This window comes from Mediterraneibacter sp. 210702-DFI.3.120 (assembly GCF_020561005.1).
GTDB classification, from domain to species: domain Bacteria; phylum Bacillota; class Clostridia; order Lachnospirales; family Lachnospiraceae; genus Mediterraneibacter; species Mediterraneibacter faecis.
Window position 1 is genome coordinate 1 of record NZ_JAJCNG010000012.1, and the last position, 57,671, is coordinate 57,671.

Annotated in this window: 55 protein-coding genes and 3 pseudogenes (1 of these 58 running past the window's edge); 48 read left to right on the forward strand and 10 right to left on the reverse strand. The window is 37.2% G+C overall.

The annotated features are described in order from the left end of the window. Nucleotides 1-33: 33 nt before the first annotated feature. The 18 genes and pseudogenes from LI162_RS07820 to LI162_RS07905 all read left to right on the forward strand — a co-directional run bounded on the left by LI162_RS07820 (nucleotide 34) and on the right by LI162_RS07905 (nucleotide 20,149). Nucleotides 34-192 (forward strand): transposon-encoded TnpW family protein, encoded by a 159-nt coding sequence (locus LI162_RS07820; protein ID WP_081731980.1) that lies wholly within the window; start codon nucleotides 34-36, stop codon nucleotides 190-192. Nucleotides 193-234: 42 nt separating this feature from the next. Beyond that, nucleotides 235-660 (forward strand): annotated as a pseudogene (locus tag LI162_RS07825) (type IV secretory system conjugative DNA transfer family protein); the annotation flags it as partial. 591 nt (nucleotides 661-1,251) lie between these two features. After that, a complete protein-coding gene (locus tag LI162_RS07830; protein ID WP_055057444.1) occupies nucleotides 1,252-3,069 on the forward strand; it encodes a reverse transcriptase/maturase family protein in 1,818 nt (605 codons plus the stop codon). Nucleotides 3,070-3,176: 107 nt separating this feature from the next. Beyond that, nucleotides 3,177-3,590, forward strand: a pseudogene (locus LI162_RS07835) (type IV secretory system conjugative DNA transfer family protein); the annotation flags it as partial. Next, nucleotides 3,591-3,965: a glutamyl-tRNA amidotransferase gene (locus tag LI162_RS07840; protein ID WP_117636817.1), complete on the forward strand. Its 375-nt coding sequence runs from the start codon at nucleotides 3,591-3,593 to the stop codon at nucleotides 3,963-3,965. Nucleotides 3,966-4,051: 86 nt separating this feature from the next. Then, a complete protein-coding gene (locus LI162_RS07845; protein WP_028087971.1) occupies nucleotides 4,052-4,897 on the forward strand; it encodes a hypothetical protein in 846 nt (281 codons plus the stop codon). A 16-nt stretch (nucleotides 4,898-4,913) separates the two neighbouring features. Then, nucleotides 4,914-5,342 carry a DUF4313 domain-containing protein gene (locus tag LI162_RS07850; RefSeq protein WP_117636818.1) on the forward strand — a complete coding sequence of 143 codons (429 nt, stop codon included), beginning with the start codon at nucleotides 4,914-4,916 and terminating at the stop codon, nucleotides 5,340-5,342. Nucleotides 5,343-5,422: 80 nt separating this feature from the next. After that, nucleotides 5,423-5,848 carry a PrgI family protein gene (locus LI162_RS07855; protein WP_117636819.1) on the forward strand — a complete coding sequence of 142 codons (426 nt, stop codon included), beginning with the start codon at nucleotides 5,423-5,425 and terminating at the stop codon, nucleotides 5,846-5,848. Continuing rightward, the gene (locus LI162_RS07860) at nucleotides 5,841-8,183 is read left to right on the forward strand and encodes a VirB4-like conjugal transfer ATPase, CD1110 family (protein WP_179985586.1); all 2,343 of its coding nucleotides are present in this window, start codon (nucleotides 5,841-5,843) and stop codon (nucleotides 8,181-8,183) included. The genes LI162_RS07855 and LI162_RS07860 overlap by 8 nt, the downstream gene beginning before the upstream one ends. A gap of 242 nt (nucleotides 8,184-8,425) precedes the next feature. Continuing rightward, nucleotides 8,426-8,647, forward strand: a complete 222-nt coding sequence (locus LI162_RS07865; protein WP_227156220.1) for a hypothetical protein — start codon at nucleotides 8,426-8,428, stop codon at nucleotides 8,645-8,647. Nucleotides 8,648-8,694: 47 nt separating this feature from the next. Then, entirely contained in the window at nucleotides 8,695-10,377 is a 1,683-nt protein-coding gene (locus tag LI162_RS07870) for a lysozyme family protein (protein ID WP_049947131.1), read from the forward strand. Between the two features lie 404 nt (nucleotides 10,378-10,781). After that, a complete protein-coding gene (locus LI162_RS07875; protein ID WP_004613128.1) occupies nucleotides 10,782-11,984 on the forward strand; it encodes a DUF6070 family protein in 1,203 nt (400 codons plus the stop codon). Nucleotides 11,985-12,382: 398 nt separating this feature from the next. Beyond that, complete coding sequence (locus LI162_RS07880; protein WP_004613127.1) at nucleotides 12,383-13,360, forward strand: D-alanyl-D-alanine carboxypeptidase family protein; 978 nt, start codon at nucleotides 12,383-12,385, stop codon at nucleotides 13,358-13,360. Between the two features lie 91 nt (nucleotides 13,361-13,451). Beyond that, nucleotides 13,452-16,205, forward strand: coding sequence for a penicillin-binding transpeptidase domain-containing protein (locus LI162_RS07885; RefSeq protein ID WP_227156222.1), 2,754 nt, complete (start codon nucleotides 13,452-13,454; stop codon nucleotides 16,203-16,205). A gap of 30 nt (nucleotides 16,206-16,235) precedes the next feature. Then, on the forward strand, nucleotides 16,236-16,766 hold the full coding sequence (locus LI162_RS07890) for a hypothetical protein (RefSeq protein WP_004613124.1): 531 nt from the start codon (nucleotides 16,236-16,238) through the stop codon (nucleotides 16,764-16,766). A 1-nt stretch (nucleotide 16,767) separates the two neighbouring features. Further along, nucleotides 16,768-17,301, forward strand: coding sequence for a hypothetical protein (locus tag LI162_RS07895; protein ID WP_117888740.1), 534 nt, complete (start codon nucleotides 16,768-16,770; stop codon nucleotides 17,299-17,301). A 353-nt stretch (nucleotides 17,302-17,654) separates the two neighbouring features. Further along, entirely contained in the window at nucleotides 17,655-18,980 is a 1,326-nt protein-coding gene (locus tag LI162_RS07900; RefSeq protein ID WP_227156224.1) for a WD40/YVTN/BNR-like repeat-containing protein, read from the forward strand. A 326-nt stretch (nucleotides 18,981-19,306) separates the two neighbouring features. Continuing rightward, complete coding sequence (locus tag LI162_RS07905) at nucleotides 19,307-20,149, forward strand: metallophosphoesterase (RefSeq protein ID WP_117636547.1); 843 nt, start codon at nucleotides 19,307-19,309, stop codon at nucleotides 20,147-20,149. 459 nt (nucleotides 20,150-20,608) lie between these two features. Here the strand turns inward: LI162_RS07905 and LI162_RS07910 are convergent, their stop codons facing one another. The 5 genes from LI162_RS07910 to LI162_RS07930 all read right to left on the reverse strand — a co-directional run bounded on the left by LI162_RS07910 (nucleotide 20,609) and on the right by LI162_RS07930 (nucleotide 26,604). Beyond that, nucleotides 20,609-21,850: an IS256 family transposase gene (locus tag LI162_RS07910; protein ID WP_009321026.1), complete on the reverse strand. Its 1,242-nt coding sequence runs from the start codon at nucleotides 21,848-21,850 to the stop codon at nucleotides 20,609-20,611. A 72-nt stretch (nucleotides 21,851-21,922) separates the two neighbouring features. Then, nucleotides 21,923-22,840 carry a penicillin-binding transpeptidase domain-containing protein gene (locus LI162_RS07915; RefSeq protein WP_227156226.1) on the reverse strand — a complete coding sequence of 306 codons (918 nt, stop codon included), beginning with the start codon at nucleotides 22,838-22,840 and terminating at the stop codon, nucleotides 21,923-21,925. A gap of 159 nt (nucleotides 22,841-22,999) precedes the next feature. Continuing rightward, entirely contained in the window at nucleotides 23,000-24,790 is a 1,791-nt protein-coding gene (locus LI162_RS07920; protein WP_004613116.1) for a BlaR1 family beta-lactam sensor/signal transducer, read from the reverse strand. Next, a complete protein-coding gene (locus tag LI162_RS07925; protein WP_117636546.1) occupies nucleotides 24,790-25,179 on the reverse strand; it encodes a BlaI/MecI/CopY family transcriptional regulator in 390 nt (129 codons plus the stop codon). Before LI162_RS07925 ends, LI162_RS07920 begins: the two co-directional genes overlap by 1 nt. 255 nt (nucleotides 25,180-25,434) lie before the next feature. After that, nucleotides 25,435-26,604, reverse strand: coding sequence for an IS110 family transposase (locus LI162_RS07930; protein WP_009243756.1), 1,170 nt, complete (start codon nucleotides 26,602-26,604; stop codon nucleotides 25,435-25,437). 277 nt (nucleotides 26,605-26,881) lie between these two features. Here LI162_RS07930 and LI162_RS07935 point away from each other — a divergent pair, with 277 nt between their 5' ends. The 4 genes from LI162_RS07935 (at nucleotide 26,882) to LI162_RS07950 (ending at nucleotide 31,893) form a co-directional block, all read left to right on the forward strand. After that, complete coding sequence (locus tag LI162_RS07935; protein WP_028087046.1) at nucleotides 26,882-28,963, forward strand: penicillin-binding transpeptidase domain-containing protein; 2,082 nt, start codon at nucleotides 26,882-26,884, stop codon at nucleotides 28,961-28,963. 29 nt (nucleotides 28,964-28,992) lie between these two features. Beyond that, nucleotides 28,993-30,189 (forward strand): DUF6070 family protein, encoded by a 1,197-nt coding sequence (locus LI162_RS07940; protein ID WP_226853706.1) that lies wholly within the window; start codon nucleotides 28,993-28,995, stop codon nucleotides 30,187-30,189. Nucleotides 30,190-30,245: 56 nt separating this feature from the next. Next, on the forward strand, nucleotides 30,246-31,430 hold the full coding sequence (locus LI162_RS07945; RefSeq protein WP_004613111.1) for a DUF6070 family protein: 1,185 nt from the start codon (nucleotides 30,246-30,248) through the stop codon (nucleotides 31,428-31,430). Nucleotides 31,431-31,551: 121 nt separating this feature from the next. Next, nucleotides 31,552-31,893 (forward strand): winged helix-turn-helix domain-containing protein, encoded by a 342-nt coding sequence (locus LI162_RS07950; protein WP_044924749.1) that lies wholly within the window; start codon nucleotides 31,552-31,554, stop codon nucleotides 31,891-31,893. Between the two features lie 31 nt (nucleotides 31,894-31,924). On the opposite strand, the gene LI162_RS07955 is transcribed toward LI162_RS07950, so the two are convergent. Continuing rightward, nucleotides 31,925-32,176 carry a helix-turn-helix domain-containing protein gene (locus LI162_RS07955; RefSeq protein WP_004613108.1) on the reverse strand — a complete coding sequence of 84 codons (252 nt, stop codon included), beginning with the start codon at nucleotides 32,174-32,176 and terminating at the stop codon, nucleotides 31,925-31,927. A gap of 213 nt (nucleotides 32,177-32,389) precedes the next feature. Between LI162_RS07955 and LI162_RS07960 the strand changes: the two genes are divergently transcribed. Beyond that, nucleotides 32,390-32,725 (forward strand): hypothetical protein, encoded by a 336-nt coding sequence (locus LI162_RS07960; RefSeq protein WP_004613107.1) that lies wholly within the window; start codon nucleotides 32,390-32,392, stop codon nucleotides 32,723-32,725. 103 nt (nucleotides 32,726-32,828) lie between these two features. Here the strand turns inward: LI162_RS07960 and LI162_RS07965 are convergent, their stop codons facing one another. Continuing rightward, on the reverse strand, nucleotides 32,829-33,155 hold the full coding sequence (locus LI162_RS07965; RefSeq protein ID WP_004613106.1) for a helix-turn-helix domain-containing protein: 327 nt from the start codon (nucleotides 33,153-33,155) through the stop codon (nucleotides 32,829-32,831). A gap of 407 nt (nucleotides 33,156-33,562) precedes the next feature. Between LI162_RS07965 and LI162_RS07970 the strand changes: the two genes are divergently transcribed. From LI162_RS07970 to LI162_RS08045, 16 genes and pseudogenes are all read left to right on the forward strand, one after another. Then, nucleotides 33,563-34,000 carry a sigma factor-like helix-turn-helix DNA-binding protein gene (locus LI162_RS07970; RefSeq protein ID WP_004613104.1) on the forward strand — a complete coding sequence of 146 codons (438 nt, stop codon included), beginning with the start codon at nucleotides 33,563-33,565 and terminating at the stop codon, nucleotides 33,998-34,000. Between the two features lie 593 nt (nucleotides 34,001-34,593). Beyond that, nucleotides 34,594-36,567, forward strand: a complete 1,974-nt coding sequence (locus tag LI162_RS07975) for an ATP-dependent DNA helicase (RefSeq protein WP_009244229.1) — start codon at nucleotides 34,594-34,596, stop codon at nucleotides 36,565-36,567. A gap of 167 nt (nucleotides 36,568-36,734) precedes the next feature. Beyond that, a complete protein-coding gene (locus LI162_RS07980; RefSeq protein ID WP_004613101.1) occupies nucleotides 36,735-37,853 on the forward strand; it encodes a tyrosine-type recombinase/integrase in 1,119 nt (372 codons plus the stop codon). Between the two features lie 14 nt (nucleotides 37,854-37,867). Then, complete coding sequence (locus LI162_RS07985; protein ID WP_004613100.1) at nucleotides 37,868-39,847, forward strand: tyrosine-type recombinase/integrase; 1,980 nt, start codon at nucleotides 37,868-37,870, stop codon at nucleotides 39,845-39,847. Nucleotides 39,848-39,905: 58 nt separating this feature from the next. Next, nucleotides 39,906-41,330 carry a tyrosine-type recombinase/integrase gene (locus LI162_RS07990; protein WP_331470805.1) on the forward strand — a complete coding sequence of 475 codons (1,425 nt, stop codon included), beginning with the start codon at nucleotides 39,906-39,908 and terminating at the stop codon, nucleotides 41,328-41,330. Further along, nucleotides 41,320-41,742: a DUF6262 family protein gene (locus LI162_RS07995; RefSeq protein WP_227156228.1), complete on the forward strand. Its 423-nt coding sequence runs from the start codon at nucleotides 41,320-41,322 to the stop codon at nucleotides 41,740-41,742. The genes LI162_RS07990 and LI162_RS07995 overlap by 11 nt, the downstream gene beginning before the upstream one ends. A gap of 21 nt (nucleotides 41,743-41,763) precedes the next feature. Continuing rightward, nucleotides 41,764-42,117 carry a DUF6262 family protein gene (locus LI162_RS08000; RefSeq protein WP_004613097.1) on the forward strand — a complete coding sequence of 118 codons (354 nt, stop codon included), beginning with the start codon at nucleotides 41,764-41,766 and terminating at the stop codon, nucleotides 42,115-42,117. A gap of 15 nt (nucleotides 42,118-42,132) precedes the next feature. Continuing rightward, nucleotides 42,133-42,540, forward strand: a complete 408-nt coding sequence (locus LI162_RS08005) for a DUF6262 family protein (RefSeq protein ID WP_009244225.1) — start codon at nucleotides 42,133-42,135, stop codon at nucleotides 42,538-42,540. Beyond that, nucleotides 42,512-42,889 carry a DUF6262 family protein gene (locus tag LI162_RS08010; RefSeq protein WP_009244224.1) on the forward strand — a complete coding sequence of 126 codons (378 nt, stop codon included), beginning with the start codon at nucleotides 42,512-42,514 and terminating at the stop codon, nucleotides 42,887-42,889. Before LI162_RS08005 ends, LI162_RS08010 begins: the two co-directional genes overlap by 29 nt. Before the next feature lie 162 nt (nucleotides 42,890-43,051). Further along, nucleotides 43,052-43,153 (forward strand): annotated as a pseudogene (locus LI162_RS15920) (Flp1 family type IVb pilin); the annotation flags it as partial. Nucleotides 43,154-43,244: 91 nt separating this feature from the next. Further along, on the forward strand, nucleotides 43,245-44,615 hold the full coding sequence (locus LI162_RS08020; protein ID WP_227156230.1) for a DUF5702 domain-containing protein: 1,371 nt from the start codon (nucleotides 43,245-43,247) through the stop codon (nucleotides 44,613-44,615). Nucleotides 44,616-44,739: 124 nt separating this feature from the next. Further along, entirely contained in the window at nucleotides 44,740-45,537 is a 798-nt protein-coding gene (locus LI162_RS08025) for a pilus assembly protein (RefSeq protein WP_226866470.1), read from the forward strand. Continuing rightward, nucleotides 45,525-46,001 carry a prepilin peptidase gene (locus tag LI162_RS08030; RefSeq protein WP_227156232.1) on the forward strand — a complete coding sequence of 159 codons (477 nt, stop codon included), beginning with the start codon at nucleotides 45,525-45,527 and terminating at the stop codon, nucleotides 45,999-46,001. Before LI162_RS08025 ends, LI162_RS08030 begins: the two co-directional genes overlap by 13 nt. Continuing rightward, on the forward strand, nucleotides 45,988-46,386 hold the full coding sequence (locus LI162_RS08035) for a TadE family protein (protein WP_226866468.1): 399 nt from the start codon (nucleotides 45,988-45,990) through the stop codon (nucleotides 46,384-46,386). The genes LI162_RS08030 and LI162_RS08035 overlap by 14 nt, the downstream gene beginning before the upstream one ends. Continuing rightward, nucleotides 46,374-47,222 (forward strand): DUF6382 domain-containing protein, encoded by an 849-nt coding sequence (locus LI162_RS08040; RefSeq protein ID WP_227156234.1) that lies wholly within the window; start codon nucleotides 46,374-46,376, stop codon nucleotides 47,220-47,222. Before LI162_RS08035 ends, LI162_RS08040 begins: the two co-directional genes overlap by 13 nt. A gap of 70 nt (nucleotides 47,223-47,292) precedes the next feature. Continuing rightward, entirely contained in the window at nucleotides 47,293-47,898 is a 606-nt protein-coding gene (locus tag LI162_RS08045) for a rhomboid family intramembrane serine protease (RefSeq protein ID WP_226861681.1), read from the forward strand. A 20-nt stretch (nucleotides 47,899-47,918) separates the two neighbouring features. Here the strand turns inward: LI162_RS08045 and LI162_RS08050 are convergent, their stop codons facing one another. Continuing rightward, nucleotides 47,919-48,662: a sensor histidine kinase gene (locus LI162_RS08050; protein ID WP_226866492.1), complete on the reverse strand. Its 744-nt coding sequence runs from the start codon at nucleotides 48,660-48,662 to the stop codon at nucleotides 47,919-47,921. Nucleotides 48,663-48,848: 186 nt separating this feature from the next. Here LI162_RS08050 and LI162_RS08055 point away from each other — a divergent pair, with 186 nt between their 5' ends. Beyond that, a complete protein-coding gene (locus LI162_RS08055) occupies nucleotides 48,849-49,256 on the forward strand; it encodes an HIT family protein (protein ID WP_020437067.1) in 408 nt (135 codons plus the stop codon). A gap of 13 nt (nucleotides 49,257-49,269) precedes the next feature. Then, the gene (locus LI162_RS08060) at nucleotides 49,270-49,833 is read left to right on the forward strand and encodes an RNA polymerase sigma factor (RefSeq protein WP_055165940.1); all 564 of its coding nucleotides are present in this window, start codon (nucleotides 49,270-49,272) and stop codon (nucleotides 49,831-49,833) included. A gap of 130 nt (nucleotides 49,834-49,963) precedes the next feature. On the opposite strand, the gene LI162_RS08065 is transcribed toward LI162_RS08060, so the two are convergent. Next, nucleotides 49,964-51,031 (reverse strand): undecaprenyldiphospho-muramoylpentapeptide beta-N-acetylglucosaminyltransferase, encoded by a 1,068-nt coding sequence (locus tag LI162_RS08065; RefSeq protein ID WP_055145123.1) that lies wholly within the window; start codon nucleotides 51,029-51,031, stop codon nucleotides 49,964-49,966. Nucleotides 51,032-51,172: 141 nt separating this feature from the next. Between LI162_RS08065 and LI162_RS08070 the strand changes: the two genes are divergently transcribed. Together LI162_RS08070 and LI162_RS08075 are read left to right on the forward strand one after the other, a co-directional pair. Next, nucleotides 51,173-51,943: a DUF4367 domain-containing protein gene (locus LI162_RS08070; RefSeq protein WP_226866494.1), complete on the forward strand. Its 771-nt coding sequence runs from the start codon at nucleotides 51,173-51,175 to the stop codon at nucleotides 51,941-51,943. Nucleotides 51,944-52,019: 76 nt separating this feature from the next. Further along, nucleotides 52,020-52,517, forward strand: coding sequence for a DUF6147 family protein (locus LI162_RS08075; RefSeq protein ID WP_226866493.1), 498 nt, complete (start codon nucleotides 52,020-52,022; stop codon nucleotides 52,515-52,517). A gap of 261 nt (nucleotides 52,518-52,778) precedes the next feature. Here LI162_RS08075 and LI162_RS08080 read toward each other — a convergent pair whose 3' ends face one another. Beyond that, entirely contained in the window at nucleotides 52,779-53,021 is a 243-nt protein-coding gene (locus LI162_RS08080; protein ID WP_015527650.1) for a TIGR03905 family TSCPD domain-containing protein, read from the reverse strand. Between the two features lie 262 nt (nucleotides 53,022-53,283). Here LI162_RS08080 and LI162_RS08085 point away from each other — a divergent pair, with 262 nt between their 5' ends. The 5 genes from LI162_RS08085 to recR form a co-directional block, all read left to right on the forward strand. Continuing rightward, complete coding sequence (locus LI162_RS08085; RefSeq protein WP_155203432.1) at nucleotides 53,284-54,111, forward strand: hypothetical protein; 828 nt, start codon at nucleotides 53,284-53,286, stop codon at nucleotides 54,109-54,111. Between the two features lie 187 nt (nucleotides 54,112-54,298). Then, complete coding sequence (locus tag LI162_RS08090; protein ID WP_144366383.1) at nucleotides 54,299-55,378, forward strand: 6-phosphofructokinase; 1,080 nt, start codon at nucleotides 54,299-54,301, stop codon at nucleotides 55,376-55,378. 3 nt (nucleotides 55,379-55,381) lie between these two features. Further along, nucleotides 55,382-56,974, forward strand: a complete 1,593-nt coding sequence (gene dnaX, locus LI162_RS08095; RefSeq protein ID WP_196021335.1) for a DNA polymerase III subunit gamma/tau — start codon at nucleotides 55,382-55,384, stop codon at nucleotides 56,972-56,974. A gap of 2 nt (nucleotides 56,975-56,976) precedes the next feature. Next, nucleotides 56,977-57,330, forward strand: a complete 354-nt coding sequence (locus tag LI162_RS08100; protein ID WP_015527646.1) for a YbaB/EbfC family nucleoid-associated protein — start codon at nucleotides 56,977-56,979, stop codon at nucleotides 57,328-57,330. Then, nucleotides 57,330-57,671 carry the 5' portion of a recombination mediator RecR gene (gene recR / locus LI162_RS08105; protein ID WP_015527645.1) on the forward strand. 255 nt of this gene lie beyond the right edge of the window, so only the first 342 of its 597 coding nucleotides appear in the window; its start codon is at nucleotides 57,330-57,332; its stop codon lies beyond the right edge, outside the window. Before LI162_RS08100 ends, recR begins: the two co-directional genes overlap by 1 nt.

Sequence of the window (57,671 nt, forward strand, 5' to 3'; positions counted from 1 at the left end):
ACCGGGCATTTTTCATTTACAGGAGGATTTTGAATGAACAATACCGCAACCAACAGTACCCCTTGCCCGACTGTGAGAAAGCAGATCGGCAAAACAACCTATATCGTCCGTGTGCATTTCAGCCAGACTGCAAAAGAAACGATGGAGGACAAAATCAAGCGTCTGCTCCGTGAGGAAGTCCGCAAAATGTGACTTTTTTTTTGAATTTGATGAAAAAGTCCTTGACTTTTTGTCTCTGGAAAAACAGCAAAGTCTATCTTGATTTCTGTTGGTGTCCGGCTGGCTGCATTTAATCTGAAAGAGATTGCAAATTTAACCTGTACGGATGAGCTGGATCTGGCAAGCATCGGAGAAAAGAAAGTGGCATTGTTCTGTTGTATTCCCGATGCCGATACTTCTTTGAACTATCTGGTAGGCATGATTTATAGCAATCTGTTCCAGACACTATATTATGTAGCAGATCGGAAATATGGAGGGAGATTGCCGGTACCCGTCCACTGTATCATGGATGAGTGGCCGAATGTAGCCTTACCGGATGATTTTGATAAGATCCTTGCTACCATGCGGTCACGTGCAATTTCCTGCAGTATCATCATCCAGAATATGGCGCAAATGAAAGCCCTGTTTAAGGACTCATGGGAAAGCTTGGTAGGTAATTGCGTGCGCCCAGAAGTCGCCAGCGCATTATAAATTCGGCGGCGTGGTATTTATGGAATACTGCCTTTAGCAAGCAGTAGGTAAAAGTATCAAGTGATGAAAAATCACAGCCTATTATTCTACAACTTATCCGAGAGGGGAAACCCGAAGGGGAGTGTAGCATGTTGTCGCTTTTGTCAATGGATAAAAGCCTGAATGATAAGGTACTAATCCTGTGTATCTGAAAATTCAAGAATAAAAATTCGTGTATGAGGTACAAAGCTAAACTGCCTGAACGATAGCCAGAGTGGGGGAATCCGCACTCCGCATACGAAAAGGATTGAAACGTATGCTATTCCATGTTGGTTTCATTTCGCAGTTATGAAAGCAAGCGATACTCATGGAAGGACAACCGCAAGACAGCGGGTAAATGGCGAAAGTCGGTGCCGACAACACGAAACGCTAATTCCATAAATACTAACTGGGGATGACCTAAACCTGGTAACGGGCATGGTCACACAGCTCCCATAGTAGTCTGAGACGTTAATGACGTTCACATGGCGAAGGGGAGCAGCTTATTTACTAATACGATATGAAAGGACGGTGCGAGAGGCATTGAGAAATCCAATCCAAGTATTAAGTAGTTTGACGGAAAAGTCAAAGAATGAATCTTACAGGTTTCAAAGATTATATCGGAATCTGTACAATCCAGAGTTCTATTGGCTTGCATATAAAAACATATATGCAAACACAGGCAGTATGACTGCCGGTGCAGATGGAACTACTATTGATGGCATGAGTGACGAAAGAATCCAAAGGATTATTGAATCCATGCGAGATAAAAGTTACCTGCCAAAACCTGCACGCAGGGAATATATTGCTAAGAAAAACAGTAATAAAAAGCGTCCGTTGGGAATCCAGTCGGGCAATGACAAACTGGTGCAGGAAGTAGTGAAGATGATTTTAGAAAGCATTTATGAGCCTGTGTTTAAGAAAACATCTCATGGGTTCAGACCAAACAAAAGCTGTCAGACAGCATTATACCAGATACAGAAAACCTTTACGGGAACGAACTGGTTTGTTGAGGGCGATATACACGCCTGCTTCGACAGTTTTAATCACCACACAATCATCAGATTGCTGAGAAAACGTATTGATGATGAAATGTTTCTACAACTCATCTGGAAATTTCTAAAAGCAGGCTATATGGAGCAATGGACGTACAATCGGACATACAGCGGAGTACCGCAGGGTTCAGGTGTCAGTCCAGTGCTTGCAAATGTGTACCTTCACGAATTAGATAAATTTATGGAGGAATATGCACAGAAATATAACCGAGGAAAGAAGAAACAAATGAACTCCGACTACAAGAAAGTTGTCAAAAAGGCATCCTATTATAGATGTATGGGCAAAAAGAAGTGGGCGGATTTATCTCCAGAAGAACGCTGGGAACGCAATAAACATTTGAAAATGCTTGAAAAGCAAACACGACAGCTAACTCCGACCGAACCTTTGGATGAGACGTATAAACGGATTCAGTACACCCGATACGCTGATGATTTCATCATTGGAGTAATTGGGAGCAAAGCGGACGCAGAACAGATGAAAGCTGACGTCGGCAGATTTCTCAGGGAAGAACTGGATTTGGAAATGTCCGAAACCAAAACCAAAGTTACGCATACAGGAGACAGAGCCAGATTTTTAGGCTATGACATTACGGTATCCAGAAGTCAGGATTTAAAGAAATCCGCAGGAGGATACAAAATCAGAAGCAATGCAGGAGTGGTGAAATTACTTGTACCCAGAGAAAAATGGGTGGGAAAGTTACTGGAATATCATGCAATCAAAATCAAGATTAACGAAAACGGAAAAGAAAGATTTGTAGCCCTACACAGAGGAAAACTGGTAAATCAAAGCGATATAGAGATTCTGGCAAGATATAATGCGGAAGTTCGTGGACTTTACAACTATTATGCCATAGCAAATGATTCCTTCAAGATAGGCAGATTTGCCAATCTTATGAAGTACAGTATGTACAAGACATTTGCCTGTAAGTATAAAACAAATGTTCACGAAATCAAGCGCAGATATTGTGTTGGAGGTCTGTTTACAATCGCATACGATACCAGAGCAGGAAGGAAAATCACGACCTTTTACAGAGACGGGTTTAAGCGAAAAGAATCAGCTACGAAGTTTGACAATGTGAGCGAACTTCCGCAGTTCTCAAAATACGCTAAAACCAACACTCTGAAACAGAGAGTGGAACGCCATACCTGTGAACTTTGTGGAAAGGATTGCAGAAATCTGGAAATCCATCAAGTAAAGAAACTAAAAGACTTAAAGGGCAATGCGGAGTGGGTACTCCTTATGCGCAAAAGGAGACGGAAAACTCTTGTGGTATGCCCTGAATGTCATAAACTGATTCATTCTTAATACCGTAAATATAATAAGCGGAAAGCCGTATACATCGAGAGGTGTACGTGCGGTTTGGGAGGGAGGGGACGCAAGTCCTGCAAAGGATGAGCTGAACCTTACCTCATGATGAACTTTTATATCTGGGAGGCAACGAAAAAGAGGGACATAAATATATTTCGGAACTGTTGGGAAAAGAAACTTTAGATACAAATACTTATGGACAGACAAAAGGACGAAACGGAAGTTATTCTACGAACTATCAGCAGACAGGGCGGGAACTTTTTACACCGGATGAGATCCGCTTACTGGATAACCGGAAAGCAATCCTGTTTGTCCGAGGGGAACGTCCCATGCTGGATGACAAATATAATTTAAAGAAACATCCAAATGTGAAATGGACAGAGGATGGCGGTGCGCCCCCGTATGACTATGCGAAAGCTCCGAGGTCACATGATGATTTGAATATTGATATTGAACGCTTAGATGATTATGAGCTGCTCTGTGAAGAGGACATCCTCGGCAAAGAGCAGCCTTTTTAGATGGGAGGAATGTGTATCGTGCATATGATGCAGAAATTGTTTAAGAAAAAGAATCCGAAGACGAAGCCTTTGCGAATGAGTGGTGTACAAAAACGATTTTTTGTCAGCTATGCAGTAATCGTATTCGCCATGATGTGGTGTACAACCCCTGTTCTGGCTGCAGGAGATCCATTAGCAGTGGTGAATAACTTGTCTGATTTTATTTTTTCCTTGATCCGGGCGATTGGCTTGATCTTGTTAGGATTTGGTGTGATGCAGATCGGCTTGTCTTTAAAGTCGCATGATCCAAGCCAGAGGGCAAATGGATTTTTGACTTTAGCAGGCGGCGTCATCATTACCTTTGCAAAAGAGATTTTGGATTTGATCATGGTGTAATCTGATATCAGCAGTACAGCGGGAGAGCAGACACTGTGCTGTTCTCCCTGTCTGTAAATGGAAACAACAGGGAGGTGAAATGCTACTTGGAAAGTGATAACTGGATCGTTCAAAATCTAAACAATGCGTTAGAAACATGGAATTCTAAGCTGTCAGAAATCTGGCAGCTTTTAACGCAAAGCCCGGAAACCTTTAAAGGCGGAGATATCTGGAGTGTGATGCTGACCATTCATGATGCTCTAAAAGGAATCGGGTATGGACTTTTAGTACTTTTTTTTGCAATCAGTGTAGTGAAAACCTGTAGCAGCTATCTGGACGTAAAAAAGCCAGAGCATGCGGTGAAATTGTTTATCCGGTTTGCACTGGCAAAAGGGGCAGTAGGGTATGGGCTGGAATTGATGATGGCACTTTTTTCTGTCATACAGGGAATGGTATCCACAATCATGCAAAATTCAGGATTTGGTGGGGATTCAGATGTAATCGAACTTCCGGCTGAAATGGTGGAGAAGATTGAAAGTGTAGGATTATTAGATTCTATTCCTCTTTGGATTGTTACACTGCTTGGCAGTCTGTTTATAACAGTCCTGTCATTTATTATGATCTTGACCGTGTATGGAAGGATGTTCAAGCTGTATATGTACACAGCCATAGCACCCATTCCCATTGCGACTTTTGCAGGAGAGCCTACACAGAACATAGGGAAGAACTTTGTCCGTTCCTATGCAGGGGTTTGTATGGAAGGAGCAATCATTGCACTTGCCTGCATTATTTTTTCTGTATTTGCTGCCAGTCCGCCGGCAATCGCAGACAGCAGTTTATCTGCGGTGAATATTGTATGGAATTATGTGGCAGAGCTGATCTTTAACCTATTAGTATTGGTAGGGGCAATTAAGGCAGCGGACCGGATTGTAAAAGAAATCATGGGGTTATAAGTAAGGAGGCAGGAGTATGAAAGAACAACCAATTTTAGGATACGATTGGGAAATGGGACATGAAGAAATTAAACTGGAGATAGGCACTTACTATACAGGAAAAGGTCTGTATATTGGAATGCTGGCAAAGGAAGATGGTGTATGGGAATCTTTTAGTGATCTGACGGTAAATTTACCGTTTGAGAGATCGGATGTTCATGAGGCCTTTATCCAGGACTTTGGGAGTAAGGAAAAATTGAAATTTATTCAAAAACATAAGTTGGGTAAAATTCTTCCAGAGCGAGGACATTCTGGATTCTGTACCTATGCAAAAGTGGCATTTAATCTTAAGCGGCTGGAGGAATTAGATCCAGAAGGAATGAAACGTTTTTATAAGGATCATCCAGAACTTGAAGAAAAGAGCCAAGTGCCGAAAAAGAAAAAACGAAATCAAATGGAACGGTAAAATGTGGGAATACAAAAGGAAAGGAGTTATGACAGAAAAGGCCGTCCCCTGGCTTATTTTCTGTTATTTGTATTGACAAAATGGAAGTAAAAATGAACAAAGAGATCCAGGAATTTCAGGAGTCCTTTTTCTTTGGGCTGAGCATGCGGCAGTGTTTCTTTTCTGTATTGGCGATTGCTGCTGCAGTAGGTGTTTATCTAGGGACAAAAGATACCTGTGGAACGGAGATTGCCGGATGGCTGAGTGTTTTTGCTGCAGCCCCTTTTGCGGGATGTGGTTTTTTCCGCTATCACCAGATGACACTGGAAAAGTTCGTATGGGTGTGGTTAAAATCAGAGATCTTATGCCCCAAAAAGCTGGTGTTTCAATCGGAGAATCTCTATCTGAAATGTCTGGAAGAGACAATAGAAATCGGAACACGTTCCTGCAGAAATGGAACGGAGCTGGTAGAACGAAAGAGAAGCAAAAATAGAAAAAAGAAAGGAAGGGGGGATACGGTTGATTAAAACGCTGCATCGTACATTAAAACTAGAAAAAGAGAAATTTAAGATTCCGAAGTCTGTACAGCGGGCAATCCCGATACAGCGGATCTGGCCGGATGGCATCTTTCAGTCCGGCAGGCTGTTTTCAAAATCGTTCCGTTTTACGGATATCAATTATTCCATTGCAAGCAAAGAGGATAAGACAGAAATGTTTCTGGATTATTCCGAGCTTTTAAATGCATTGGACTCCGGCGCATCCGCCAAACTTACCATTAATAACCGCCGCATCAATAAGGCAGAATTTGAACAATCCATTCTGATCCCTATGAAAGAGGACGGATTGGATGAATACCGAAAAGAATACAATGAAATGCTGTTATCCAAGATCAGTGATACCAACAACAGCATTCTTCGGGAACGGTATCTGACGATCAGTGTCCATAAGAAGAACATTGATGAGGCAAGGACCTACTTCGCACGTGTGGGAACAGATATTACCACACACCTGGCGAAACTATCTTCCATTGGGGAAGAACTGGATGCTGGAGAGCGTCTGAAGATTTTCCGTGATTTCTTTAAAGAAGACGTTTCTGCGACAGCAGAGTTTGATTTTAAGGAAGCTGTAAAAAGAGGACATGATTTTAAAGATTGGTTTGCACCAGATTCTATGGAGTTCCTGCAGGATCATTTTAAGATTGATGGGCGATATGGGCGTGTTTTGTATATGCAGGATTATGCAACTTACGTCCGGGACAGCATGGTATCGGAACTCTGTGATCTGAGCAGAAACTTAATGCTGTCGATTGATATCCTGCCAGTCCCTACGGATGAAGCGGTCATTGAGATACAGAACAAACTGCTTGGTGTAGAAACTAATGTGACCAACTGGCAGAGAAGGCAGAACGAAAACAATAACTTTTCTGCAACCATTCCGTATGAGATGGAGTTGCAGAGAACCGAAACAAAGGAGATGTTAAATGACCTGACCACTAGAGATCAGAGAATGATGTTCGGGGTGTTGACCATTGTGCATATGGCAGACAGTTATAAGGAGTTGAACTCAGATACGGAAACCTTGAAATCCATTGCACGGAAAAATCTGTGTCAGCTGTCCACTCTGCGGTGGCAGCAAATGGACGGTCTGCATACGGCGCTGCCTTTCGGACCACGAAAGATCAATGCCCTGCGTACCCTGACCACAGAGTCTACGGCTGTCCTGATTCCTTTCCATACCCAGGAGATTATGCAGGAAGGAGGGATTTATTACGGGCAGAATGCGGTCAGCAAAAATATGATCGTTGTGGACCGGAAGAAACTGCTGAATGGCAACAGTTTTCGCTTAGGAGTCAGTGGATCCGGAAAAAGTTTTTCTGCCAAAGAAGAGATTGTTGCATTAGCACTTGCCACGGAGGATGACATCCTAATTCTAGATCCGGAATCCGAATTTGGAAATCTGACAGTAGCATTAGGGGGAGAAGTTGTAAAAGTATCGGCAACTTCTGGAATGCATCTGAATGCTATGGATATGGACAGCAGCTATGGGGATGATACCAATCCACTGATTGAAAAATCAGAATTTCTGTTGTCTGTTTTTGAACAGTTAGTAGGGGCAGGTAATCTTGGAGCAAAGGACAAATCCATCATTGACCGCTGTACAGCTGATACTTATCGAGATTATATCCGCAGCGGATATACAAAGGAGGTACCTACCTTAAAAGATTTGTACCGACAGCTGATGCTGCAGGAAGAGCCAGAAGCAAGAGCTCTTGCCTTATCAGCAGAATTATTTACCAGTGGAAGTCTGAACACGTTTGCACATAAAACAAATGTGGATACGAAGAACCGTATCATGGATTATGATATCCGGGAACTGGGGTCCCAGCTCATGCCCCTTGGCATGCTGGTAACACTGGATGCCATTTTCAACCGTGTGATCCAGAACTGGAAAAAAGGAAAACGGACCTGGATCTTTTGTGATGAGTTTTATCTGTTATTCCGCTATCCATACAGTGCAGAATTTTTTTATAAGTTATGGAAGCGTATTCGAAAGTATAATGGGTTCGTGAATGCTATGAGCCAGAATGTAGATGAGGTTCTACGTTCCGATACGGCAAGACTCATGCTCGCAAACAGTGAGTTTTTAGTTATGCTGAACCAGGCAAGTACGGACCGGGAAGAATTGGCAAGACTTTTGAACATTTCCGACAACCAGTTAGGATATATCACAAATGTGAAAGCTGGAAGTGGTTTGATACGCTGTTCTGGAAATCTGGTTCCATTTGAAAATACATTCCCAAGGAATACAAAGTTGTACCAACTGATGACAACAAAACCAGGAGAAAGTTTGAAAGCTGTATAGCATAGGTTCGCTCATCAAATGTGTTTTACAGTACGTCATAATTGAATCAAAAAATATGAAAGCCGTTACATGGGGGACTGTGTAACGGTTTTTAATTCATAGAGAAAGGGTGTGTAAATGTGATAAAAGATGTACAGGAAAAGAAAATATCTTTTTATACAGCTGAATGCATGGAATTTGAAACAATGGGAGAAGTGACAGAGTGCGCCACATTAAAAGAAGCCTTTCGGATATACCAGAAAATGGAACAGAAAAGATCCGGTATGGGGGTTGGGATTGGATTTATTTTACATGATCCAGATGTGCCTGAGTACAGTGATATCCACTATCCTTTATATCAAGGAAATGGGGTGGAGCGGGATTTAATTGCACTTGTGGAGGCTTATGAGAAGCACCCACTGGTACAGAAAGCACAAAAAGATATGCAGAAACTGTTAGATAGGAAAAAACAGGTGGAACGATAAAGGAGGAGAATAAGGCAGATATTAAAACAAAAGAGGTAGACCGGACGTTGAAAGTCCGGGAACATGCCAAACAGCTTCCCAAAGAATTGATCAAGGATATTACTTTAAAATCTGCAGAACGTTCCCTGCTATCTACGCATGACGGTTCCCATTTTTCTCCCAAACAGTCTCCGGAACAGTATGCTTCTGACCGGCTGGAAGAAGGAATCAAGTGGTCGGCCAGTAAAGGGGAAACCATCGTTTCTCAAGGCAGTAAAAAAGCGGCAAAAAAAAAGGCAGAGAAGACCTGGAGAGTCATCAAAGAACGAAGGAGTAAAAATGCGGATCGTACTGCTGAACAGAGTAGAAACAGTGGAACTCAAGGAAATTCACAAACAGAACGTCAAACTGATATACGAATTAAAACAAAAGAAGCGGTAAACAAAAGAACAGCAGGAGTAGCGAGAGAGAACATTGCAGAGGTAAAAAATGCGACCCCTTTGAGAGATTCTGCAAATCGTATCAAACAAGCACATACAGCGAAAACTTCAAAGGAAGCGTCAAAATTAAAGAAACAGGCAGAACATGCTTACCGTTCTGGAAAAAAATTAGCTGTCCAAGGGAAAAAGGCTGCAACACAATCTGCAAAGGCAGCTAAACGGACAGTATCTGGAATAAAAACAGCGGTTAAAACGGGAGTTACCGCAGTAAAATCATTAGGAACCTTTCTGGTGGCAGGCGGCTGGATTGTTGTGCTGTTGGTAATTGTTCTGGGGGTGATTGGTGGAATTGCAGGAAGCTCCGGGAGTACTAGTGCGGAGCCACTAAGTCAGGAGGTACTGGCTTATACATCTACCATTCAGAGGTATGCTTCACAGTATGGAATTTCGGAATATGTACCTTCAATCCAAGCAATCATGATGCAGGAATCCGGAGGACGTGGAACAGATCCTATGCAGGCAAGTGAATGTCCGTACAATACCCGCTATCCAAATAGTCCAGGGGCGATTCAAGATCCAGAGTATTCCATACAGGTAGGGGTACAATATTATGCAGATTGTGTAAGACAGGCAGGATGTGAAAGTCCATTAGATATCAGCAGGCTACAACTCAGTTGGCAAGGATATAATTACGGAAATGGTTATATTGGATGGGCTTTAGAACATCATGGCGGTTATAGTCTGGAAAATGCATTGCAGTTTAGCCAAGAAAAGGCAGCGGAACTTGGTTGGCCAAGATATGGAGATCCTCAATATGTTCCTCATGTTCAGAGATACTATTCTGGAGGTGGTATCCTTGGCGGAATATTTGGAAACGGACAGATTGTGCAAGTGGCAAAACAGGAAGTTGGGAGTAGTAATGGGGAAAAATACTGGAGATGGTATGGATTTGATTCTTATGTGGAATGGTGTGCCTGCTTTGTCAGTTGGTGTGGGGAACAAGCTGGATTGATAGAATCTGGTGCAATGCCGAAGTTTTCTTTGTGCGAAAATGGAATTGATTGGTTTAAAAGTCATGGAAAGTGGCAGGAAACAGGCGGCATTCCGAGTGCAGGTTCCTTGGTATTTTTTGATTGGAATGGAGATGGCATATCGGATCATGTGGGAATCGTGGAAAAATATGAAGGTGGAATCATTTATACAGTAGAAGGAAATACAGGTACTAACATTGGTGGTAATAATGTCCGAGGGGTTTGGAAACATTCATATTCTGTTGGAAGTGCAACTATTCTTGGATATGGGATTATTTAAATAAAGAGAATAAGAAGTGCTATTTTATACAGGCACTTAATAAACATAATAAAAGGAAACAGGCAGACTTGTGGAGTATAATATTTCACAAGTCTGTTGTTAAAGTAGTGTTTTTATAAATTTTTTTTAAAAATCTTTAAATGGAGATTGTTTTGACTGATATCTTTTCCTTTACGCAATTATTTGTGTCATAAGGAAAAATTTAGTGATTAAAAAATTGTAGACAGGGAAATTAAAAGGCGTATAAATTGACTATAGATTTTTACTTAAAATATATAGAACTTTAAATTTTTGTATTCAGAATATCTAAATTTTGAATTTATACTAATAATCTTGACTTTATAGTTATATACATATAATATTATATTTTGTCTTACAAATGTAATATTAAGGAGAAAGAAAAAATGCAGAAAAAGTGGAAGATAATGATTATACTTCTCACAATATTGATTATATTATATGCTTTGACCAGTTGCAAAGAAAAGATACAAGAAAAAAAAGGTAATGAAGACAATTGGAAAGTATATCAACAGTTAGAAGAAAAAGAAGAACAGAATATCCAAAATCCATTTATTAGAGAAGAAACGAAATGTATTTTAACAGAAAAAGAGAAGCAAGAACTTCGAAATCAATTATTAAAAATAGTAACTCAATGTAAGGATATTTATCATCCAATTATTGATCAAACAACAGGATATCAGAGTATTTCAAGAGAGGAAGTAAAAAAGATAAAAAAGCGTTTTGGCGAAAATGGTTTGGTATGTGTGGCTGAAAATATGAATATGGAAAATTATGAAAAAGTGGAAGAATTTTATCTGGATTATTTAGAGGATAGAGAAACAGATGTTACAATATATGAGGTAAATAATGATGGTTCTTTTTGTTCTGAAACTTTTATATATCGAAATAAAGTGTTGCAAACTTTTACAATGACTCTTACTTGGGAAAAAGGAGAACAAGCTGAAATATCAAACGGAACAGCGAACAATATTGCTGAAATAAAATACACATCAAAAGGATATCTAATCTATTCATATGAGTATATTGTTGCACATGCAGCACTAAAAGAATATTATCGTGTAAAACCGTTATCGGACACATTGCGAATATTAACTGATCAATATGTTTCTGTATTTAACTATTTGAACTATAATTTTCTTACTCAAAATTGGGACGAAAGTAATGTAGAAACGATATTATTACCTAGATTGTTTGAGGATTTATATCAGGTACATACAGGTGAACAATTAAAGAAAGATTCAGGGAGAATTTCAGCAGAAATATATGAAAATGTTATGATAGCTTGTTTACCTGTTACAATAGAAGAATTGCGAAAGCATTGTGGATATGATATGGAAAGTAATACCTATGATAGTGGAACCTTTTTTTATCGAGGAACATCCCCTTTTGGTGAAGTAGTAGATTATTTGGATAATAGTGATGGAACACTCACGCTATATGTTGATGCTGTATGGCCAGATAGGAATACTGATTGTGCTTTTAAAAATGAAATTGTCATTAAACCGTATGGCGATGGAACTTGTCAATATTTGTCTAATAAAGTACAGAAAATTGAATTAGATATTCCAGTATACGAAGAGTATTGAAAAAGAATTTCAACAAGTTAAATTATATATCTAAGCATTGCACTATAATATTTGAGGGCAGATTCGTATTTTTGCGATTCTGCCCTCAAATATTATAGACATGTTTCGTTTAAAGTTAAGGTATATTTGATGAATTAAAATCAATGCAGGTAATTTGCAAAAGGTCAAATAACATGATCACGTAGAATATGAAATAGAAAAAAATATATTGACATTCCAATCTTACGGATGTAATATTATAAATGTCTTACGCGTGTAAGATTCGTGGTGTTATATATATACTTCTAAATATGACACCTGTAAAAATAAAAAAGATTTATTAGCTATAAGTCTTACACGCGTGGTTTTTGTAAACGAATATTTAGTTATCAGGTTATAGAAAGAAGATTAAGGTATATATGAGTAAGAGAAGAAAAAAAGTAAAAAAGAAAAATAGAAAGATAGTTTGGATAATAGAAAGTTTGCTTTTTATAATACTTATCAGTTTGTTAGTCTTATTAAAAATTTTCAATCCGCAAGAGAGGGAGAAAATAGAAGAAAAATCTGAAGAAACAGTAAAACCATTAGTTATTCAGACACAACAGCGGAAACTGGATTTAGATCAGCTACATAGTAGTGCTGGAATTGTAATCAGTCTCGATGACAGTAAAGTTATATTTCAATTTCAACAGGATGAAAAAATATTTCCAGCATCATTAACGAAAATAATGACATGTATTCTAGCAATTGAAAATATAAACAATTTGGAAGCAACTATTACATTAGAGCCAGAAATATTTGATGAACTATATGCCCAAAATGCGTCAATGGCGGGCTTTCTACCTGGTGAAAATGCAAAAATAATTGACATATTGTATGGAAACATTTTGCCTTCAGGGGGAGAGTGTTCAATTGCTTTAGCGGAGTATGTTGCTGGTTCAGAACAAGCATTTGTAGAACTAATGAATGAGAAAGCTAAAGATTTAGGAATGAATAATACACATTTTATGAATGCAACAGGATTACATAATGAATCTCACTATACTACAGTGAAAGATATAGGAATTCTTTTACAGTATGCATTAAAAAATCAAACTTTTAATGATATATTTCAGTCAAAAAGTTATTTTGTTGCGCCGACAGACCAGCATTTAAGTGGTTTTACTTTTTATAGTAGTATGTTTAAACTACGAGATCAATGGGAGTTGGATGAGGGTGAAATTGTGGGAGGAAAAACAGGTTATACAGATGAGGCAGGGCTTTGTTTAGCCTCAGAAGCGATTGTTAATGGTCGAAAATATATTGCTATAACAGTAAATGCAGAAGGAAATCATAATACAGAACCATTTCATGTAAATGATGCTTTTTATTTATATAATCAACTACAATCGCAATGATTTTTTAAATTTATAATCATACAAATGCAGGGAGGAAATATTAAAAAGGAGTACTTCAGAGATTATTCTTTGGAAATTCAGAAAATAAATTATGAAGAAATTAAAAATACCAAGAAGTTTAGTCCTATTAATTGTTTTTTTTATAATGTTCTCGATTTTAATAGTACGGTTGTTTCAATTACAGATTGTGAAAGGACAAGAATACGAAAATAATTTTATTTTACAAACGAAAAGAGAAATTGTACTATCTGGAGCAAGAGGAAATATTTATGATCGTAATGGCAAACCACTTGCTACAAATAAGTTAGCTAATTCGGTTACATTCGAAGATCAAGAAACTTATAATTCAGATCGAGAGCGACAGTTGAATTTGAATTCAAAAATTTATCAGATGATTCGTATTATAAAAAGTAAAGGAGATAGCATAGAAACTAGTCTAAAAATTATAATAGATCCAAACGGTAATTTCCAATTTTCTGTAGATGATTTTTGGCTTCAAAGATTTAAAGCAGATGTATATGGAAAAGCGAACATCGACGATATGGAAGCTAAGGAACGAAATTCTACAGCAGATGAAATAGTCTCTTATTTATCAGATAAGTTCTGTGTTTTTGCGCAAGGAGAGAAGAAGTATACAGATAAAGAAAAAAAAGATTATGGATTACCGCAACAGTTTGAAAAAAGTGATCTACTTGATATTTTAAATATACGCTACGCATTATCTTTACAGGCATATCAAAAATATCTTTCAGTAACAGTGGCAAAAGATGTATCAGATGAAACTGTTGTTGCCATTATGGAAAATCAATATGATATTTCAGGAGTTGATATTAAACAGGATACAATACGAGTGTATGAAGGAGGAGAAGCGTGTTCCTCTATATTAGGATACACAGGCACTATATCATCCGAGGAGTTAAAAGAAAGGGATGATAGTAAATTAACCATTAATTCCATAGTGGGTAAATCTGGAATGGAGCAATATTTAGATCAAGTTCTTCAAGGAAGAGATGGGAAAAAGGAAGTATATGTAGATAATACAGGGAGAACTACACAAGATCTTGGAGTAATACAGCAACCGAGAGCAGGAAAAGACGTATATTTAAGCATAGATGTTGAATTACAGAAAAAAACATATGAAGCATTAGAAAGGAAGATAGCCGATATATTAGTGCAACATCTGATTAACACAAAAACTTTTGATAAAAAAGGGGTAGATGATACTACTGAAATAAAAATTCCAATATATGATGTGTATATTGCACTTTTAAACAATGGCGTTATTGATTTAGAACAATTAAGAGAAGAGGATGCTTCGGAATTAGAGAGAAAGTTTTTTCAAATTTTTCTGAAAAAGAAAAGTGAAGTGGTTCAAGGTATTGAAAAAGATTTAAGAGAATTGTCAACGAAATATAATGAATTGGGAATTGAAAATCAAGAATACCAGAGTTTTATCATTGATAATTTGAACATTATAAATAACAAGAACAATAATGAAGAATTAGTTGAAAAATGGGAAAAAGGCGAATTATCAATGAAAGACTATTTGTATGACCAAATTGGTGTTGGAAACATAAATTCAGATATAATTGCGTCAGAAGAAGAATACTTGAACAAAGATGAAATCTATGAATCATTGGTCTCTTTTATAGTAAATAAATTACAGGAAAATAGTCAGTTTGATGAGTTAATAAATAAATACTTGGTACTCAACGATGAGATATTGCCAGATGATATCGTTAGGCTATTATATGAACAGCAATTTTTAAATCCTGAAGATGAGGATTACGAAAACTGGAATCGAGGGCTAATTACCACTTTTGATTTGTTAATTAAAAAAATACAGAAACTTGAAATTACGCCAGCGGATTTAGCGTTAGATCCATGTTCGGGATCAGCAGTTGTTACAGATACCGCAACAGGAAAAGTGCTAGCATGTGTATCTTATCCGGGATATGATAATAATCGTTTAGCAAACCAAATGGATAACAAATATTATTATAAAATATATAATAATGCATCATTACCCTTATTTAATCGTGCAACACAACAGTTATCAGCACCAGGCTCAACATTTAAACCTGTTACAATTATTGCGGGATTAGAAGAAGGTGTAATAGATGAGTCAACCATGGTTGAATGCGATGGAGTGTTTGATAAAGTAGATCCACCTTTAAAATGCTGGAACCATGCAGGGCATGGGGCTGTTAATGGTGTAGATAGCGCATTGAAGAATTCATGTAATGATTATTTATGTGAAGTGTCATATCGTTTAGGAATGATAGACAATGATGAATTTTCGGATAAACAGGCACTAAATTATATACAAGAGTACGCGAAAATGTTTGATTTAGATGAAAAAAGTGGAATTGAGTTAACCGAAAGTAAACCTAAGATAACTGATAATTATGCTATTCCATCAGCTATCGGACAAGGAACAAATAACTTTTCTACAGTCCAATTGGGAAGGTATGTAACAACACTTGCAAACGAAGGTACTAGTTTCCAATTGTCACTAATTGACAAAATTGACGGGGTAGAAACAAGCCCGAAAGTGGAAAGCCAGATTGAAATCAATAAAAGAAGCTGGGAAGGAGTCCATGCAGGTATGGAATTATATACTCAAAGCACGGGGATATTTGACGGATTTCCAATATCGGTTGCAGGAAAATCAGGTACAGCTCAAGAAGTTAAGAATAGACCGGATCATGGTCTATTTATAGGATATGCACCTGCTGATGATCCAGAAATAGCAGTAGCAGTTCGAATTGTAAATGGGTATGAGGCAGGGAACGCAGTAGAATGCGGAAAAAATATTTTTGAGTATTATTTCGGTATAGAATAAGTTAGTGCATAAGTTGAGGAGAAAAACATAATGGATATATTATTTCAAATACATTATGAGTGGAACAAAGAACTCTTTTGTTTATATTATCAAACCCAAAATAGAAAGTACAGAAGGATATTATTATTCTTTTGTGGAGCAGTGATTATATTTTCATTTTGTCTATGTAGTAAAATTGGAAGAGAAATGATTATGACTATGATGATATTATTTGTTTGTGCTGTGATATTGATAAATAATATATATCTGAGACTAGCGACTTATATACAAATGGAAACTGCTTTAAAACAGTATGGAACTGGAAAAAGAATTATGACAATAAAAAAAGATGAGATTAATGTTTTAGTTCCGGAAAGCGGTAAGAAAATAATAGTGTCTTTTATCGAAATTATGGAAATTGGCACCATAAAAGAGTATTGCTGGATTCGCGTTATTAATCAACTTATTTTTATAAGAAAAGAAAATTTTGTTATCGGAGATATAGAAGACTTTAAAAGATTTATTAAATTAAACACATTAGCTGGAGAAGATTGGAGTAGAGTATGGAAAGGAAGAAATTAAAATGGATGTCATTTTACAAAATCATACATTGTATGATGAGGCGGTGATAGAATATTATTATCAAAATTTAAAATATGAAAATAAAAATGGAAAAAGGGAATTGGCTGATCTGAGTCGTCACTTTATAATCATTGAAGCATTTATTGGAATTGTAGTTTGTACTTTGATTGGATCAGACAAATGGATCTATAGTATTCCGCTTATTGCAATAACTTTTATATTTTTATATTATTGGACAATAAGTTATACTAAGAAAATATTTTTAAAATTAGATTCAAATTATTCTTATAAAAGGTATAAAGAGAAAGTAACTTATAACTTTTATGACGATAAGCTGGAAATTATAAGAAAGTACGATAGAACCATTATTGAATGGAAGAATATAACCTGTTGTAATATCAAAAAGAATCTTTGTTGGTTAGGATATGGTAATAAAGGGCTTGTAATTAATGGCGATGAATTTAGTTTTGGTACAGAGGAGCAATTTATTACATTTATAAAAAATAAAAATCACATTAATATCAATTTAGAGTAATTATTAGATTGAAATAAATGTTAGGGATCAAATAAGAATCCCTTTTCCAATTCATAAATCCATTTATTGGATTTATGGATGGACATATCTCAAATGATTACAGTTACATGTTATCTTTGGAATATGATAAAGTTGCCAAAATATGACTGACACATCATGTTAGAAGAGACAAAAATGAAAGAATCGAGGGGTGTATGAAGAATATTTATAAATTATGTGGGAAAATCAGTCTTTGTTTTTACCTGCTGTTTTTATATCAGGCATGGTATGTATGTCAGTATGGTGGGCTGAGAAGGCATTTGCTGATTTTGCTGATTAGTCTGTCTGGAATTTTGCTTAGTTCTGTACTATGGATGATTGCAAGGAAAAAGATGCAGCAAACATCTCAGCTCGAGAATAAAGTTCTTTTACGAATAGAGATTTTTCTTGCGTTGCTTGGTACAATCTATTTTGGCGGGCGTATCATTTATTCAGCAATTCCGTACAACGGGCATTTGTCATGGAAGCTTGATGAATTATGGAAGAAAAGGGAAGTAGATTTTGTCCACGATAACTTCTTTGAAGATGGTATCGAAGGAATTCTGACGGATTTAGAGGAAAAGCTTGAGATGCCGAAAAATCTTTATGTGGTAAATGGATTTAAGATGTCCTTTAATGAGACTGGGAAAGTTCAGACCTTAGATACCTTTCTTTACGGAAAAAATAAAAAAGGAACAGAAAAGACATATCTGATTACTTATGACAGAAAGATAAATGAGAAGATTATTGTTTGGGTGAACGGAGAAGCCAATGCCGATTATAATGCCGATATGCGTTTTGAGCCAATGCTCCGGATATTGGAGAAAGCAGACAGCGAAAATCAGGTGAAAATGTGGTCTTCAATTTTGGAAAATGAGACCTATGAACTTGTATATTATGGGCGCCGGTCTTTCGGAGTGATGGACGGGCTGCGTTATCTTCCCGGTGATGCAGACGGAGATGGTGTTGATCAAGGAAGTGAAAATTTTACACAACTTTTCAATGGCGGAGAAATTGTGGGATTTGAGGTTTCTCTTCACATGCCAGCTGTGAAAGATATCACTCCTGTTCGCTATATGATGGAACCAGAATATATCAGCCAGGAAGTGTTAGATAAAGAACAGATGGATGAGGTAAAAGATGTGGAAAGCTGGACAGTAGATCAGACAGACGGCAGTATGTATTTCTTTTTAGATGATAAGATAGGATGGCGTCTGGTGGTGGCTGATGCGGCGGCGGGAAGCAGATTTTACCAGTTGGAAAAAACTGCGGATGGCGGTGACACATGGGAAATGGCAAACCAGAATCCCTTTGGCGGAAATCTTGGGGTAACAGAGGGGTTGGAATTCTTTGATAAAAATTTCGGGTTTGCAGGGCTGACAGGAGCTTCCCAGTCCCATTCCAGCCTTTATGTCACCAGGGATGGAGGTACAACCTTTACGGAACTTCAGCTACCTTTGGAGACTGTGACAGAGCTACCGCCTTTGGCAAAAGAACTTAACTTTACCATAGAAAATTATAAATACTGTGAGATGCCGAAAAAGAAAGAGGATATCCTGACTATAAAGCTTTTAACAGGAGCTGGGGAAATCCAGGGAATTCGCTTTGAGTCAAAGGATAACGGAGAGACATGGGCATATGCTGGAATTAGTGTAGAGTGAGTATACATATGGAATGTCAGAATCTGGGGTTGGTTACCTGGATGTAATTTTAGACATTAGTATTCTTTGCTATAGCTTTAGATTTAAGATGCAATGGTTGGCTGTAATAGTTAATGCAATTGTAAAGTTTGTTACTAATCAGGCCAAAACCACACAGATGTCCAGCATAAATTGACAATTTGTAAGGCAAGTAACTGGAAGATTGTAAGTTAAAAAACATTGTGGTTTAAAGATTATATATTTCTTTATGCCACATTTTTTGTAACATAAATGTCACAAGCAGCTTTTATTTTGAGCAAGATAATTTATGGGAAGGATAGATCTTTATGATAAGATTTTTGAAAATTTTTTTTGGAACAGTCTTCACACTTCTTATTTTGATTGGAAGTTGTGTGTTTTATGCTTTTAAAATCGAACCGTATCGTATTGCATCAAATCAATTATATTTAAACGAAAAAACTTCTGATTTTATTAAAGTTGTTCAATTCTCAGACACGCATATAAAAGCGGATTTTAATTATAAGAACCTGGATAAGGTTGTAAACTATATCAATAAGCAAAATCCAGATGTTGTTGTGTTTACAGGGGACTTGTATGACAATTATGCCAAGTATCATGATGATGAACATATCATAAAAGAACTACAAAAAATCAATGCAACATATGATAAAATAGCAATATGGGGGAATCGCGATTGCGGTGGTGGAGCTGCCAGACAGTATGAAAATATTATGCAGCAATCAGGATTTACTGTGCTGAAAAATGAAAATTGGTATGTGACTACTGATTCAGATAAAAAAATATTATTTACAGGGTTAGATGATAGTATGCTGGGAAATGTATATATGCCGGATTCTACAAAGATATATGATTCGAATTACAATATTCTGTTAATACATGAGCCAGATACAGCAGACTCTTTTCAAGAATACCCTTATGATTTAGTGTTGAGCGGACATAGTCATGGCGGGCAAGTTAATATCCCGTTTATTCCTTCTATTAATCAAAAAGCTATCTCTTCTACAAACCTCGCTAAAAATTATGTCAGCGGAATGTATGAATTAAATTCAAAGACAAAAATATACGTAAATACAGGAATCGGAACTACACATGTTTCTGGTCGGTTGGGGGTTGTTCCAGAAATATCTATATTTCATATTTATTTATAATAATTGGAATTGATAAGGCTACGTTGTTAATAGTTAATAGTGTGTTAAAAGAGATACACTCTCTTATTTGATGTTATATAAAGGTAAATTAGACCAAATAATAATGTGCTTGTATGTAGAAGTAATATGTAAAATACAGACTATGTATGTCACTAATTTAAGATCAGGTTTAGAGTACATAGTAAAAGAACAAAATGATTTGGCAAAAGATTACTATAAAAAAATCGCCCAGCCTGTGAGAGTCTGAGGCGATTTTTGATAGGGTATCTTATTGTCATTTATTGTCATTAAGAATTTGAATGAGACTATGAAGAAAAGTCTGTAAATATGATCTTCTATGATAAGAATGGGCGATAGGCTTAAACAAAATCAGCTTTTCGCCCTTGCTTTATATATAACAGTTACAAAATTGCATGTCAACAGCAGGCGGGTAATCCGCCTGTTTTTCTGCTTTTTTTATTACTCTGGCAAGCGACCTTCATACATGATACTTAACTCTCCATAAACCTGAGCCCAGTTCCGGATTGTTGCAGTCCATTTTTTTGTAGCTTCAAAGGTAGCCAGATAAAGGGCTTTTAAAAGGGCTGTATCGCTTGGAAAGACGCTTCTCTGACGGTTCAGCTTCCGATAAGTGGAATTCAGAGATTCAATGGCATTTGTTGTATAAATGACCTTTCTAACCGCTGCTGAAAACTTGAAGATTGGGGAAATAGCATCCCAGTTATCCTTCCAGCGTTTCATGGAATTCGGATATTTTGCAGTCCATTTTTCCATTACCCGATCCAAAGCTGCCAAAGCTTTCTTTTCATCCGCTGCCTGATATATCGTTTTCAAATCTGTGGCAAATGCTTTTCTGTCTTTATCTGGAACATATTTCAAGGTATTTCGCACTTGATGAACGATACATCTTTGATATTCTGTCTTAGGAAATGCTGCCGCAATCGCTTCTTTGATACCTGTGAGTCCATCTGCACAAATGATCAGGATATCTTTTACACCACGATTTTTTAATTCGTTTAAGACGGAGAGCCAATACTTGGAACTTTCATTTTCTCCAATACTGATAGTAAGCACTTCTTTCTTACCTTCCGCATTAATCCCAAGAATGACATACGCAGCAAGCTTCCGGATCACTCCATTATCACGGACGGAATAGTGAATCGCATCAATATACAGGATTGGATAAACTTCATCTAATGGCCGATTCTGCCAGTCTTCAATTTGTGGGAGAATCTTGTCTGTAACATCTGATATAAAACCTTCGGATGTTTCAAAACCATAAATATCTTCGATTGTTTCTGAAATCTGCCGGGTTGTCATACCTTTTGCATACATAGAAATAATCTTCTGATCGATATCTGAAATGTCTTTCTGACGTTTCTTTACTACTTGAGGTTCAAAAGTTGATTTTCTGTCTTGTGGAACTTCAATCTCCATAGAACCATAACGACTATTCACTCTTTTTCGCTTATAACCATTGCGATAATCACCGCTATCAGAACGTTGTGATTTTTCATATCCCAAGTGGTCATCCATTTCCGCTTCCATCATCTCTTTGATGGTTCCACCAAGAAGATCTTTCAGCGCATCCTGGATATCTTCTGCTGATTGGATATCGTATTCTTTCAAGAGCTGGTGAATGATGTTACGTTTTCCTTCTGTCATTTGTACTTTGTGTACAGGTTTCTTTTCTCTTGCCATAATAAAAGGCCTCCTTATGATAAAATATTTTACCATAGAAGACCTTCTAAAACATTATTTACAGAAAAAGTTTCACATTCTCATTTGAATGGCGATTTCCTTTGCGGCAGTGCTTGATGTGTTGCCTGCATCTGATTGTCCGAGATATACACAAAAATATTTATTTCCTTCTAGTGTTTCTGCAAATCCTGTGAACCATGCATCTACAACAATACCCTCTGCTTTTCCCATTCCTGTTTTTCCATAAATAGATATTTCCGTATTATTCTCTTCTGATATCAACATTACTTGTTTTAAAATATTTTGTGTTCTTTCTGAGTAGGTGGAGTCAGTTCCGAAGATTCGTTCCATCACTTCAACCTGTTCTTTTGGAGAAATTTTCAAAGACGATTCTATCCAGAAACCTGTTAAGGCTCTATTGTTGTTATTAGTATTTAACTTTCCCTCCCAATCAGAAATATCACAATTTCCATATTTCAGTTTATTAAGTTCATTCTGCATTTTCACCTTGCCAATGTCATCAGTGACCTGACGAAAATACCAAACACATGAGGTACGAAATGCATCAGAAAAATTGATATCTCTATTCCAGTCCTCATTCCAAAATATTTCACCGCTCCAAGGACGCACAGAATTATCAGGATCAATAATTCCGTTTTCTAAACCGATTAACGAAGAGATAATTTTAAATGTAGAACATGGAGATCTCTGCGTTAGAGCCAGTTCTTTATTATATATCATATAGTTTTTTTCTGTTGGATCGTATACTATTGCGGTCCCGGTTAAGCCTTCAAAATAATTAGACCAATCTACTTCAGTTAGTGTGGGTTCTTGTGATTCTACTACAGAAAATTTCTCTGGAGTAGGATCTTTTGTATCCTGTTGTATATTCTTAGCGTCTGAATTATTATGATTCGTGCAACCTGAAAATGCAAATATACCAACCAAAATTCCAATAATTAATAGATAAAAAGACTTGTTTTTTTTCATATTATTTCTGCCTATCCTAGAAATTAGTTATTCTATAAATGTTTCATAAACCTACATTAACTATATAAGCCGATACTTTTAAGCTTTGATTATCTTGATAAACACTAGTGTTAATAGGCATCAACCTCCTTAGCTTTTGGGAATAAAGTATTTTCATTTTTAAGAGAATAAAGAATTTAATATTTCTATAGTTATTTCTGAAGCAGCACTGCCGGTGGCATTCTCGGAATTCTGAAGGTTGGTAGCAAAACAATAAGTATTTTCACCGTGTTCAATAAAGCCAATAAACCAACCGTTTGTATTTTGTCCATTCAATGACCCAGTACCTGTCTTTCCATATAATTTTCCAATGGATGTATCAGAAATAAATAAGGCATCTTTTATTGCTTGAATATTTTTTTCCTCAAACTCCCATTTATTTTCCAGAAGTTCAGATAATAGGATTACCTGTTCTACCGGTGAAATCTTTAAGGAAGATTCGGACCAATAATCTTCAATACCAGCTGATAAATCGCAATTCCCATATGAAATTTTGTTATAATAAGAATAAAGTGTTTGGTATCCTATTTGTGTATCAAGATTTTGAAAATACCAATTAACAGAATTACGTAAAGCTGTAGTAAGGGTTTGGTCTTTGTTCCATGAATCAAAATAATAGTTTGTTCCGTCCCAGTGCTGATTAGAAGAATTATAATTGATTACACCTTCCTCTAATGCAAATAAACCACTATAAATTTTATAAGTGGAATCCGGAGAAACTCGTTTGGTGCTTAAATCTTTATTATAAATTTTGTATCTATCATTTGTCATATCATATATTACAAAGCTACCACTTGTTTTACTGAAATAAGAAGATAGGTCTATGTCATCTATATTTTGGGAAGTCAAATTATTAGATGAGTCTCGTGATGCATAGACAGTTAATAAGGGACTAATGCAGTATACTAGAACACAAGCGAACACTAAGATTACAATGCTGTTTCTCTTATGCTTTTTAGAAATTTTTTGATAATTTGCTATTTCTTTTATTCTATCTATAATGACCTTTTTTTCTCCACCTAAACGAGAGAGTGGAGAGAGAAAAGCATTGTGTTGCATTTTTTCAGCATATCTTATTAATGTATAGCCATAATCTATACAGTTGTTTTTCCCTATGATGTTAATTACTGAGTTGTCGCATGCAATTTCCCGATCTTTTTGTAATATATGAAATCCGTACCAAATGAATGGGTTAAACCAATATATGATCTGTAAAATGCAACTTATATAATTTAATGCAGCATCCTTGTGTTTATAATGCTGTAATTCATGTAAAAAGATATAATATACATCCTGTTCAGACAGTAATATATCCATATCTTGAGGAATAATTACCTTGGGATATAGAAGACCGTAAGAAACAGGGCTTGAAATATTACATGAAGCGTATAAAGCGACATGTCGTCTTATTTTTAATTTTTCATGACACGAAATGTATTGTTGGTATAGTTCTGGTTCGTTTTCAGAAGTTATCAAAAAAGCTTTTTTTTGGATTAAATGAATTTTAACAATATTATATATAAAATATACTAATGTAAACAAACACCCGATTATCCATATTGCAAATAAGTATTTATCAAGATCATACAAATTAAAATTATCTTGAGCTGACGCAAAATCAGAAGTACCTAATTGAACAGATAAATTTATATCATCAAGTTGTTTTGTAGAAGTATTTACAATTTTACCCGTATCTTGTTGGAAAAAGTGTTGTAACTTTATTAATAATTGATGTGGTCCGATATTTTTGAATGGTATGAAAGGAATAATAAGCGCACATACAAAAATGTACCACAAATAATACCGACTATTAGTTGTAATATAATTTTTTAATAGTTTTTTGAGTAATAGAATTATCCCCAATAAGATACTGATAGTGAGATTACATAATAAAAAGTGAATCGAGAACATTAGGTTTCATCACCACCATTCAATTTAGAGTCTATAAGATGATACATATTCTTTAAATCGCTGTCAGATAATTGGGCATTGGATAGTAAGGAAGATAATAGCGGAGCCATTTCACCATCATAAAAGCGAGATAAAAAATTATGGTTCTCTTGTGATAAATATTTATTTTTAGAGATAATGGGAAAATAGTAATACATACGCCTTTTTTGTTCATAAGAAATAACATGTTTTGACACTAAACGAGATAATAACGTATGAACTGTTTTATTACTCCAATTGTGTATAGATGGAACTTTTTCACAAATAGAATTTGTGCTTATTGGTGACTCATCCCATATTATTTTCATGATTTCATATTCTGCTTCAGATATTTGTGGTAATTTATCCATGTTTATTCTCCTTTAATCTTACTTTCGTAATAATTATAGAGCATTGAAATAGAAACGTCAAGAAGGCTATTGACAAAAAAGTGATAATAGAATATATTACAAACGTAAGATATGGAAACAGGAGACCAGCTATGAAAAGTCAACCATAAATTAGCAAAAAATTTCTTTTTCATATCGGTGGTAAAAAAGGGTAACTTTAATAGAGCTCCCTTAGGGTGCTTTTTCAAAATCTATCGATATAGGTATACAGATCTCTTACTCGAGGTTAAATTCTACTTCGTCAGTGAGCATCTTCCAGATGACTCTGACAAGCTTGCCGGCACAGTGCCCAAGTGCATTGTAGTGAGACCGGCCTTCAGCCCTCTTGGCATCATAATAAGCCTTGAAGGTTGCGTTGTTCCTGACAACGTTCCAAGCTGCATTTACAAGAGCATATCGTAAAACACGAGAGCCACGTTTGGACATCCTTGTTGTCTTAGCCTGAAAGTTACCAGACTGATAAACAGAAGGATCCAGGCCTGCAAAAGCAAGCAGCTTGTTTGGATTGGAGAAACGGTGAATATCGCCTATTTCACCAAGGATCATTCCACCATTGATATAACCGATACCAGGAATGGTCATGATGACAGAATCGTTAAATTTCATGATATCCGTCATCTCAGCTTCAATCTTTTCTAATTGGCTATCCAGTAACTCGATTTGTTGAATGGTTTGAGTTATCTGAATAGATATAGCGCTGTCGTTGGCACCGACAGACTTCTGTGCGAGAATTCTTAATTCTTTGGCCTGCTCTTTAGTAAAATGTCCGTGCGAGTTCACTTTGAGCAGATTTGCCAGATGAGTCATATGCATGGAAGCAATCTCTTTTGGAGAAGGTGCTTCTTTTAAAAGAGCATAGACAGCATTCTGATGCAGACCGGATTTGAAAAAGTATTGAATCTCCGGGAATACTTGATCAACATAGGTTGTCAGTTGGATTTTCAATCGGGTGCGTTGCTTAATGGTTTTCTGCCGAAAGCGCCCCAAGGCCTTAAGATCCATCATATCGAGATCAAAGAAGGTAATAAATCTTAGGTCATCCTGCATCATAAGAGTTTTAGCAATAACAAATGTGTCGACCTTATCTGTCTTTGTTTTACGAACATTGTTCTTACGCATCTGACAGGTTTTGATGGGGTTCAACACACACACTTGGTAGAACTCAGCAACAAGGTATCGAACAAGGTTGTCACCGTAGTGTGCCGTCGACTCAAGACCGATGATGATGCTGTTCTTATCGAATGATTCGAGCTTAGAGACCAGCAGTTGGAAGCCATCAGCGTCGTTTGTGAATTTGAACGGCTCAATGAGTATTTCACCGTCCGAAGAAATCGCAGCGGCGAAATGGTTGAGTTTGGCAATATCAATGCCTACAAAAATTTTCATGAGGTTGTACCTCCCTTTCATAAAGTCTGATACCATGATGTCCACCATCGATTATCATCGTAGACTTGATAGAAATAAGTACTCTGAGTGAAAAACACTCCGGCAACATCCAGCTAATAAACAATTCAGATAAAGGTAGCGGCAATACACTCCAGTCGAGTAGTCAAGGCTACAGGGAAAAATCAAAAGTCCATAGTATCTGAATTGTATTGAACCACGATATTAAAAGAAAGGAAACGTGTGATAATTAACTTCCTAATTATCATACAAGACAATTATGAAAAGAAAAAAATTTGAATGGACAGGTAGATTGATATTAATAATATTTTCTTTAATTTTAGTATTGAGCTTGATTTTTTTTATTACGAAACAGACACATAAGAACACTACTGAACAATTGCTAACCGAATATATGAATTATATCAATAAACATGAATATGAAAAAATGTATAAAATGATTTCTAAAGAACATTCATCGAATATTTCTATGGAAGAATTTGTAAAGAGAAATAAAAACATATATGAAGGATTAGAAACGAAGGATTTAAGCATTAAAATTTTAAATGAGAAATCCAATGGTAAAGAGATTTCATATCTTACATCATTTAATACTCTTGCAGGTGAAGTGAAATTTCAAAATGAAGTAAACTTTATAAAAGAAAAATTTGAATATAAACTTGTTTGGAAAGATAGTATTATTTTTCCGCAATTAGAGTCTACAGATAAAGTACGAATAGATACTGTAGAAGCAGAGCGAGGACAAATTTTAGATCGGAATGGAAAAGTGTTAGCTGGAAAAGGGGTTGCATCATCAGTTGGGCTAGTGCCGGGTAAAATTCAGGATAAAGAAAACACAATAATTAAACTTGCGGAGTTGCTTGAAGTGGATATTGATGTGATAAAGAACAAATTGTCTGCAGAGTGGGTAAAAGATGATTCATTTGTTCCTATAAAAACAATTCCTAAAGTTAGTGAATTGGAATTAATGAAAATTAATCCGGATGAAAATCTTGTAAAATTAAAGGAAAATCAGGAGGAATTACTATCAATTCCAGGTGTTATGATTAACGATATCGAAGTTAGAGACTATCCTTTAAAAGAAGCAGCGTCACATTTGGTTGGATATATTCAAAAAGTTACAGCGGAAGATTTGGAAGAGAATAAAGGGAAAGGTTATGATTCCAATAGTGTTATAGGGAGAAGTGGTATAGAAAGTTTATATGAAGATAAATTAAAAGGTCAAAATGGTTGCATGATATATATCGAAGATGAATTTGGAAACAGAAAAGATATTATTGTAGATAAACCGGTTCAAAACGGAGAGGATATTCAATTAACAATTGATGCAGAATTGCAAAAAGTCTTGTATGAACAGTTTAAGGATGATAAGAGTTGTTCTGTTGCTATGAACCAATATACAGGAGAAGTTTTGGCACTGGTCAGTACTCCTTCTTTTAACTCAAATGATTTTGTAATGGGAATGTCAGATAAATTATGGAAAAGCTTAAATGAAGATGAAAGGCAACCTTTGTACAATCGATTCAGACAGGTATGGTGTCCCGGATCAACATTTAAACCTGTTACTGCAGTGATAGGGTTAGACACAGGTATTCTTGATCCTGTAGAAGATTATGGAAACGAAGGTTTAAGCTGGCAAAAAGACTCGTCATGGGGGGATTATTATGTGACCACATTACATGAGACTGAACCTGCAACACTGGAAAATGCAATGATATATTCTGATAATATATATTTTGCAAAAGTAGCACTTAAACTGGGGGAAAATAATTTAACTAGCTTTTTAGAAAAATTGGGGTTTAACAAAGAAATACCATTTGATATTAAAATGTCAATATCACAGTATTCAAATACAGAAGGAATAAAGTCAGAAATTCAATTGGCAGATAGTGGATATGGACAAGGTCAAATCTTAATAAATCCATTGCATCTAGCTTCTATTTATTCCGCATTTAGTAATGATGGAAATATAATTGAACCGACGTTACTATATAACCCAAATTATAATCCCAATATATGGATGCCGGAAGTTATTCAAAAAGAAAGTATTCATACTGTTTTAGAGACAATGAAGAAAGTTATTAGTGAACCAACAGCAACGGGATATGGTTTACATAGAGAGGAGTACACTTTGGCTGGAAAAACAGGAACGGCAGAAATAAAGCTTTCAAAAGAAGATGCAACAGGAACAGAATTGGGGTGGATGGCAGTTTTTACAACTGATCCTAATATTGAGAATCCAATATTGCTAATTAGTATGGTTGAAGATGTAAAAAATATTGGTGGCAGTGGTTATGTAGTTCAAAAAGATAAAAGAGTATTGGATCAATATTTACGATAGGAATGAGATGAAAAAAGGTGAAAATGTTAATGAAGAAAATGTTGGCTATTATTTTGGTTTCTTTAGTATTATCCGGATGTGAAAAAAATGGGTCTCAAAATGATCTTATAATTAATAATACAGAAGAAGAGAATGTGGTGATGGATGAAAATGATGATTATGAATTAAAAAATATTGAAATGGGGAGAAAAGAAGAAAAAGACATTAGTGATCGCTTAAGGAAAATGGTTGGAAAATGCAAAAGGATATACAGTCAGGCAGATAAAGGTAATGCGTCAAATATTGTTCTTGAAGAAGAGACAGTTCATACAATGATCGAAAGTATTGCAGAAGAGAATGTTGCCATTACCTGTGGCAGTCATGATTATAATATGTTGAATTATAAACAAGTTGATGATGCTCTTTCTTTGGCAAAAACAGGAGAAAATACTGAAACTGAATTTTTTGTAATTAATACAAGTGGTGTTTGGATATATAATAAACTTCAATTTAAAAACAAAGATTTATATGTAACATCAGCAACAGCTGCATTTGATGATAATATGAGTCCACATATTGTGCAGATAGAAAAAATTCAGGTATATGATTGGAACTATACTGATAAAGGGTGGATTATATGGGAGAAGGCATTATCAAGAAATCAAGAAATGGATATGCATGTTTTTTATAGAATTTTGCCACTTGATGAACAGTGCAGAGAATTAGGAAATAAATGTATTACACCGGTTAGTTACTTTTGCAATAATCTGTTCCTCGTAGATTGGAATCAAAACAGTTTGGAAAATATAGAGTTTAATGATTTGTTTGAGTTTTTATACACAATGAAGTATGGGGAGAAAATTGATGAAAAAAAATATGCATCAGGCATTCCTAAAGTAGAATTTGAAGAAGTGGTCACAACTTATTTTGATATTTCAATAGAAACCTTGGAAATATATGCTCAATACGATGACGTGAAGGGGGTATATCCATGGGAAGCAATTGGTCCATGGAATCGAATTCAACAATTCCAACCTTTCCCAGAAGTAGTGAATTGTATAGAAAATGAGGATGGATCATTAACTTTGACAGTAGAAGCTGTTTTTCAGGAAGAAGGAACAGATTGTTCATTCAGACATGAAGTGACAATCCGAGAAGAAGGTGACAAGTGGATATATTTGGGAAACTGTATTGAACGTGAGGGAGCATATAAAATTCCAGAATATAAACCGCGAAGAGATTTTTAAGTAAATTAAGAAAATAGATTTTTTTATAACTGATATTGTAATTGGAGAGGAAGAGTATGAAAGTTAGATTAATGATCATTATTGGTGTCATTAGTTTTCTACTAGGAGGATGTAATAAAATACAAAAAAATTCAAATCAAGTACAATTAGTTCAAAGAACTGAAGAAATTCTGGTAGAATCCGAAGATTTGGCAGATGATTATTTTCATATATACAAAGAAAGATGGAATCAAAGCAATAGAAATTCATTGAAATTACAACAAGACATTATTGAATATTTAGGCAGAAAAAACTATATTGCGGTTGACATAAATAATCAAATAGATATGGTAAATGGAGAACTAGTGAAAAAATTTTGCAAGAATGTGCAAAACGAGGTTAATGATAGTATAACAATTTTTTCTATTATGGAATCAGGAGGATTTGTGAGATATGATTTAAACTCTCAAAATGGGGAAATTTATGCCATATGTAGTAATATGACTTGGGATCAGGACGCTCCAGAAGCTGAGTACATTAATGAATTTCAAGTACAATCATGGAAGTATACAAAAAATGGGTATTTTTTCATAGAAGAATATGATCGACAGGGATATGATGGATATCATGGGAAAATTGGATTTCGTGTGGAACCATTGGATGAAGCATGTCGGGAGTTGAATAGAAAGTATGTTATGCCAGTAGGTTATGCTGGAAATAAGTTATTTATAACGAATTGGAATCAAAGTGATTATTCACAACTTGATTTTTATGATCTATATGAGATTATGTATCTTTTAAAATATGAAAAATATGTTCCATATAATTATAGTCAAGAAGGAGTAGAATATTATATTCCAAAACAAGATTTTGAGGAAGTTATTCAAACATTTTTAACAGTTGAAAGTGAAGTATTAGAGTCTAATGCCATTTATAATGCAGAAACAAAAACGTATTTGTACAGACCAAGAGGATTATATGACTATGGATCAACGTATGAACCGTATCCAGAAGTAGTATCATATGAAAAGATGGATGATGGGAAAATTAAACTTATAATTAATGCGGTGTGGGAAAGAACAATGCAGGATAATGCAATGACAAGTGAATTAGTCATTCAGCCGTTAGATAATAACCGTTTTCACTATATATCCAATCAAGTTATTAAGTCGAACTTAGATGACACTTCTAAATGGTACCGAAACCGTTTGACCTATGGAGAGTGGAATAAGATTTATAAAGAAAATGATGAAATAAAATAGAAAGTTTATTTATGAGCGTTTGCTTGAAATTTAAAAGGGCAGGTGAAGCATTATAGAAGTTGAAATTCTTATTCGAATAAAAGAAGAAGAGGGGAATTATAAAGAAATTTTGCTTTGTAATATGAATTATATTGCAAAAAAAATTGCTCTACAAGAAAAAAATATATTAAATCATGCAGATTTGTACTTGGATTACAATAATAGAATAGCATTTCACAAAAACAGAAAAATTAATCTAACAGTAAAAGAATTTGATATCCTATTTTTCCTTGCGAGTTATCCTGGGCAGGTATTTACTCATCGACAGATATATGAAACTGTATGGGGAAAAGAATATTTCTGTGATGAAGGAAATGTTACCGCACATATAGGTCATATACGAAAGAAAATAGAACTAGATCCCCGAAATCCCGTTTTTATCCAAACCGTGCGAGGGATAGGGTATAAATTTGCGAAGAAATAGGACAGGTCCCGCTACATACGGAGTACCTGTCCTATTCTTTATTTGTTCTGCCTAACAGATAATCAGAAGTTACATGGAAATAATCAGCAATTACACTTAATTCATAATCTGGAACAAACCGTGTCCCTTTTTCAATTCTTAAAATTGTCAATTCCGTAAAATCAATCCCAGAAAGAGAAAGACGTGCTGCCAAAATCTTTTGGGAAATATCCTGTTTTTTCCTTAATTCTTTAACGCGAGATCCTATTACGTTTTTGCGTTCACCATTCCAATATATTTTCATAATATCCTCAATGTTTCTAAAGATGAAGTTACATTATTGATTCTAGCGAAATGGAATGGTAATATACTTCTAAAGATGAAGTTTTAAAAATTATTTTATACAACATACAAAGAAGAATAATATAAAGCAATTATTATGTGTTTCGGAGTGGAAATAGAGGAATAATAGAACAAAAGAAAAAAAGATTTGGTACGATGAAAGGAAGAGGGAAGCATGGATGAGCGAGTATGGGAAAAAACTGCACAGTTTTTAAAGGAACTTCGATGTGAGGATACCGGAAGACTTTCACAGTTACAATTACCAGAGTATCAAAAGGCTATGAAAGAAAAATTTTCATATCAGCCGATTTATGAGCAGACAGTTTGTGAAATGACAGATGAACAAAAATGTGTCATTGAGAAATATGTTGGCTTGACAGAACAATGTGCAGAAGAAGAAAACCAACAAGCTTATCTGCAGGGAATGGTGGATATGCTGCTTTTACTATCCGGAAGCGGAATATTGAAAGTTCCCTCCAACATGTTGGAAAAAATCAAGCAATGGAAATGATCAAGCGGTTCATGCATGTGCATGGACCGCTTTGCTAATGTTAAAACTAGAAAAAAGCTAGATAAAATTTGGAATAAAAACAGAATCACTCTGTAACATCAATTTACGTGCATTCATCCCGATTCTTAAGAAGGGTAAGGATATTTTCTAAGATAATCTGACATTCGCGCTTGGAACATTTTGAGAGTAAACGTGTAATCTCAGCGGCAGTATCATCTCTTGTAGAATATAGATAAGCATCTACGGAAAGATTTAATTCTTTGGCAATCCGAAGAAAAAGAGAAAAGCTTGGATTGCATGCGGCACGCTCAATATTTCCATAATGTGTAAGATTAACTTGAAGTCTTTCAGCCATTTCTTCTTGCGTTAAACCAAGTTTTTCACGGTAGCTACGAATCATATCACCTAAACGACTATCAATCTGCGCCATGTGTACTATTCACCTCCATGAAATCTAGTGTATTATGCAACATTGGAAAAGTGAAAATAGTAGTGAACAATATTTGATGTGGTGTATTAAGCAATATTAAAAAAGAAAATGGGATAGAGGCACATAATTTATAATAAGGGATTGATGTGCAATATTAGGCAATAGGAGAAGATTCAGTCATAAGAAAACGTTAAAAAAAGCGTAACAGCAGATAGAAAAAAATGCGGTTTTAAATATGGTGTCTCATACCATATTTCATATACTTATAAATATAATTGTCAAAAAAGAAAGACGTTACTGTGGATAGAAAATCTGCAGTGCATCTTTTTCTATTGGAGTAATCCAAGAAATAGAAGCCCACCACTTCCGATTTGATTTTCGAAAATTCAAATCGGAGGAAAAATGATATGGCATATAACAAAGCAAAAGAAGAATATAAATGGAAAGTATGGAAGGAACAAGAAGAGAAAAAATTACGTGAACTAGGCGTCTCAGAAGAGGTTATTGCAGAACTTCGTGATTATGACTGGAATTGTTTTAAACAAGAACGTAACTACAAAAATCATCAAATGCCTGATACAGATTTTATAGAGAGAACTGAAGATGCTTCCGGAAAGTGGGAAATTCAACAGCCTGTTAACGTGCAAGACTTCATAAAGTCTTTAGATGACAATAAACTAAGAAAAGAACTGCAGAAGTTGGATCAAGTAACATTGTATATTATTCTTTTAAAAACGTTTGGTTATGGTACAGAGGAAATAGGGAAATTGCTTGGAATGAAAGCGAATACAGTTTCTGCACGAATGAAACGCTTGAGAAAAAAATTAAAAAAATATTTTTTTTAGCGTCATATTTTGTTGTGGAAGTTGGCTAGTAAGTAGGAGAGGTAAGTTCTCTCCTAAGTAGGAATTTTTCCTATACATTTTCGGGAAGGTACTTAGTGCCTTCCCCTCCTCTGTTCCTTGATAATTGGATATCCGCATTATAGAAACTTTCCCATCCGGCGGAGCGTAGCAGAAAGAAACGCCATGACGATATAAAAGGATGGTTCAGTTATTCACTACAACGGACGGCATCAGTGATCATCGTTTTATATAAGAGCGCCCCTTTTATTCTGTAAGCATCCAGGCAGGAATGTGACGCCATGAGTCCGGGTGGATGATAATGATACACCAAAAGATCCGAATGCAGGGATAGATAAACCTTACGTTGTAATCAGTAAGACGTTTGGAATATCTGTGCGGATGTTTTGCCAGACATCCAGCTATAATGTGCCCATTTGATATCGGGGAAGTGAGAGGACAAATACGATATCCAACAACAAAAGAAAATCAATCGAAGTGTGCTGTTGATATCAGATACATGCAGCCAGAGTAACCAAATCTCTGGCTGTATTGATGTGATATTAACACAAATATAAAGATAAGAGGGTGGAAAGATGCATCGGAACGAATATCGGAGAATGGCACACGAAGAGGTGGAAGAGATATTCAGAGAAATACTTCCACAAGCAGGAATGAAAGTTCGGGAAGAACAGATCACACTTTGCCATCAAATGCTTTCCAGCCTGTGTGGAAACAAGATTGCATTATGCGATGCAGCAGTAGGGGTAGGAAAGACTTATGCATACCTGGTAGCGTGCATTCTTTTTCGAAAATACAGTCAATTGTTATCTGGATATTTTTCTATGTGCGGTCAGAGTCAGCCTATTGTGATCTCAACCTCAAGCATTGCATTGCAGGAAGCCATCCAAAGAGAATATATACCTTTTTTATCACAGGTTTTATTGAAGAAAGGAATCATATCTGCCCCTATCCAAGCAGTCATCCGAAAAGGGAAAGAACATTTTGTATGTGACAATCGGTTGGAGCTTCGGTTGGATGCAGTACGAAGAAAAGCAAAAAATCCACTGCAGAGAGAAGCTTTATATGCATTAAGAGAACAATATGACATGGACTCCGTACAGCATCTGAGTGGGTTTGACCGCAGGATGGTATGCGTCCCCAAATACTGCCCGGAAACTTGTGAGATGAGAACGTACTGTCGTTATCAAAAATATTTAAAAGAAGCTACAGATGAAAAAGTATTTATCCAGATCTGTAATCATAATTATCTACTGGCAGATACACTTCACAGAGCCAATGATTTCCGTCCTTTATTAAGAAATTATCAGGCACTGATCATTGATGAAGCACATAAATTTCCAGAAGCAGCAAGGCAGATGTATGGAAAGTCTTTCGGACCGGAAGATTTTATGGAAATCTGCAGTCTTTTAGAAGGGGAACATTATACCCATATTGCGGCAAAACTTCGGGAAGCATTTTCACAGCTCTTTGAAAGTCTGCCAAGACCACAGGGAGTGTTAGAAGAACAGGCACGTTTTCGCTTTGTTCTCAACAGGGAGTCCAGACAGGCATTAAGAAACAGCATCCGCTGGTTGCAGCGGGCGGAAGATCTGTTGATCGGGAATTTATCCAGATGGACAAAGAACCGGCTGGAAGAGAGCAGGGAAGTCCTGTTACAGTTTTTAAATGTGGACCGGAACAATATATTGTTTTTAGAGTATACATCAAAGGGACTGCCAGTGTTTTGCACTGTTCATCGAAAAACAGAAAGTTTGATAAAGGCAGATATTTGGGAGCGTGGCTTTCCAGCCATTCTTACATCTGGCACCTTAAAAGCAGGGGAGAGTTTTCAAAGGTCAGAGCAACTGAACGGACTCGAAGATGTCGGAAGAGTACGTGAATATCAGGCTGATTCACCGTTCGATTATGATGAAAATTGTTTACTATACATGCCAAGACGGAAGAGAAAAGTGTATGATAGCTATCATGGAGAAATCCGTTTCTTGTCTGAGCAGATCCGAAAGCTGGTATGTTCCACATTTGGACATACTCTTGTACTGTTTACCTCTTATTCTATGATGGGGAATGTATACAGAGAATTGAGAGGGAATCTCCCATTTCCGTTGTTGAAGGTATGGAAAGATTCCCAGTCAGTGATCCGTGAATTTAAGGCACAGAAAAATTGTGTGCTTTTTGCAGCTGGTTCCTGCTGGGAAGGCGTGGACTTTCCAGGAGATGTAGTATCTTCTTTGATTATTGTCCGTTTGCCATTTGCGGTACCCGATCCTGTGAGGGAAGCAGAAAGAGAACGATATCAGACTTTAAAGGAATATATTCAGAAAATCATAGTGCCGGATATGCAGATCAAACTGCGCCAGGGATTTGGACGAGCAATCCGGACGGAAACAGATACTTGTGTAGTGTCTATATTAGATTCCAGAGCAGGAAGAGGAGGGAAATACCACAAAGAGGTAATTGATGCACTTCCAGTATGTCAGATTACAGACAGAATGGCAGATGTAGAAAATTTTATTCGGAACCGAAAACGAATCGAATACTATATGTAACAGATTGTAGAGAAATTGTTGGTAGTGCTAAGTTTTCCAAAGAAAATAGAGAAAAATGTAGTGAGTATTTTAGGAGAAACCTTTCGGAATTGTTGGTATTTGTGAATAGCTTTCATAGCATAGAGTGGGTATACTGTGTATAGCGTTAGAGGAAAGGAAGTGAAGAAATGGAACATTTCATAGTGGATATGCAGACAGAAAAATCTAAGAAATACTATTTTATACGGGAAGAGGTCAGCCAAGAAATCGTTCTTCTTCCTTCCCAATATCTAATGCATAAAATGAGGGCGAAAGGTTCGCCAAACACCATCAAGAGAAGCGCTCTTGTGATTTCATATTACTTAAACTATCTGTCTGAGAATCAACTAACGATGGAAGATGTATGGAATATGAAATACGAAAAGCAACAGGAACATTTTACAGATTTTCTTATATGGTTAAAGGCTGGGATGCATAGCAAAGATGAGTACACGAAAAAGCCATACAATGAAACTTGCAATGCATATCTCAAGGAAGTGTTTCGATTGTACAATTTTGCTGAACAGCAGGAAGGTTGCGAGCAAAGTTTAAAAGTATTATCTGATGCACAATACATTGTAAGAAATTCTGTAGGAATTCGAAAGATATTGAATCGGAGAAGTTTTCACGGATACTTAAAGGAAACAGGACATATAGGAAGAACTATAGAGCAGGACAAGATCGTTATTTTACTAAAGGCATGTGCAAATTGCCGCGATCAAGTCCTGCTTTTATTATTAGCAGAAACAGGTTTCCGAATCGGAGAAATTTTGGGCAATCGCTATGCAACAGATATTGATTATGAAAACCATCTGATCTATGTAAATTTTAGAGAAGATAATGAAAATGATGCACGTGCCAAGAATGCAGAATTCCGAAAGGCAAAAGTCAGTGATGCGACATTCGAAATCTTAAAGTTTTATCTGGAAGAATATAAGGACCTGATCTTTCAACAAGAGTATCTTCTGGTCAATGTGTCTGGAAAATATGCAGGGAAACCAATGCAGGACAGCGGTGTACGGAGTTTGATGGAGCGTCTTGAAAAAAAGACCGGAATTAAAGTGACACCACATATGCTGCGACATTATTTCGCAAATACCAGGAGAAAGGCAGGGTGGAAACTAGAACTTATCAGTCAGGCACTTGGTCATCGACACATTGAAACAACTATGAAATATTTGAATATAACAGAGGAAGAACTGATGGAAGCAAGTGATGCATTTTACAGCCAGCACCAATCCCTGTATGGAGTTGATCATCTGTTATAGGAGGAGGCGGTTATGTGCCTGCAATCAGATTACTAGATACTGAGCATCAAACGGAATTGGCCTATTTGCATGAACAGCTTATAGAGGGAGAACCAGTACAAGACAAGTCATGGAGATATGCAGAAGAATATCTGATGCAGTTAGGAATTTATAATGTGATATTAGTAGAAGAAAATGATGTTCGAAATTATAAAAGGTTTCTGCTTGAGGACAGGGACTGTACGATCAGGGCAGCAAATAGTATGACATCATTTCTCAGAAACAAAAAAGCATACTGGATCGAACAAGAATATGGTGATCTACTGGAAGAAATTCGGCAGTGCGAAGGCATCGAAATGCCATTGACGGGTAATATCAAAAATTTTCTTATTCGGGAAGGGATACACCATATCCGAGAAATCGATTATTCTATCCGAGAAAAATATGAACAGTATCTTATGAAGGAAAAGAAGCCAGAACAGGTACTTCGGTATTTAAAGACATTGGATCGAATCAAGCAATATCATATCAGACAGGAAATGAAACAATTTGCAAACATAAAAAAATTTTATTTGAAATACGAACAGCAGATCCTTTTCCTGCCATATCTGCCAGATCAGAAACTGGCTATGGAATTTGATAAGGTACGTGATAAGACAGAATTGGTATGGGACTTTAGTGTCAAGGCTTCAGAAAAGATGAAACAGCAGATTTTTCAACTACTCATACATATTCTTGAGAATGTAAAGGATCCAAAGGATCGGAGAGTACGATTCCTGCTTCCTATGCAGTGGATGTATCAATATTGCATCAAGCAAGGGATAGTAGATATAGAAACCATAGAACAGGAAGAGATTGAAAAATTAGAAGAGATAGTAAAGCAGAAGGTGGTTAACTATAAAAACTCCATGCAGATTGTGGATAACAGTCGAAAAATTCTCTTTATGAGTGGAAAGCAGATCCACTGGCATGCAAATGTATGGTACATGGAAAGATTCCACCTTGCGCCAGAAAGAGTGAATCCATGTAATCCGGTGAATAGGTTATCTTTTTACCAAGTAGAAAATTTAAACAATAGAAAGCTGCTACAGGAATATGCAAGATATCAGATAGGAATCACAGGTCTGACCATTGGAAATATTCGAAGCCAGCAAAACTATGTGAAAAAATTTCTAAAGTATTTAGGGCCTGACGTATGTGCTCTTGATGTAACTGAAAAACAGATAGGTGCATATTTTAAGGAAATCCAGCAACAAGAAATTCAAGCAGAAACTGTGAACCGGCAGATACTGGATATCACAAAATTCTATGAGTACCTAAAGATAAAAAAACATATTAAGGCAATTCCGTTTCACCCGGAGTACTATGAGCAGAAAGTATATCCTATACATCATGACAGGAGCGTTGATGAAGATATTTATATGGAAATACTTCACAAACTGAATTTATTTCCAGAAGAATTGCGGTTGATCTTCCTGCATCTATGGGCAACAGGGTTAAGGATCAGCGAAGTATGTACGCTAAAAGGAGATGCATACTACTGGGATGGAGAGGATGCCTGGATCAAAGTGTATCAGATCAAAATGAAGGCAGATAAAATGATTCCTGTTCCATTTATGCTGTATGAGGTTATGCAACAATACATAAAGAAAAATCATATTCATGCAAACGATTATGTTTTTCAAGCTGAACAGGGAGGAGCATATAGAATAGGTTCATTTGTAAAACGTTTTCGAACGCAATGTAAAAAACACAAAATAGCAGATTGTGAGTATGTATTTAAAACACATGATTACAGACATACGCTGGCAACCCAATTTTATGATGATGGTGTACCGATACAAACAATTCGTGATTACCTTGGACATGTAGCAGAAGAAATGACTAAACAGTATGTGGACTATATGCCTAAGAAGATTGAAAAAGCAAATGACAATTACTTTGATAAACCAGAAAATAATATTGCTTTGACAATCACACCAAAGAAGCGGAGATATAGACATGAAAAAGGATAGGATACATATTTACGAAATGGAAAGCTATAAGCATGCCTCAGAAGAACAAAGAAATTCTATGAGAATATGTAAGATCCGTTATTTTGATCTGGAAGGGCTACCATCTAAGGAAGTGAAAGAAATCTTAGAAGCCTTTATATGGGAACGGGGGAAGACTTTAGCATTATCGAGCCTTGCTACTGAACTAACCACCTATAACAATATACGGAAGTTTTTGATAGAGAAGAATATAACAGTATTGCAGAATGCTGATCCAGAAAAGACGGTCAGAATTTTAAAGGGGTGGATGTTAGAAAAGGGATTGGCCTTGTCCAGCATGAAATACCGGGCTGCTTACGATATAACAGCCAGAGAAACACCAGCATTGGAAAGAAAACTGCGTCAGATTCTAAAATTTGCTGAAGTGAAAGATGAACGGGAAGAACAGGAAAAAGATATATGGGAGTTGGAGAAATTTGAATTTCCAATCAGAAGAAATCCCATAAAAAATGTGAAGACCCTTAACTTCACCGATATTTTACAGCCGGATATCAGAGAAGAGGTAAAAAGAACCATATTCTTACATTTAAAATATTCCGCACTTGGCACAATACATTCAGAGATGACTGCAGTAAAGAGATTTAGCCGCTTTTTAAATGTAAGAAAGCCAGAGCTGGAATCATTACAGGAATTGAGTCGAGAAGATATTGAAGACTATTTGATATACTTACAGACGGAGACAACCGAAAGAAAGAACTATCGTTCCGATCTGTATGGCTTAAAACGTGTGATTGAAGATGTGGGGAATATATATGAGAGAAGGCATCTTCTGCAACTTTTCTTAAATAATGATTTTCCAAGTACACCACGATATCAGTTTAAATTTTATTCAGATGCTACAATTAAGCGATTGAATTCCCACATTTTTAATATGGACGAGCAGATAGCCAGGGCATTGATCGTTCACCAGCTTTTGGGAACACGCATTTCCGATACGCTTACTTTAAGAATGGATTGTCTTAGAGAGAAAGAAGGGAGATATTTTGTCCGGATTGATCAAGTGAAATCCATTACTTATGAAAAGGCAGTTAGTAATGAGGTGGGGCGCTTGATTTTAAAAGCCATGGAATATACCAAAGAGCGTTACGGGGAAACAGAATATGTTTTTGTAAAAAAAGATGATCCCACGAAACCATATCAATATGGAATGATCCAGGCACAAGTTATGAGGATGATCCGGCAGAAAGATATACGGGATGATAATGGGGAACTGCTGAAATTCGGGACACATATTTTTAGACACTGTTATGGGAAAAAATTGACCGAGCTTCATATCGAGGATTGGATGATAGCAAGACTACTTGGACATAAAACATTACAGAGTGTCCACCACTACCGGAGAATCGGGAATAAAGTTATGGCTGATGAAACGAGAAAAACCAGAGAAAAAATGGACCTTATATTAATGGACATAATAAAAGGATGGGATGGATATGAATTATGAAAAGATGATAGCCGTGAATCGGATCGAAAGTGAGCAGAAAATTAAGCTGGCCACGATGGCTATAGAACAGTTGATAGAAAGGGGAGAATATCCATCGGTAACTCTGCTGGTGAAAAAAACTGGCTTATCAAGAGGGTTCTTTTATAAAAATCCAGAAGTGAGAAGCAGGTTGGATGCAGCCGTGCAATCGCCCAATGTATCATGTCGAAGAATTTGGAGTGAGAGTAAAGATTCAAAGAATGACAACACCGAGGCACTGCAGATGGAAATCATGGAATATAAGGTCAGAAACCGAAGTTTGTCTCAGGAAAACGAGGAATTGCGAGGTCAGATAGAGGAACTTAAGGTTCAAGTGGAGAAACTAAAAAGCAGGATTAAAAAGAAAGAGCTTTCCATGCTGAAAAAATTATAATTAAAGGAAAAGGTATCTGATATGAAGTACGATAAGATTGTAGAGATAAGTAAAGAAAGATCAAGACAGAATACGGAAGTGGCACTTAGGGCAATAGAGGAAATGCTGAGAGAAGGGGAATGGATTACCGTTGCCGAGCTTGCCAAGAGAACAAAATTATCAAGAGCAAATTTTTATGTGAATAAAGACATTAGAAAGTCACTTGATGATGCTAGATACAGGCAACAGCGTATGTTAAAAATAAACTTTGACAGCGTGATGGAAATCGAAGATTTGCAACAAAAATTGCGAAAACTTAATTTGGAAATGGTGAAACTGAGAGTTGAAAATCAAGAACTACAAGTAATCAACCGGAATCTTCAGAAAGAAATATAAGTGAGGATGGACGGCATGAAATACGATAAAGTAGTTGAAATGAATCAGAAAATTGGTAAGCAAAATGCCCGTATCGTGGAAAAAGAGATTGAAAGAATGATAGAAAATGGTGAAAGAGTTACGGTAGCAGCATTACAAAGATATACTGGATTTTCAAATTCATTCTTTTACAAAAATAAACTTGTTCGTGAAATTTTGTATGAAGCAATTCGAAAGCAGAATCAGTGTTATAAAAATAACCTTACTTCGATGTGTACTCAACAAGAGATAGAAGAAAAGATGATAAAACAACAAAAACAAATTTTACAGCTGGAGTTAGAGAAGAGGAAGTTGCTTGAGGAGAATCAAAGGTTGAGAGAGGTGTGTGGGATTTTAGGAAAGGAGAAAAGAGAAAATGAAATACGACAAAATAGTCGCTATTAGTCAAGAAAAAAGTAAGGTTAAAGCTGAGATTGCAAAGCAAGAAATTCAAAATATGCTGGATAGAAAAGAAAAAGTGACAATGGCTGCACTGATAAGAAAAACAGGATTTTCTAAAACACTTTTTTACAGAAATATAGAAGTTAGGACAGCACTAGATAAGGCATATAGGGAACAAGGTGCGTGTTATAATCCGAAGCAGATTATTGTTGATAAAGTTATGGAAGAAAAGTTAAATACATTGAAGATTGCAGTTACCAAGCTTAAGAAGGAAAATATAAAATTAACATTACAAAATGAAGAACTTTTAAAAGAGATTGAAAGATTAAAATTGCAGCTAGAAAAGAAATAAACATATAAAAATAAAATAGAAAATTATGGACAATACGGTGGCTTGATTGGGAAATTAAGGTTGCCGTATTTCTTTATTTAATAGATAAAATGACCAAGGTGCATGCAGGAGGCTGTGGTTACGCCCAGTATCCATGCGGTTTCCAGAGATGGGGCTAGATTTATGGTTATATTAATTGCGCTTCTGTTGATTTTTAAAGAACAGTTGATTAGTTTGATCACTACGATTTTTGAGAAAGTGACATCAGAAAGCTCCGGCATATAGCATGCGGTCCGTAAAAGGCGAAATTACTGTATTTTTAAGTTTATCATTTACTTTGTTACTTTCATTTATCTTTGGAATTCTAGAGTCTGCTGTGATTCAAGGATCAAAAAATCTCAGCAGAATTGACACAGATCGGGCAATCTATTCCGTTTTCGGAGAATATCATCAGGAACTTATGGAACAATATCATGTTTTTGGAATTGATCTTGGTTACAGGACAGGAAATTATGAAGAAGAAAATCTGATCCAGCGTTTGCATTATTACAATTCTGGTTCTACAGATCATCAAATCAAGGAAATTCAGTATTTGACAGATCAATCCGGACAGGCATTTCGAGAACAAGTGCTGGCTTATATGGAACAAAGGTATGGAATGGATCTGGTTAAAAAGTTTACCGGAACAACAGAGAAATGGGAACAGACAGAGACAGAAGAATCTGATATGGAAAAGAAAACAGATGAAATGACAGATGCAATGGAACGGGTGAATGACAGTCTTGACGCATCCGGCAGTCAAACGGAAGGAGAAGACGTGGAAGAAGGTCCAAGTCTGCCAGATGAGGAGAATCCGTTTCGTATTATGCAAAAGATAAAAAAAGAAGGAATTCTTTCTGTTGTGATTCCGAAAGGAAAAAAAGTATCTGAAAAGAGTGTTGATTTGTCGGGGCAGGCATCAAAGAGAACTTTGAAAAAAGGATATGGGACATTCCCAACAAGAAAAGGACTTGATCAGACAGCGGAGAAACTTCTGTACAACGAATATCTTCTCAAAACATTCGGCTATGCATTTCGGCAGGATTCAGAACAATCAGAAGGAATGGATGAGAGTGGAGAGAAGGAATGGCAGTCTGACCGGTCGGATGCTTTAGCATACGAACTGGAATATATTCTACAAGGGAAAGGCTCAGATAAAGAAAATCTGGAATCCGTGTTATTTCGTCTTTTTCTTCTGAGAATGTCAGGAAATTATGGCTGTCTGGCAAAGGATATGGGACGAGTGGCAGAGGCAGAAGCGCTGGCTGTGACAATATCTGCACTACTATTGATGCCTGAAGCGGTAGAAGCTTTGAAACAGATGATACTTGTTGCGTGGGCAGGAGGAGAAAGTGTTATGGATCTTCGTTGTCTTTTGGATGGAAGAAAAGTTCCACTGGTAAAAAGTGCAGATAAATGGGTTGTTTCTCTGTCACAGCTGCCACTTCTTCTGACAGATGGTGGAAGTGTAAGGGGAAATGATTCAGGAGAAGGAGTCGGATATTCCGATTATATCAGGATGTTTCTCTTTTTGAAATCGGTGCCGGAAATTACAATGCGGACTTTAGATTGTGTAGAAGAGGCACTCCATTCCAAACATATTTTGTTTCAGGCAGATCAATGTGTGACTAAATTAGAAATACAGAATAAGATAACCGTTTATAAAAATCTAAATTACCAATATCCGGTTTATTTCGGATATGAATGAAGCCAGAATTACCCCCGGTGCAGATGCCCTTTCAGACCTTCTTTTGTACACCCCAAAACGTACACTCAGAATCCTGCAATCCCTCTTGCAGGAAACCCACACACTTTAGAAAGGAAAAGCTGCGATGTCAAATAAACAGGTAAAAAATACCAGTCCAACAAGAGAAAGGGCATCTGCACCGGGGGTAAGAGCAAGTGTAACAATAGAAGCTGCATTTGCAGTTCCCCTCTTTATGTTTGCAGTATTAAGTTTGATTTTTTTAATTGAAATCCAGAGTATACGAGGCTGTATCCATGCAGCAGGAAGTGATGCAGCCAAACAGGCAGCAGAGTCAACGGCTGTCCTTCCTGTATTGAATACAATTCAATTAAAATCAGATTTGGTGAATCTGATTGGAGAAGAAAGAATTGAGAGAAGTATTCTGAATGGTGGTACATCAGCTATCAGTTGCTGGAAGTCTTATTGGATTCCGGGAACAGAAGAGATAAATGTTGTTATCGAGTACAAGATAAAGATTCCGGTTCCACTAATGAAAAGTCCTTTGGTGAAGTTGAAAGATGAGTTTAAAGTCAGTGCATGGAATGGTTATCAAAAAGATAGAAAGGGAAATGAAGACGGACAGATTATCTATATCACAGAAAAAGGAACAGTATGGCATTCAGATTATCAGTGCAGCTATCTTCAATTATCTATTCAATATGTTCAATACTCAGAATTACAAAATATGAGAAATGAAGGTGGAGGAAAATACCATAAATGTGAGCAATGTGTTTATGGACAGGCAATGAATGGTGTATATATTACCAGTTATGGAAACCGGTATCACAACTCATTGAATTGCAGTTCTCTGAAGAGAACAATACGTGCAGTTCATAAAAGCGAAGTAGCAGGAAGAGGAGGATGTTCTAAATGTGCAAAATAATGAATGTATTCGGGCAAAATGGAAGGGAAAATCTATGGATGTTTTTTCAAGCTGTTATAGCAGTGTATCTGTTGATTTTGTCTGTGATAGATATTCGTTGGAAGAAAGTAAGTGTAAGAAGTCTTTTGATTTTGCTTGCGATTGCAGTTTTATGTCAGGTACTATGCAGCAAAGGAGAACTCAGGATGATGGTAGCTGGTGGATTGTGTGGAGGTGTCTTTCTTTTTTTAAGTTGGTTCACACAAGAGTCATTTGGTTACGGAGATAGCATAGTGATTCTGATCCTTGGAATTTTATCTGGTGGATGGAATCTTCTTTGGATTCTGTTTGCTGCATTTCTGATCGCATCTGTTTACGGAGGAATTATGATCGCACGAAAGAAGTATACAAGAAAAAATTCATTTCCATTTATTCCATTTCTGACAGTTGCTTATCTGGGAGGCATGATTGGTGGAGTTTACTGAAAAATATACGAAAAAATACGTGAAAGGAAGTACAGTGGTAGAGATGTCTTACCTTATTCCTTTTTGCTTAATTCTATTTTTTCTGCTCATCACGATCATTTTTTACTTTCATGATAAGGCAATTTTAAACGCAGCGGCAGCGGAAACGGCTGTGACAGGAGTTGAAATGGACAGGAAAAAGATAGAAGACGCAGATCTGGATGCTTTTTTCCGAGAAAGGACGAGTGGAAAATTGATTTTTCTGGAAAATATAACAACCAGAGTTGATCTATCAGGGAAGAAAATAGAGGTAGAAGTTTTTGTATCAAAAGGACGAATGAAGATTCATCTGATACAACGTGCAACGAAGGTGAAACCAGAAGAAAAAGTCAGATGGAAAAAATAGATTTCTGTAAAGCTGAAAAAGTGAAGGGAGAAGAAAATCAGATGGAAGAAAAAAAGACAAATCAGCAGAGCAGAGTGGCAGAATCTGAAATCATAATAGACAGCGTACAACCGTATCGGGAGAATTATCAGATGCGGATGCTTAAGAATAATCGGATTCCCGGATTATTGAGAGTAAGTGGATGTGGAATGGAAGGTGCAAGTAGATATTATTATCATACAGGACATTCACAGTCGTTGGAAACGTATTATAAAAATAAAGATATCAGAGCAGAAGAGATATTAAAACTGACAAGACAATTTCTCAGTGTTATGGAAAAAATGAAAGATTATATGTTAGAACCAAATTATCTGATGCTTTCAGAAAAATATATTTTTGAAAAGAATGAAAACTATTTTTTCTGTTTTTTTCCAGAGAATGAGAAGACCTGGCAGGTGTCTTATCATGAACTGACGGAGTATTTTGTAAGGAAAGTTGATTATCAGGATTTGGAGAGTATTCAACTTGTCTGTATGCTTCACAAAGAAACGCTAAAAGAAACCTATGATCTGGAAAGCATACTGCAGCAGTATGAGGAAGAAGCAAAAAACAGGGAAGAAAAGTCCAAAGAAGAGAAGATCAGAGAAGAAAGTAAGAGAGAAAAAGACAGGAGAGAAATGGAAGAAAATCAAAACATTGAGGTACAGGAAAACAGCTATTATAACAAGGCGAGAGAGAATTATGCAGTGATGGAAGAAAAGAGATATGGTCCAATCAAGAAATTTGCAAAACGCTTTAAGTCTGGAAAATGGGGAGAATGGGAAGATCTGATAACGGAAGCTGATGACTATGAATGATATATAGGATGTGGTATAGTATACGCAGATTCAAAAACATATCATAGAAGTCAAAAGGGAGTCAGGAAGAATGAAAGAGAGACCAAAAGAAATAATGACGATCACGTTGATAGGAATCAATATTCTGGTGTTTATTGTTCTTACTATGATCGGACGGACTGAGGATGGTTATTTTATGTTGCAGCATGGAGCAATGTATGAACCGTATATTATAGAAAATCAGGAATACTATCGGCTGTTTACCAGTCTTTTTCTGCATTTTGGAATCTCACATTTATTAAATAACATGGTGCTTTTGTGGGCACTTGGATCGATTTTTGAAAAAGAGGCCGGTAAAATTCGGTTTCTGCTCTGTTATTTTATCAGTGGAATAGGTGGTAATCTGCTGTCTTTGTACTGGAATACCATGCACGACAGACAGATTGTATCTGCCGGGGCATCGGGAGCAATTTTCGGACTAATGGGAGGGTTGCTTTGGATTGTATTTGCGAACAGGGGAAGGCTGGGAACACTGTCAGGAAGAGGCATGCTGATTATGGTTGTACTGAGTCTCTATTTTGGATTTACCAGTACAGGTGTAGATAATCTGGCTCACGTAGGAGGATTGATTTGCGGTTTCCTGACAGCGCTGCTAACCTATCGAAGAAAAAGATCAAAAGATCCTAACGGTATCTGATATTAACGATATCTGATATTTTACGCAGGAAGTGTGATCGATACGATTGTTCCATTGGTATGGTCAGATGTAATGTCGATTGTTCCATTATGTGCTTCAATGATTCTTTTGGAAACTGCGAGACCAAGACCAGTACCGTTTTCTTTGGTCGTAAAGAATGGTTCATAAAGCTTATCAACAATTTCAGTCGGAATACCACAGCCGTTATCCTGACATTGAATCAGAATTTTGTCATCAAGCTTCTTTGCGCGAAACTGCAGACGTGGGGCATACTTACAATCGGCAAGAGCGTCTTTGGCATTTGTAAGTATGTTTAAGAAGACTTCCTCTAATTTGGTGCGATCACCATTGAACCTTTTTATATTCTTATCAATACTGGAAGTCATCTCAATCTTTGATTTTTCAAAGTTGAGAGACATGGCGAACAGAACAGCAGAGTTGCGAAGAACATGTCCAAGAGGAAAGGAAGCACGGTTTAATTGTTTTCCGTTGTTGAGTTCTGTCAGATCATCCAGCAAATCACACATATGTCTGGCGCCATCCATGCATTCTTCCCAGACACAGGAACCTTTAGCAGTTTCAGCATAAAGAGAGCTCATTAATTGCATAGAAGAATAAAGAACAGTCATAGGATTGCGGATCTCATGCGCAATTGTAGCAACAGCAGCATCATGGTTCTTCAGAAGCTGTGTGATAATCTCTTTTGCATCTTTGTTTGTTTCCATCAGGCGGTTCATTTTTTCAAGATCGATATTTGTTAACATAATACTTACTCCTAATAGTTAGATTTTCTTGAGTTCGGTAAGAGTGTAGCACCACCGAAAACAGCATTCAATAAAAATCATTCGACTATTTTCGACCTTTTTCGACCTGTTGTCTGAAAAATGTATTCTCTTTTTCTGAAAAATGGTCTATACTACAGATAAAATAAAATGGAAAGAGGAAAGATCATGAGAGATGATAATTGTATTTTCTGTAAAATAGCAAATGGAGAGATTCCATCAGCAACATTATATGAGGATGAGGAGTTCAGAGTAATTCTGGATCTTGGACCGGCATCAAAAGGACATGCGCTGATCCTTCCGAAGAATCATTACCGCAATCTGTATGATATTGACGAGGCAACAGCTTCAAAAGCAATCTGTCTGGCAAAAAAGATGATTACAAAGATGACGGATGTACTTGGATGTGATGGTTATAATATCGTTCAGAACAACGAAGAGGCAGCTGGACAGACGGTATTCCATTTCCATATGCACTTAATCCCAAGATATAAGAATGACAACGTAGGTCTCGGATGGCATATGGGAGAACTTACAGAAGAAGATAAGAAAGAGATACTTGAAAAATTAAAATAGTACTGGAGAAGATATGTTAACAGAAAATCGCGAATTCAATGAGATTTATGAACAATATAAAAATCTCATTCTAAAAGCGGCATATACTTATTCAGGCAGTTATAGTGCAGCGGAAGATATTACTCAAGACACTTTTCTGAAACTGTATATGGGATATGACAGCATGAAGAAGAAAAATATTTCTTCATGGCTGTTTACAACGGCAAAAAATGCGGCATTAAATTACAGGAAAAAGCATAGCCGGGAGATCTTCGAGATTGATGAGAATTGGGACAGTGAAGAGGATACCGAGAAAAATGAAGCACAGGTAAACAGTGCTGAGGAACAGTTTCTGGAAGATGAGCTTCAGAAACAAAGGTTAGAGCTTCATGAAAAGATTTTCACCAATTTGATGGAAAAGAATGAAAGATGGTACGATGCTATTGTCCTTGTATATTACATGGAGATGCCTCAGGCAAAAGCAGCAGAATTAATGGGCATTCGACTCGAAGTGCTTCATAGTCTTCTGCACAGAGCAAAGAAATGGATTAAGAAAAAGTACGGAACGGAGTACGAAGAAATGAACCGGGAAGACTAAGAGCAAAACCAAATGTTTACTGTTCAATGTACAAAGAAAAAGTGTATAAGGAACAGTGGTGCCGATAGTTTCCCGGTATCTTTTTGAATACTGTAGTTTTATGAAGAGTGTTGCCGGTAGATGAACTACATTATTTTGTGGCAGCTTCTTCAATGAGGCCGATAATAGTAGCAATCGGATCTTGCTGCCCAGAATTGTGCATTGCATTTATGAACTGCTCACGGTTTTCGTACAGGTTATGAACTGCATCCAAAAGCGTTGCATTCGTAAGCTGTTCTTCCTCGATTACAAGACTGAATCCCTGACGTTCGAAAGAATGTGCGTTAAGAATCTGATCGCCACGACTTGCACGGGCAGAAAGAGGAATCAGAAGATTCGGTTTTCTAAGAGCAAGCAGTTCACAGATTGCATTCGCACCGGCACGTGAGATAACAACATCTGCAAGAGCAAAGAGATCACGCAGTTCGTTTTTGATATATTCAAACTGACAGTAGCCTTTGATTTCTTTCAGAGAATGATCAACCTTTCCTTTTCCGCAGAGATGGATGATCTGGAACTGTTTCAGCAGTTCGGGAAGGGCAGCACGTACCGCCTCGTTGACAGCTACAGCACCAAGACTTCCGCCGATTACGAGAATGACAGGTTTTTCATCTGTAAAGCCACACATCTTTCTGGCGGCATCCTTATCACCAGTAAGAAGTTCCTGACGAATCGGAGAACCGGTAAGAACTGCTTTTCCCTCCGGAAGAGCATCTAACGTCTCCGGGAAGTTACAGCAGACTTTGACAGCAGATGGAATTGCCAGTTTATTTGCCAGGCCAGGTGTCATATCAGACTCATGAATAATGACCGGAACTTTGCATCGCTTTCCAGCAAGAACAACTGGAACCGAAACAAATCCGCCTTTAGAAAAAATAACATCAGGCTTTAAGCCTTTGATTAACTTACGGGCTTCACCAAAGCCTTTGATCACACGGAATGGATCTGTGAAATTCTGCAGACTGAAATAACGGCGCAGCTTTCCAGAAGAAATTCCATGATATGGAATTCCAAAAGGTTCAATCAGTTCCTTTTCAATTCCATTGTAAGAACCTATGTATTGAATATCATAGCCTAATTCTCTAAGCTTTGGAATCAGGGCTATATTCGGAGTGACATGTCCGGCAGTACCGCCGCCGGTCAATATAATTCGCTTCATAAATTAACCTCCAGATTTAGTGTAGAGTGCTACTGTTCGAAGTAAATTGAGAACACTAGCCTTATAGCATCATATTACCCTTATTTGAAAAAATGTCAAGAAAAACGGGACACACAAACTGGAGAGAATAAGGTGAAGAAAATGAAAAAACTGAAAAAATTATCATTGGAAAATGAAATGAAAAAAGAAGCTGAACAGATTGAAAAGAAAGTTCGTAAGGACAGATCTCTGGATGACATTACAGTGTCTGATGAGATGGAAAAAGAGCTTTTCAATAAGATTCAGGATTACGAATACGACAAGAGGCATAAAAAAGTCGTCCGCAAAAAGAAGAAAAGTAAGCTTGTAATCGGAGCACTGGCAGCAGTGCTGATTTTAGTGTGCGGAAGTGTGATGACCAGTGTGGGGAGTAAGTCGTATTGGAAAGTTCTGTGGGAACGAGAAAATGGGGATGAGAACTCTAATATTATCAATGTGGAGGATATGGAAACAAAAGAATCAGAGGATGTTGATGAGTTGGAAGCTGATAAAGAAATTACTAAGGTAATTGGTACAGCTTTGGTAAAAATTGAATATAAACCAAAAGGAATGAGATTTATTAGATATACAGTAGATAAAGACCAAAGAAAAGTGGTTTTATTTTATGAGTATGGAAAAGAAGTAATAAGATATTCGATGTATACTAATTCAAAAGATTCTTCTTTTGGTGAAAAATCAGTAGATGATTTAATAGATGAATATGAGATTACAACGAATGGGCATAATATTTCGGTGAAAGAGTATTCGATTAAAGGTTCGGAACAAAGAAGATATACAGCAGATTTTGAATACAAGGGTATTCAATATCAAATTAAAGGAAAATTAAAAAGAGAAGAATTAGATGAAATCATAAAAAATTTATTTTTTATGTAAAAAACGCGTAAGTTTTTAAACTCTCAGTTGTTTACTTATCAGAAGACGATAATAAAAAGAGGGGGAAGATAGTCTTATGATAAGTAAAAAAATTGTATCAGTTATAACAAGTGTTATGGTTTTCTGCTGTGTAGCAGGAGTATCTTTGACAAATGTTAAGGCAGATGACAGTGCTCCAAAGTCAGTAGATGGATCATATTTGACATCAGCAGACTCATCTACAGGTTATACACCTAATAATGAACGTGGAAAGCATTTGATGGATGGTCAGTGTTCAATAACGAAAAGCGGAACAAAACGTATTTATACATATGGTGCGACAACAGCGGATCATACAGTAGATGCGTTGGCAGTTATTGTTTATGTAGATCAATATAATGAGAAAGATGGTAAATGGGATCAAATAGATGCATTTTCCAAGAAAGTGGAGAATGATTATTATGTAGCAACATCTAAGTCAATCCAAGTTGACAGAGGATATTACTATCGAGTTCATGCTTCTCACATTGTACGTATGGCAGGATCACCAGATGAAGAAACATTTTCCTACACCGACGGCATCTTAGTCCCATAAGCATCTTCCTCCCACACCAACGGCAGAAGATGCAGCCCGTGGGCTGGCCTAACAGCCGCTGCGCGGTGGTTCGCTCGGATACTCACAAATTAGATTCTAATAGATAAAAGTGAGAGCCTTGTTCCTTGATACACCACAATTGAATAAATGAGCATATAATCACCATAAGCGGCTGTTAATCAGTCCATGGACTAGTAGGGCAGAAGGGAAGGATTGAATCAAGAGTAGCGATCCTTCCCTATTAGTTTGCCATTTTTTAAGTTATTTTCCTGTTGCTTCTTTCAGTGCCTGAGCAAGCTGATCCGGACAGGAAGTTTTCTTGAATCCACACTGGATTCCTTCCAGGCGTGAGATGGCCTCATCTACATCCATTCCTTCAACCAGGTGGGAAATTCCCTGCAGGTTACCGTTACATCCGCCAACGAAGGAAACATTATGAATCTTGTTATCTTCGATATCAAAGTGAATGCTCTGGGAACAGACACCTTTTGTTCTATAATCCATATCTAGATATCCTTTCTTTTAAATTTTTAGATCTTTTAGTTACCTTTTGAATTATAGCAAATCAAATATAAAAAAACAATTTTTCTTTTCACATCTTTCAGCATAATTTCCCTCAATACGACAATTTTGATTTTTGCTGTAGAAATCTGTAGAACGATTTATGCGGACAGAATATAAAATCAGGTTTATAATATCTACAAACGTAACGAAGGGGAGGCCCGAACAGTTACGCGCAATATTTTTAAAACCAGGAGGGGTTGCTATGTTAAGAGAACTGGCAGTGAACACAAGAGTCATCTATTATCTGATGGCACTTCTGGGCATAATCGGAGTGCTGGCAAAAGCAGTGAATCAGCAGACATTGAATCAGATGTTGAAGGCGGCGGGGAATATGTCCAAGAGTACACACCGACTGATAAAACTCGTAAGAGCAAAATACGAACATGCATGTATGGTGCATGACAGTGTAGAGAATACGAATGCATTTGTGGAGAAATATATTTATGAATATAGAGGATTTTTGTTTGGGATTCATACCTGGAGACAGATGGAATTGCTGACGGTGTGGTTTGTTGGAATTCTTGCAGCTCTTGGTGCATTCGAATGTTATATTACTTATGGATTTTCAGATGCGGCGTATCAATATATAGAAACAGGATTAGCGGAGATGGTACTCCTTTTTGTTATCAGTCATCTTTCGGACGAACAGTACAAGCTTAATGCTGTCAGGATGTATATGGTGGATTATCTTGAGAATAATTGTGCATTTCACGTAAAGAGACAGCGGACTACGGATAGAGAAGAATTGAATGTGATCGCTGCAGAGAATACCGGAAAGCAGGAGTGGGAAGAAAAGAAAGGGGAAAGAGAGATTCACAGAGAAGACAACGTACAGAATGGAAATAAAACAAAAGCAGAGAGGACGGAGCTGCCGATCAATATCGAGGGAGAAGCAAGATCGGTAGAGCCGGCAAGGAATCCGAAAGGAAATTCAGAGAGAGACGTAGATAGAGATTCGGAGCGAGATTCAGGAAGAAATGCAGAAAGAGAAGCGGCGATTCGTCAGATTCTGGAAGAATTTTTAACATAACGAAAACTAAAATTTCTTGAGCAGCATTTGTAAATAAGGTATAATAAAAAGCAGTTGGTAGCCGCCGGTCATGGAATATCAGGAATGGCGGCAGGGAAAGAAGAACCAACTGCTTTTTTAGGGCTTATAAACAAGAAAAGAAAGTAACTGATTAAGACAGGTGCAAAGAGTAATAGGAGGAGTTGCTATGTTAAGAATAGGAATGTTGACCAGCGGTGGAGACTGCCAGGCACTTAACGCAGCAATGCGCGGTGTTGTAAAAGGAATTTGCAACAAGCGCAAAGATGTAGAAATCTATGGATTTAAAGATGGATACAAAGGTCTGATCTATTCGGATTTCAATATGTTGACATCAAAGGATTTCTCGGGAATTCTGACACAGGGTGGAACAATTCTTGGTACATCCCGTCAGCCGTTCAAACTGATGCGTGTGCCGGATAAGGATGGAATAGACAAGGTGGAGGCAATGAAGCACACATATCATAAGCTTCATCTGGATTGTCTCGTTATTCTTGGAGGAAATGGAACTCATAAGACAGCAAATCTTCTTCGTGAGGAAGGACTCAATGTAGTGACACTGCCGAAGACGATCGATAACGATCTGTGGGGAACAGACATGACATTTGGATTCCAGAGTGCAGTTGATATCGCAACAGATACGATTGACAGAATCCATACGACAGCAACTTCCCACAGCCGTGTATTTATTATCGAGGTTATGGGTCACAAAGTAGGTCATGTAACTCTGCATGCCGGAATTGCAGGCGGAGCAGACATAATTCTTCTTCCGGAGATCCCATATGATATTAAGGCGATCAAGAATGTGATCGACAAACGTACACAGGCAGGTAAGAGATTTACAATCCTTGCTGTTGCAGAGGGTGCGATTTCCAAAGAAGATGCAAAACTGAAAAAGAAAGAATACAAAGAGAAGCTGGCAAACAGAAAATATCCTTCTATCGCTTACGAACTGGCAGAACAGATTGAAAAAGAGACAGACAAGGAAGTTCGTATCACAGTTCCTGGACATACACAGAGAGGTGGCACACCTTGTTCTTATGACCGCGTATTTGCAACAAGAGTCGGAGCGAAGGCAGCAGAATTGATCCTGAATGAAGAATACGGATATATGGTAGCCATGAGAAATGGTGAGACAGTGAAAGTTCCGTTGGAAGAGGTTGCAGGAAAGCTGAAATATGTTGATCCGAACTGTGGTCTGATCAAAGAAGCGAGAACAATCGGTATCAGCTTCGGAGACGAGGTGTAATTCATGTCATATACGGCGCTATACAGAAAGTTCCGTCCTTCTGAATTCGAAGATGTAAAAGGACAGGATCATATTGTTACAACGCTTCAGAACCAGATTAAGGCGAACAGGATCGGACATGCGTATCTGTTTTGCGGAACGCGAGGAACCGGAAAGACAACGGTTGCGAAAATATTTGCGAAGGCAGTAAACTGTGAGCACCCGGTAAATGGAAGTCCATGCGGAGAGTGTGAGATGTGTAAATCTATCGCTGCCGGCACTTCAATGAATGTGATCGAAATCGATGCTGCATCGAACAATGGTGTTGATAATATCCGTGAGATCCGGGAGGAAGTGACATATCGACCGACAGAAGGTAAGTATAAAGTATACATTATCGACGAGGTGCATATGCTTTCCATCGGAGCATTTAACGCATTGCTTAAGACACTTGAGGAGCCGCCGGAGTATGTTATTTTTATTCTGGCGACGACAGAAGTGCATAAAATCCCAATTACGATTCTTTCTAGATGTCAGCACTATGATTTCAAGAGAATCAGCATTGAGACAATTACAGACCGTATGCGTGATCTGATGCAGACAGAACAGGTAGAAGTGGAAGAAAAAGCACTTCGCTATATCGCAAAGGCGGCAGACGGATCTATGCGTGATGCACTCAGTCTGCTGGATCAGTGTATTGCATTTTATCTGGGACAGAAGCTGACGTATGATCATGTGCTTGAAGTACTTGGTGCGGTGGATACGGATGTGTTCAGTCGCCTGCTTCGGAAAGTATTGGAAAGAGATGTTGCCGGAGTTCTTGATATTGTGGAAGATCTGGTTATGCAGGGACGTGAACTGACCCAGCTGGCCGCAGATTTTACATGGTATCTGAGAAATTTGCTTTTGGTTAAAACTTCTGATAATATAGAGGACGTGCTGGATGTGTCTACGGAAAATATGCTGCAGCTCAAGGAAGAATCAAAGATGATCGAACTTGATATGCTGTTGCGTTATATCCGTATATTTTCAGAACTTTCCGGTCAGCTGAAGTATGCGACGCAGAAGAGAGTGCTTCTGGAAGTTGCACTGATCAAGCTTTGTACTCCGGCGATGGAGACTGGTCAGGATGCACTTTTGGACAGAATCCGTGCGGTAGAAGAAAAAGTAGAGAAAGGACTTGCTGCAGCCGCAGATATGCCGCAGCGAGTTGTTTACGTGAATGGAGATGATGCGTCATCATCCGGATCAGGCGTTGCGGGAAGCAGGAAGGCGAAACCGGAGCTGCCGAATGCAATTCCGGAGGATGTGCAGGAGGTGGTGAAGAATTTCCGTTCTATCGCAGATGAAGCGTCAGGTATGATCAGAGGCTTTCTTAAAAAAGCAAGACTGAGTCTTGGTGGTGACAATCGCTTGCTGATTGTACTGCCAGATGCTATGTCGGCAGATATGGTTGGCAGAGAAGATCATGTGCAGGAACTTGAACAGCTCATTGAAGAGAAGATTGGAAAGAAAGTCGAGGTGGATGTCCGTCATGTAGAAGAGGGCAGACACTTTGAGGATACATTTGTGGACATAGAACAGAAAATAAATATGGAAATAACAGTGGAGGATTAGACATGGCAAAGCGTGGAGGATTTCCAGGCGGCGGAATGCCGGGAAATATGGCGAATCTGATGAAGCAGGCACAGAAGATGCAGCGTCAGATGGAAGAGCAGCAGAAAGAACTTGAGACAAAAGAGTTCACAGCAGCTGCAGGCGGCGGAGCAGTAGAAGTAACTGTATCCGGCAAAAGAGAAGTAACAAAAGTAAAACTTGCAGAAGAAGTTGTAGATCCGGACGACATTGAGATGCTGGAAGACCTGATCGTAGCAGCGACAAATGAAGCACTGCGTCAGGTTGAGCAGGAGACAAATGCAGCAGTATCTAAGATGACAGGCGGATTTGGCGGTCTTGGAGGCGGAATGTTCTAATGGATTACTACAGTAATCAGATCAGCCGTCTGATCGAGGAGTTCTCGAGACTTCCGGGAATCGGGAATAAATCAGCACAAAGACTTGCATTTCATGTGATCAATATGCCGGTAGAGCAGGTAGAAGGACTTGCGAATGCGATCGTAGATGCCCGCAAGAATGTCCGTTACTGTAAGGAGTGCTGTACGTTGACGGATAAGGATATCTGCCCAATCTGCAGCAATCCGGACAGAGATCATAAGACAATCATGGTAGTGGAGACACCGCGTGATCTGGCAGCGTATGAGAAGACCGGAAAGTACAACGGAGTCTATCATGTACTTCATGGAGCAATTTCTCCA

Coding starts and splice junctions, on each gene's coding strand:
- LI162_RS07820 (WP_081731980.1), top strand. CDS start 34: ATGAACAATACCGCAACCAACAGTACCCCTTGCCCGACTGTGAGAAAG.
- LI162_RS07840 (WP_117636817.1), top strand. CDS start 3,591: ATGGGAGGAATGTGTATCGTGCATATGATGCAGAAATTGTTTAAGAAA.
- LI162_RS07850 (WP_117636818.1), top strand. CDS start 4,914: ATGAAAGAACAACCAATTTTAGGATACGATTGGGAAATGGGACATGAA.
- LI162_RS07855 (WP_117636819.1), top strand. CDS start 5,423: ATGGAAGTAAAAATGAACAAAGAGATCCAGGAATTTCAGGAGTCCTTT.
- LI162_RS07865 (WP_227156220.1), top strand. CDS start 8,426: ATGGAACAGAAAAGATCCGGTATGGGGGTTGGGATTGGATTTATTTTA.
- LI162_RS07875 (WP_004613128.1), top strand. CDS start 10,782: ATGCAGAAAAAGTGGAAGATAATGATTATACTTCTCACAATATTGATT.
- LI162_RS07880 (WP_004613127.1), top strand. CDS start 12,383: ATGAGTAAGAGAAGAAAAAAAGTAAAAAAGAAAAATAGAAAGATAGTT.
- LI162_RS07885 (WP_227156222.1), top strand. CDS start 13,452: ATGAAGAAATTAAAAATACCAAGAAGTTTAGTCCTATTAATTGTTTTT.
- LI162_RS07890 (WP_004613124.1), top strand. CDS start 16,236: ATGGATATATTATTTCAAATACATTATGAGTGGAACAAAGAACTCTTT.
- LI162_RS07895 (WP_117888740.1), top strand. CDS start 16,768: ATGGATGTCATTTTACAAAATCATACATTGTATGATGAGGCGGTGATA.
- LI162_RS07900 (WP_227156224.1), top strand. CDS start 17,655: ATGATTGCAAGGAAAAAGATGCAGCAAACATCTCAGCTCGAGAATAAA.
- LI162_RS07905 (WP_117636547.1), top strand. CDS start 19,307: ATGATAAGATTTTTGAAAATTTTTTTTGGAACAGTCTTCACACTTCTT.
- LI162_RS07910 (WP_009321026.1), bottom strand. CDS start 21,850: ATGGCAAGAGAAAAGAAACCTGTACACAAAGTACAAATGACAGAAGGA.
- LI162_RS07915 (WP_227156226.1), bottom strand. CDS start 22,840: ATGAAAAAAAACAAGTCTTTTTATCTATTAATTATTGGAATTTTGGTT.
- LI162_RS07920 (WP_004613116.1), bottom strand. CDS start 24,790: ATGTTCTCGATTCACTTTTTATTATGTAATCTCACTATCAGTATCTTA.
- LI162_RS07925 (WP_117636546.1), bottom strand. CDS start 25,179: ATGGATAAATTACCACAAATATCTGAAGCAGAATATGAAATCATGAAA.
- LI162_RS07930 (WP_009243756.1), bottom strand. CDS start 26,604: ATGAAAATTTTTGTAGGCATTGATATTGCCAAACTCAACCATTTCGCC.
- LI162_RS07935 (WP_028087046.1), top strand. CDS start 26,882: ATGAAAAGAAAAAAATTTGAATGGACAGGTAGATTGATATTAATAATA.
- LI162_RS07940 (WP_226853706.1), top strand. CDS start 28,993: ATGAAGAAAATGTTGGCTATTATTTTGGTTTCTTTAGTATTATCCGGA.
- LI162_RS07945 (WP_004613111.1), top strand. CDS start 30,246: ATGAAAGTTAGATTAATGATCATTATTGGTGTCATTAGTTTTCTACTA.
- LI162_RS07950 (WP_044924749.1), top strand. CDS start 31,552: ATGAATTATATTGCAAAAAAAATTGCTCTACAAGAAAAAAATATATTA.
- LI162_RS07955 (WP_004613108.1), bottom strand. CDS start 32,176: ATGAAAATATATTGGAATGGTGAACGCAAAAACGTAATAGGATCTCGC.
- LI162_RS07960 (WP_004613107.1), top strand. CDS start 32,390: ATGGATGAGCGAGTATGGGAAAAAACTGCACAGTTTTTAAAGGAACTT.
- LI162_RS07965 (WP_004613106.1), bottom strand. CDS start 33,155: ATGGCGCAGATTGATAGTCGTTTAGGTGATATGATTCGTAGCTACCGT.
- LI162_RS07970 (WP_004613104.1), top strand. CDS start 33,563: ATGGCATATAACAAAGCAAAAGAAGAATATAAATGGAAAGTATGGAAG.
- LI162_RS07975 (WP_009244229.1), top strand. CDS start 34,594: ATGCATCGGAACGAATATCGGAGAATGGCACACGAAGAGGTGGAAGAG.
- LI162_RS07980 (WP_004613101.1), top strand. CDS start 36,735: ATGGAACATTTCATAGTGGATATGCAGACAGAAAAATCTAAGAAATAC.
- LI162_RS07990 (WP_331470805.1), top strand. CDS start 39,906: ATGAGAATATGTAAGATCCGTTATTTTGATCTGGAAGGGCTACCATCT.
- LI162_RS07995 (WP_227156228.1), top strand. CDS start 41,320: ATGAATTATGAAAAGATGATAGCCGTGAATCGGATCGAAAGTGAGCAG.
- LI162_RS08000 (WP_004613097.1), top strand. CDS start 41,764: ATGAAGTACGATAAGATTGTAGAGATAAGTAAAGAAAGATCAAGACAG.
- LI162_RS08005 (WP_009244225.1), top strand. CDS start 42,133: ATGAAATACGATAAAGTAGTTGAAATGAATCAGAAAATTGGTAAGCAA.
- LI162_RS08010 (WP_009244224.1), top strand. CDS start 42,512: ATGAAATACGACAAAATAGTCGCTATTAGTCAAGAAAAAAGTAAGGTT.
- LI162_RS08025 (WP_226866470.1), top strand. CDS start 44,740: ATGTCAAATAAACAGGTAAAAAATACCAGTCCAACAAGAGAAAGGGCA.
- LI162_RS08030 (WP_227156232.1), top strand. CDS start 45,525: ATGTGCAAAATAATGAATGTATTCGGGCAAAATGGAAGGGAAAATCTA.
- LI162_RS08040 (WP_227156234.1), top strand. CDS start 46,374: ATGGAAAAAATAGATTTCTGTAAAGCTGAAAAAGTGAAGGGAGAAGAA.
- LI162_RS08045 (WP_226861681.1), top strand. CDS start 47,293: ATGAAAGAGAGACCAAAAGAAATAATGACGATCACGTTGATAGGAATC.
- LI162_RS08050 (WP_226866492.1), bottom strand. CDS start 48,662: ATGTTAACAAATATCGATCTTGAAAAAATGAACCGCCTGATGGAAACA.
- LI162_RS08055 (WP_020437067.1), top strand. CDS start 48,849: ATGAGAGATGATAATTGTATTTTCTGTAAAATAGCAAATGGAGAGATT.
- LI162_RS08060 (WP_055165940.1), top strand. CDS start 49,270: ATGTTAACAGAAAATCGCGAATTCAATGAGATTTATGAACAATATAAA.
- LI162_RS08065 (WP_055145123.1), bottom strand. CDS start 51,031: ATGAAGCGAATTATATTGACCGGCGGCGGTACTGCCGGACATGTCACT.
- LI162_RS08070 (WP_226866494.1), top strand. CDS start 51,173: ATGAAAAAACTGAAAAAATTATCATTGGAAAATGAAATGAAAAAAGAA.
- LI162_RS08075 (WP_226866493.1), top strand. CDS start 52,020: ATGATAAGTAAAAAAATTGTATCAGTTATAACAAGTGTTATGGTTTTC.
- LI162_RS08080 (WP_015527650.1), bottom strand. CDS start 53,021: ATGGATTATAGAACAAAAGGTGTCTGTTCCCAGAGCATTCACTTTGAT.
- LI162_RS08085 (WP_155203432.1), top strand. CDS start 53,284: ATGTTAAGAGAACTGGCAGTGAACACAAGAGTCATCTATTATCTGATG.
- LI162_RS08090 (WP_144366383.1), top strand. CDS start 54,299: ATGTTAAGAATAGGAATGTTGACCAGCGGTGGAGACTGCCAGGCACTT.
- dnaX (WP_196021335.1), top strand. CDS start 55,382: ATGTCATATACGGCGCTATACAGAAAGTTCCGTCCTTCTGAATTCGAA.
- LI162_RS08100 (WP_015527646.1), top strand. CDS start 56,977: ATGGCAAAGCGTGGAGGATTTCCAGGCGGCGGAATGCCGGGAAATATG.